Source organism: Modestobacter sp. KNN46-3, from assembly GCF_011039295.1.
This window is the reverse complement of sequence record NZ_JAAKGN010000026.1, coordinates 1-43109: the sequence shown is the minus strand read 5'-3', so window position 1 is coordinate 43109 and position 43109 is coordinate 1. Positions and strand designations below refer to the sequence as shown.

The following is a 43109-nucleotide window of genomic DNA, read 5'->3' as shown; positions in this document are numbered from 1 at the left end:
CCCGGTCAAGGAGCCCCCCTACGTGCCGGGGATGGACGTCGCCGGGGTGCTGGCCGAGATCGGGGAGGGCGCCGACACCGACATCCACGTCGGTGAGCACGTGATGGGCATCGTCGTCCCGTCCGGTGCGCACGGCGGCTACCGCGAGGACGTCGTGCTGCCCGCCGGCTCGATCGCCCGCGTGCCCGAGGGCGTCGGCGACGCCGCGGCGGCCACGCTGCCGATGAACGGGCTCACCGCCCGGCTCGCGCTGGACCGGATGGCGCTGCAGCCGGGACAGGTGCTCGCGGTGACCGGCGCGGCCGGGGCGTTCGGCGGCTACGTCGTCCAGCTGGCCAAGACCGAGGGGCTGACCGTGGTGGCCGACGCCAAGCCCGAGGACGAGCAGCTGGTGCGCGACCTGGGGGCCGACGTCGTCGTCCGGCGGGGGGACGACGTCGCCGACCGGATCCGCGAGCAGTTCCCCGACGGCGTCGACGGGCTGGCCGACGGCTCGGTGCAGGACGCCGCCGTGCTGCCCGCGGTCAAGGACGGCGGGGCCGTCGCGACCGTCCGTGGCTACCGCGGCGACGGGCAGCGCGACCTGCGGGTCTTCCCGGTGATGGTCCGCGACTACGCCGAGGAGCACGCCAAGCTGGACCGGCTGCGCGAGCAGGTGGAGAACGGCGAGATCACCCTCCGGGTGGCGCACACCTTCCCGGCGGCGAAGGCCGCGGAGGCCCACCGCCGGCTCGAGGCCGGCGGCGTGCGGGGACGTCTGGTCCTCACCTTCTGACCGCGATAGGAAGGCCCGCATGAGACGCAGGCGCTCGTGGGGCTCGCTCTGGTCGAAGGGCTCGGTGCTGTCGATCGGCTCGACCGGGTCGGTGCTGTCCATCGGCAGCGTCGGCTCGGTGCTGTCGATCGGCAGCATCGGCTCGTCCTGCTCGCTGTTCAGCATCGGGTCGAGCACGTCGATCGGGTCGGCGGCGTCCTGGCTGTCGATCGGGTCGGTGCTGTCGGCGGAGTCCCGGTGGTCGGTGCTGTCGTGGCGGTCGGTGAGGTCCTGGCGGTCGGCGGGGGAGTGCGCCGGGGAGTGCGACTGCTGCGGGTCGGCCGGCTGATCAGCCCAGGTGCTTGGCCGCCTCCCGGCGGGAGAGCGGGCTGAGCTCGTGCTCGGCCAGGAACCGGCGCACCCAGTCGGGGTCGGTCTTGGTGTGCTCGCGCAGCGCCCAGCCGATCGCCTTGCGGACGAAGAACTCCGGGTCGGCGGCGTTGACCTCGATGACCTCGGCGAGCAGCGCGGTGTCGGTGCGCTCCTTGGCGCCGAGCTGGGCGATGACCGCGCTGCGCCGCAGCCACCGGTCCGGGTCGCGCGCCCAGCCCTGCAGCGCCGCCCGCAGTGGCGCCGGGTGGGCGAGCAGCAGATCGCGGACCCGGGGCTGGACCCCGTCGACCAGGTCCCACCACGCGCCGGTGGTGATCATCTCCTCGTACAGCGGCAGCAGCTCCAGGGCGCCCCGGGCGACGGGCAGGCCGGTCAGCGCGATGGCGGCGTGCCGCTCCTCCCGGACGGTCGCCTCCCGCCACAGCACACCGGCGGCCCGTTCGACGTCCGGTGGGTGCGCGGCCGCGGCGGCCCGGACGATCCGGCGGACGTCGGGCAGCCGCACCCCGAGGCAGGGCTCCGCCGTCTTCAGGTAGGCCTGCATGCCGCGGCCCCGCTCGGGGTCGGCCGCCGCCCACAGCGCGGCGCGCACCTCGGGGACCAGGTCAGCGGCCATGCCGGCGATCCTGCCGCAGTCGGATCGCTCAGCGGGAGCCCCCGTGCGAGGCTGCCGGGGAGGTCGCCCGCCGGAGTGCGGCCCTGGTCGGGAGGTCCCGTGAACGGCGCGCAGGCAGTCATCCGCACCCTGGTCGAGGGCGGGGTGGACGTCTGCTTCGCCAACCCCGGCACCTCGGAGATGCACTTCGTCGCGGCCCTGGACGACGTCCCGGAGATGCGGGCCGTGCTCACCCTGTTCGAGGGCGTCGCCACCGGCGCCGCCGACGGGTACGCCCGGATGACCGGCTCTCCGGCGGCCACGCTGCTGCACCTGGGTCCCGGGCTGGGCAACGGGATCGCCAACCTGCACAACGCCTGCCGGGCACGGACGCCGCTGGTCAACGTCATCGGCGACCACGCACTGACCCACAAGCGGCTGGACGCGCCGCTGGAGTCCGACATCGACGCGCTGGCCGGCACGGTGTCCGGGTGGGTGCGCCGGTCGCTGGCCACCAGCGAGGTGGGTGCGGACACCGCCGACGCGATCGCCGCCGCCGCCCGCGGCCAGGTGGCCAGCCTGGTGCTGCCGGCCGACGTCTCCTGGAGCGACGGCGCCGCGGTGGCCGCCGTCCCGGCCCGGCGCCCGGCCCCGCAGGTGCCCGCCTCCGTGGTGGAGGAGGTGGCCGGGGTGCTCGGCGGCTCGACCTTGCTCTTCCTCGGCGGCGACGCGGTGCTCGAGCCCGGGCTGCGGGCCGCTGCCCAGGTCGCCGCGGGCACCGGTACCCGGCTGCTGTCCCAGCGGTCCCCGGCGCGGATGCAGCGCGGGGCCGGGCTGCCCGACGTGCTCAAGCTGCCCTATCCGCCCGAGGGCGCCCGCAAGCAGCTGGACGGCGTCGAGCACCTCGTTCTGGTCGGTGCCGTGGAGCCGGTGGCCTTCTTCGGCTACCCCGGCATGGACGGCCGGCTGCTGCCCGAGGGCTGCTCGGTGCACGTGCTGGCCGCCCCGGGCGAGGACGTCGTCGCGGCGCTGCAGGCCCTGGCCGAGTCGACCGCCCCGGACGCCGTCCCGGAGCTGGCCGAGGCCCGCCGTCCGGACCTGCCCACCGGGGAGCTGGACATCAAGGCCCTGGCCGAGGTGGTCGGCGCGTTGCTGCCCGAGCGGGCGATCGTCGTCGACGAGGCGTTGACCAGCGGCTACTTCCTCCCGATGGCGACCGTCGGGGCGCCGGCGCACGACTGGCTGGCCCTCACCGGCGGCGCGATCGGGCAGGGGATGCCGGTGGCCGTCGGTGCCGCGGTGGCCTGCCCGGACCGGCCGGTGGTCTCGCTGCAGGCCGACGGCAGCGCGATGTACACCATCCAGGCGCTGTGGACCCAGGCCCGCGAGGGGCTCGACGTCACCACGGTCATCTGCGACAACAGCGCCTACGCGATCCTGGCCAGCGAGCTGGAGAGCGTCGGTGCGGCCGGCGGCGGGGAGCGCGCCGGGAAGCTGCTGGACCTGGGCGGGCCGGCGCTGGACTTCGTCGCGCTGGCCACCGGGATGGGCGTGCCGGCGACCCGGGCCACCACCGCCGAGGAGCTGGCCGAGCAGTTCCGCGCCGCGCTGGCCGAGCCCGGGCCGCACCTGATCGACGCCGTCCTGCCGCGCGGCTGACCCGCCGGCTCAGGTGTCCGCGACCCGGGCCTCCTCCTCGGCCGGGGAGCGACGGCCGAAGTAGAAGATGCCGATCCCCAGCGACACGATGAGCAGCACGGCCATGAAGACGAGCAACGGGACCGCGCCGAACTGGGCGATCAGCGGCAGTGACGCCGCGGTGACCAGGCCGCCGCCGAAGAAGGGCTCGAAGGCCAACTGCTTGTAGCCGAACGCCTCCATGGCCGGGGTGGCGGCGTTGGGGTCGGCGACCCGGATCAGGATCAGCCCGGTGGCCGTGACGCCGAGGGACTGACCGAGGTCGCCGATGCCGCGTTCGAACCAGAACCGCGGGATCATCCGGCGGGCCAGGAAGACGAAGACCCCGACGTTCCAGGCGAGCCCGGCGATGGCGAGCAGCAGGAACGTCACCCAGTTGTTCGCGATCGCCTGGATGGACAGCGTGGCCAGCGCGCTGATGATCAGCAGGTCGAGCGCGATGCCCTGGATCCGCAGCATCATCTGCCGGTCGACGATGCCGGTGCGGTCGAACCGGTCGACCAGCTTCTGCACCGCGACGCCGCCGATCATCGCCAGCGGGAACAGCGGAACGTACTCGAAGAGCTCGACGGTGTCGGCCCACAGCAGCCGCTCCAGCGCCTGCAGCGCTTCCAGGAGGGCGAGCCCGAGCAGGATCGCCACGGCGACGACGGCGAAGTGGATCGCCAGCGGCTCGACCGAGGCGGTGCGCACCGTCAGCATCGCGGCCGGCTTCTGCTCCTCCTTCTCGTAGAGCCCGCGCTGCTCGGCCAGCGAGGTCTTCGCATCGCTCTCCAGCACCTCGGCGCGGCCGGTGTGCACCCCCCAGTTGATCAGCGCGATGCCGACGACGACGCCGGCGACGACCCCCACCGTGGCCAGGCCGAGCGCCAGGTCCTGTCCCTCGGGGAAGCCGAGCTCGGCGAAGGTGTCGCCCAGCCCCGCTGCGGTGCCGTGCCCGCCCTCGAAGCCGACCTCGATCAGCGCCCCGACCATCGGGTCCTGGTCGAGGAAGGGCACCAGCAGGAGGACGGCGAGCAGCAGCCCGATCACGTACTGGCCGGACGCCATGGTGACGCCGAGCGCCAGTTGCGGGCCGGCCAGCTCGGCGGCCTCCTTCACCTTGGGGATGCGCTCGCCGAGGAACAGCGTCGCGAAGACCACCGAGATGAGCAGGCCGGGCAGCGACGCCCAGACGTCGAGGAACTCCTCCGGCCACAGCCCGCCGGTCAGCGGGGCGTCCGGCCCGCCGATCGCCTCGGCGATCGAGCCGACCACCTCCGGGCCGATCAGGAGCGCCAGGAAGCCGCCGATGATCGAGCTGGGGAGGAAGAGCTTCTGCGCGATGCGGGACCGGATCCGGACGAGCTTGGCGACCAGGAGCAGGACGCCGAGCACGAGCAGGCTGAGTCCGATGACGTCGGCGGACACGGTGCCTCCCTCGGGGAGATCCGAGTCGGGGACCGGTTGCGCAGGGTGGTCCCTGACGGGCCTCACACCCTGGTGCCTCGGAGGTCCGCCGACAACCCCCCGGTCGGCCCGAACCTCCCTGGGCTCGCCCATGGGCTCAGTGCAGTCGCTGTAACCACCTCGCCCGCGGTGGATGGACGTCCGCGACGCCCGCTGCTCCGGTGCTGGTCACGCCGCGATGGCACGGGGTTTCCCGATGATCAACGCAGGGCATCTGTGGCTCACCATCCGAGGAGGACCCGTGGACACCTGGCTGATCGTCGTCATCGTCATCGCCGTGCTGATCGTGCTGGCGCTCGTCGCGTTGGCGATCACCAAGCGCGGCGGGGCGAGCAAGGAGCGCAAGCGCGAGCAGGCCCTCGAGCACCTGCGGGAGGCCGAGCTGCTCGCCGCCCGCGCGGACAAGGAGCAAGCGCTCGCCGACGAGCAGGCCGCCCGGGCCCGGCGGGAGCGCGCCGAGGCCGAGGAGCGCACCGCACTGGCGGAGCGGGAGGCGCACGAGCACACCGTCCACGCGCAGCAGGAACGGTCGATGGCCGCCGAGCTCAAGGCCAAGGCGGAGAAGCTCGCCCCGGGGCTGGCGCAGTCCGACGGCTCGCACCACCAGGTGGACGCCGACCGGCGGGACGTCGCCGAGGAGCAGGACGTCGTGCGCCACGACGACCCCGTGCGGCAGGACGACCCCGTGCGCCGGGAGGCGTCCCCGCAGCAGGAGGGCCCCCACGGCGCCACCCGCGCCTGATCACCTCATCCTCAGCCGTCTCCCCGCTCCGGGGGCTTCTCGTTACAGGCACTGGACCGACATGACCGACCGTTGTTCGGGTGTCAGCTCGGCAAGGCGTCGTCGACCGCGGTAGGTGACGGCGGGGCGCTGCCGCCGTGCGGTGCCTCGCCGGTCATCAGCTGCACGATCTGCTCGCGGTCGGCCGCCGAGGGGAGCCCCCAGGTCGGCTCGTACTCGTAGACCTCGGCGAGTGGGCGTGATGCGGTGCGGCCGGTGAGGATCTCCACCGCTGAGGTGTCGATGAGCCCGGGGTGCTCGACTCCGCAGGCCTCCGCGACCTTGAGCAGGTCGCGCCGGAGGGTCTGGATGTAGGTGGCCGCCCGCACCGACTTCAGCGCGGGGTCCAGGCCGTGCGCGAGCCAGGTGTTCTGGGTCGCGACGCCGGTGGGGCAGGTGTCGGTGTGGCACTTCTGCGCCTGGATGCAGCCGATCGCCAGCATCGCCTCGCGGGCGACGTTGACGAGGTCGCAGCCGAGGGCGAAGGCGATGGTCGCGTTGTCGGGCAGGCCGAGCTTGCCGCCGCCGATGAAGGTGACCTGCTCGTGCAGCCCGGCCCGGGCGAAGGTGGAGTAGACCCGGGCGAAGCCCAGCTGGAACGGCAGCGAGACCGAGTCGGTGAAGATCAGCGGCGCGGCGCCGGTGCCGCCCTCGCCGCCGTCGATGGTCACGAAGTCCACGCCCCGGTCGGTGGTCGCCATCAGCTCGGTGAGCTCGTGCCAGAACCCCATGTCTCCGACGGCGGACTTGATGCCGACCGGCAGCCCGGTCTCGGCGGCGAGCAGCTCGACCCAGTCGAGCAGGCTGTCGGTGTCGGAGAACTCGGCGTGCCGGGACGGGCTGATGCAGTCGACGCCCTCCGGGACCCCGCGGGTGGCGGCGATCTCGGCAGAGACCTTGGCCGCGGGCAGCACGCCACCCAGACCGGGTTTGGCGCCCTGGCTGAGCTTGATCTCCAGGGCACGGACGGGGGCGGAGGCGACCAGGTCCTTGAGCCGGGCCAGGTCGAAGCGGCCGTGCTCGTCGCGGCAGCCGAAGTACGCCGTCCCCAGCTGGAACACCAGCTCGCCGCCGTGCCGGTGGTGCGGGGACACCCCGCCCTCGCCGCTGTTGTGCAGGCAGCCGGCCAGCGCGGCGCCGCGGTTCAGCGCCTCCACCGCCTGGCCGGACAGCGAGCCGAAGCTCATCGCGGAGATGTTCACGACCGACTGCGGCCGGAACGCGTGTGCCCGCCCGCGGGCGGCGCCGAGCACCTTGGCACTGGGCAGCCGCGTCTTCTGCCCGGCTTGCGCGGTGGTGGCCGGGACGGCGTGGCCGAAGGTGCGGTGGTTGATGACCGGGTAGCCGGCGGTGAACTCGAGGTCGTTGTCGGTGCCGAAGCCGAAGTAGTTGTTCTGCTTCTTCGCCGAGGCGTACACCCAGCGCCGCTGGTCGCGGGTGAACGGCCGCTCCTCGTTGTTGCCCGCCACCAGGTACTGCCGCATCTCGGGGCCGATGGACTCCAGCAGGTAGCGGGCCCGGCCGAGCACCGGGAAGTTGCGCAGCAGGGTGTGCTCGCGCTGGAGGAGGTCGCGGGCGGCGACCCCGGCGAGGGCGGAGAGTCCGGCGGCCGCAGCGCGGGTTGCCCAGGTCATGTCCCACTATGACGCGAGCCCGCTCCGATCGTGTCCGGTTCTGCGCCGGGACCTCTCCGTGCGCGCGAGGGGCACCTCGCCGTTGTCGTGTCCCCTGACCGGGTGAACCAGCCGGGTGAGGGGTCACTGTTCGTCCACAGGGCTCCCCGCGGAGCCGTCTCGTCCCCTTACAGTCACCGCACTCAACCGACCAAGTGGCTGCTCAACGGGGGTGTCGTGCCGGTGGCGAGCTCTGCCGTCGATCTCGTGGACGGCGAGGTCCGGGAGCTGATCCGGCGCCGGGGGCTCGACCCGTTCGGCGATCCCGGGCCGGTGCGGATGCTGGTGCGGGACGTGGTCGCCGACTACTCCGAGCGCTCGCTGTCCTCCACGTTGCCGCCGGTCGGTGACCCGGAGGGCGTCGTCCGCGACGTGCTGGACCGGGTGGCCGGGTACGGGCCGCTGCAGCGGTGGCTGGATGACCCGGAGGTCGAGGAGATCTGGGTCAACGAGCCGGGCCGGGTGTTCGTCGCCCGCCGCGGGCGCAGTGAGCTGACGACGACGATCCTGGGCGCCGGGCAGCTGGCGGACCTGGTCGAGCGGATGCTGCGCAGCTCGGGTCGGCGGATCGACATGTCCACCCCGTTCGTCGACGCGATGCTGCCCGACGGCTCTCGGCTCCACGTCGTGATCCCGGATGTCACGCGCCGGCACATGGCGGTGAACATCCGGAAGTTCGTGCTGCAGGCGCACTCGCTCGACGAGCTGGTCGCGCTGGGCACCCTGACCTCACAGGTGGCTCGGTTCCTGGAGGCCTCGGTCGCCGCGGGGCTGAACATCCTGGTCTCCGGCGGTACCCAGGCCGGCAAGACCACGATGCTGAACTGCCTGTGCGCCGCGGTCCCGGCCCGCGAGCGGGTGGTCACCTGTGAAGAGGTCTTCGAGCTGCGGGTGCCGTTGCCCGACGTCGTGGCGATGCAGACCCGGCAGGCCAACCTCGAGGGCGCGGGTGAGATCCCGTTGCGCCGGCTGGTGAAGGAGGCGCTGCGGATGCGGCCCTCCCGGCTGGTCGTTGGCGAGGTGCGCCAAGAAGAGTGCCTGGACCTGTTGATCGCGTTGAACAGCGGACTGCCCGGCATGTGCACCCTGCACGCCAACAGTGCCCGCGAGGCCGTGGTCAAGATGTGCACCCTGCCGCTGCTGGCCGGGGAGAACATCGGGCACGCCTTCGTCGTCCCGACCGTGGCCTCCAGCGTCGACCTCGTCGTGCACGTGGGCACCGAGCCCAGCGGTGCGCGGCGGCTGCGTGAGGTCGTGGCGCTGCCCGGCCGCACCGAGGGCAGCGTCGTCGAGACCGCCGACGTCTTCACCACCCGCGACGGCCGGCTGGTGCGCGCCGACGGCTACCCGCCGCACGCCGACCGCTACGCCGCCCACGGCTTCGACCTGGCTGCGCTGCTGGGCGACCCGGCCGAACGGCGGACCGCGTGAGCGTGCCCGGTGGCCTGCTCGGGCTGGCGCTCGGCGTCGGCCTGCTGCTGATCTGGCGCAGCGGCGCCCGGGCGCCGGTCCGGCGGGCGGGCACCTCCCGGCCGGGGCGGCGTCAGCAGCTGCTCTCCGCCGCCGGGCTCACCGGGATCAACTCCGCCCAGCTGCTCGCGCTCCAGGTCGCTCTGGGCGTCGCTTGTCTCCTGCTGGTGCTGCTGACCACGCAGACGGTGACGATCAGCCTGGCGTTCGGCGTCTTCGGCTCGGCGGTGCCGTACCTGCTGGTGCGTCGGCTCGCCGCCAAGCGCCGGGCCGACCTGCGCGAGGTGTGGCCGGAGGTCGTGGACAACCTGGCCTCGGCGGTGCGGGCCGGGCTCTCGCTGCCCGAGGCGCTGTCGGCGCTCGCCGTCCGTGGGCCGGAGGTGCTGCGGGGCTCCTTCGCCCGGTTCGCCGCCGACCACCGCTCCAGCGGCCGGTTCAGCGACGCCCTCGACCGGCTGAAGGACGACCTGGCCGACCCGGTGGGCGACCGGATCGTGGAGACGCTGCGGGTGGCGCGCGAGGTGGGCGGCAGCGACCTGGGCCGAGTGCTGCGCACCCTGGCCGCGTTCCTCCGCGAGGACGCCCGGGCCCGCGCCGAGCTGGAGACCCGGCAGGGGTGGGTCATCCAGGCCGCCCGGCTGGCCGTGGCCGCGCCCTGGGTGGTGCTGCTCCTGCTCGCCACGCAGCAGCAGACGTTGACCGCCTACGACAGCCCGGTCGGGACGGCGCTGCTGCTGATCGGCGGCGGGGTGTGCCTGCTCGCCTACCGGCTGATGCTCAAGATCGGGCGGCTTCCCGAGGACGTGCGGGTGCTCCAGTGAGTGAGCATCGCAGCGAGCGCCAGCGAGCGAGGAGCGGAGCGAACGGGCCGCGGAGCGGCGCGGTGTCGTCGTGAGTGCCGGGCTGACCGGCATGCTGTTGGGGCTGGTCGCGGCCACGGGCGTGCTGCTCGCGGTGAGCTTCGCGCCGCCGTTCCGGCAGGTGCGGCTGGTCGACCGGCTGGCGCCCTATGTGCACGACAGTCCGGCGCCGTCCCGGCTGCTCGGCACCGTGACCCAGCCCGGGGTGCTCAGCGCTGCCCGGCGGATGTTCGGGCCGGTGCTGGCCGACGGCGGGCGCCACGTCGACCGGTTGCTCGGTGGCCGGGTGGCGGTTCGGTGGCGGCTCGACGCGCTGAACGCCGACGCGACCGTCGAGGACTTCCGGATCGAGCAGGTGGTGTGGGGCGGGCTCGGGCTGCTCGGCGCCGCCGTCCTGGCCGTGCTGGGGTCGGCGCTGGCCGGGGCGGTGAACCTGCTGTCGGTCGTGCTGTTGTGCGTGGCCGGGCTGGTCGGCGGGGTGCTGGGCCGGGACTGGTGGCTGACCCAGCAGGTGCAGCGGCGTGAGGAGCTGCTGCTGGCGGAGTTCCCGGTGGTCGCCGAGCTGCTGGCGCTCGCCGTGACCGCAGGGGAGAGCCCGACCGCGGCGATCGCCCGGGTCACCCGGCTCTCCGGCGGCGAGCTGGCCCGGGAGCTGGGCGCGACCCTCGCCCGGGCCCGCGCCGGGGTGCCGCTGGTCGATGCGCTGCAGCAGCTGGCCGACCGCACCTCGCTCGACCCGCTGGCCCGGTTCGTCGACGGCCTGATCGTGGCCATCGAGCGCGGCACCCCACTGGCCGAGGTGCTGCGGGCCCAGGCCGCCGACGTCCGAGAGGCCGGCAAGCGCCGGCTGCTCGAAGCAGGCGGGCGCAAGGAAATCGCGATGATGGTCCCGGTCGTGTTCCTGGTGCTGCCCGTCACCGTCCTGTTCGCCCTGTACCCGGGGCTGATCAGCATCGTCTCGCTGGCGCAGTGACGCCGGTGACCGACAGAGAGGACCACGGATGCGTGCCTACGCGTTCCTTCTGACCGCGCTGGCTGCGCTGGCGGCCCGGCTGCGGGAGGACGATCCCGAGCGGGGCGACGTCCCGGGCTGGGTGATGATCACGGTGATGACCGCTGCGCTGGTGCTGGCGATCCTCGTGCCGTTCCGCGCGGCGATCGTGGAGGCGGTGTCGAACGCGCTGGAGTCCGTGACGAGTGCGCAGTGAGCGGCTGACGGACGACGGCGAGCGGGGGAGCGCGGTCGTCGACTTCGTGCTGGTCGGCGTGCTGGTCGTGGCGCTGCTGCTCGCGGTGTTGCAGGTGGCGGTCTACGTGCACCTGCGCAACGTGGTGGTGGCCAGCGCGCAGCAGGGTGCCCGGTACGCGGCCAACGCCGACGTGCCCGCCGAGGCCGGGGCGGCCCGGACGTTGGAGATCGTCGGGCAGGCGACCTCGACGGGGACGGCGGCCGGGTTGGCGTGCGAGTCGCTGCAGGAGGTCGACGAGAGTGGGCTGACGCTCGTCGTCGTCCGGTGCGTCGGGGCGGTGCCGAGCCTGTTCGGCCCGCTGGGGGACCTGCTGCCGCTGTCGGCGACCGGGCGTTCGGTGGCGGAGACGCCGTGAACTGGCTCCGTGAGCGACTGAGCGGCCCCGAGCGTGGGTCGGCGATCGTGGAGTTCGTGTTCATCGCGCTGGTGGTGTTCCTGCCGCTGGTCTACATCGTGGCCGGGTTCTCGTCCGTCCAGCGCGGGGTGTTCGCGGCGAACGCGGCGGCCCGGGAGGCGGGGCGGGCGATCGCAACCGCGCCGGACGTGTCGACCGGGCAGGCGCGTGCGGAGGCGGCGGTGACGATCGCGGTGGCCGACCAGTCGGTGGAGGCGACCGACGTCGTCCTGGCCTATGCGCCGGTCGGCGCCGGGTGCGAGGCGGCGGGTGGCTATGCGCCGTCGCTGGTGCCGGGGGAGGAGTTCTCGGTGTGCGTGACGGTGACCGTGCGGATCCCGCTGCTGCCGGAGTTCATCGACGCCAACACCGCCACCGGCCAGTTCCTCGTCGAACGCGACCGCTACGTCGACGGCTGACCGACCCGCCGTTGTGCGCCCATCGTCGGTCCCGACCCGGCGAACCGACGATCGGCGCACAACCCTGAGGACACGCGCGAGGGGCGGCCCCGGCTGACCGGGACCGCCCCTGCGGACGGTGCGGCTACCTCAGTAGGTCACGGAGCTGAGGTAGTCGAGGCCGGCCTGCGCGGCCTCGAAGGGGTCGAACGTCGGGTCGCCGAAGCGCGGGTCGTGCTCGACGACGTAGTAGCGGACGTGGTGGGCGGCCGCGAAGATCGCCGGGAAGTCGAGGGAGCCGCGGCCGACGATCTCGATGCGGTTGTCCAGGGCCGGGTTGAGGTCCTTGACGTGCAACAGCTTGATCCGCTTGCCGTACTCCTCGATGACGTCGACCGGGTCGAGGCCGGCGAAGGCGACCCAGTACAGGTCGAGCTGGGAGACCACGTTCTTCTTCTGGGTGTGCTGCATCAGGATGTCGAAGGCGGTGCGGTCGCCGAAGACGGTGGTGAACTCAAAGTCGTGGTTGTGGATGAACAGGGTCTGGCCGGCCTGGCGCGCCTGCTCACCCGCGGCGTCGAGGTACTCGGCGTAGGCGATCCAGTCGGCCTCGGTCTCGAGCTCCCCGATCCACGGGGCGCCCGCGGTGCTGCCGGAGCCGAAGTACTTGATGCCGAGGACGCGGTTGTCCGCGAGGATCTGCTCGATGTCCGCGGGGTTGGCGGGGGAGCCCACGTCGACGTGCCGGGCTGACGCCTTGAGGCCGTACTGGTCGAGGAGGGCCGCGTACTCCTCGGCGGTCCAGCCGCTCAGGGTGTACGGCTCCACGTTGCGATAGCCCATCTCGGCGAGCCGGCGCAGGACCTCCTCGTGGCGCGCCTGCGATTCGGCGTCGTCGCCGATGTAGTCGGCGAACGTGTAGAGCTGGATCGAGATCTTGCTGAGCGGCACGCCCCGATCGGCGCACTCGGCGGAAGCCGGGGCCTTCGTGGGCGGGGCGGCGCTCGCTGAGCCGGCGAGGCCGACGAACAGCAGTGTGGACAGGACGACTACGAGCACGGCCCGCAGACCGATCGGCACCTTCATGGGTCCCCCTCTGAGCGTGACGTGGGCAGACGACATCGCCGGGCGGCCACCCGCTGTCTGGAGGCGGGAGCCCGCACCGAGGTGTGCTGTGCGTCACAACGTAGCGGGACTTGTGTCAAACACAAAGCAGAAGTCGTACAGATCCAGGCGGAACAACGCGACCGCCCGGGAGCGCCTGGGCGCAGCGCCCGCCAGCTCCCCGATGTGCGCTCGTCGTCGGTCCGCGGTCGGCGAACCGACGACGAGCGCACAACCCCGGCCGTCGGGAATCGGTCGCGCGCCGACCAGCGCCGCGCGTACGGTCCGGAGCGACCGGACAGGCGATCAGGGAGCAGCGACATGGGTGGCAGCGGCGACATCTCCGGGTGAACCCCGGGGTGTGCCCGGCAGGCGAGCAGCCGCCGGAGCCCTCGTCGTCCTCGTCCACCGCCGGGCTGCCACAGGCGCCCGCGTCCTCGCGAAGGTCCCGCCGTGCCCGATGCCTCCGTCGTCTGCTCCGCTCTGTCCTTTACCTGGCCTGACGGCACCCCCGTCTTCGCCGACCTCTCCCTCACCGTCGGCGCCGGCCGCACCGGCCTGATCGCGCCCAACGGCGCCGGCAAGAGCACCCTGCTCAGGCTGATCGCCGGCGAGCTCCGGCCCGCCGCGGGCACGGTCACCGTCGACGGCGTGCTCGGGTACCTGCCCCAGTCGCTGCCGCTGGCCGGCAACCTGACCGTCGCCGAGGTGCTGGGCGTCGCGCCCGTGCTCGCCGCCCTGGCCGCCATCGAGTCCGGTGACGCTGCCGACGAGCACTTCGCCGCCATCGGTACCGACTGGGACGTCGAGGAGCGCACCCGCGTCCAGCTCGACCGGTTGGGCCTGGGTGACGTCACGCTCGACCGCCGGCTCGACACCCTCAGCGGCGGGCAGGTCATCACGCTCGGCCTGGCCGCGCAGCTGCTCGAGCGCCCCGAGGTCCTGCTGCTCGACGAGCCGACCAACAACCTGGACGGCGACGCGCGCCGCACCCTGTACGCCGCGCTCGACGACTTCGCCGGCTGCCTGCTGGTGGTCAGCCACGACCGGGCGCTGCTCGACCGGATGGACCGCATCGCCGAGCTCGACCGCGGCGAGCTGCGCACCTACGGCGGGGGCTTCACCGACTGGGAGGCCGCCGTCCGCGCGGAGCAGGAGGCGGTGGAGCGCGACGTCCGCACCGCCGAGCAGCAGGTCAAGCGGGAGAAGCGGGAGCGGCAGCTGGCCCGGGAGCGGGCGCAGAAGAAGTCCGGCAACGCCGCCCGCACCGTCAAGGACGCCGGGCTGCCGAAGATCCTCATCGGCAAGATGAAGCGGACCGCCCAGGAGTCGGCGGGCAAGGTCGACGACGTGCACGCCGCCCGGCTCGACGGTGCCCGCACCCGGCTGGAGGAGGCCGAGCGCGCGCTGCGGGACGACCAGGCGATCGTGCTGGAACTGCCCGGCACCGCGGTGCCCTCAGGGCGGACCGTGTTCGCCGGCGAGGGGCTGCAGCTGCGGCTGGGGGAGCGGGCGCTCTTCGCCGAGGGCGGCGTCGACCTCACCGTCCGCGGCCCGGAGCGGATTGCGCTGACCGGTGGGAACGGGGCCGGGAAGTCGTCACTGCTACGGCTGATGACCGGCGACCTCACGCCCGACGCCGGGGAAATCCGGAGGGCCGGCGGCCGGGTCGCCCACCTGTCCCAGCGGCTGGACCTGCTCGACCCCGACCGCACCGTGGCCGAGGCGCTCGCGGACGCGGCACCGGCGATGCCCACGGCGGAGCGGATGAACCTGCTGGCCCGGCACCTGTTCCGCGGCAGCCGGGCGTACCTGCCGGTCCGGGCGCTCTCGGGCGGTGAGCGGCTGCGGGCCACGCTGGCCTGCGTGCTGCACGCCGAACCGGCTCCCCAGCTGCTGCTGCTCGACGAACCGACGAACAACCTCGACCTGGTCAGCGTCGGCCAGCTGGTGAGTGCGCTGGCGGCCTACCGAGGCGCGTTCGTGGTGGTCAGCCACGACGAGCGGTTCCTCACCGAGCTCGGCATCACCCGCTGGCTCCACCTCACCGACGGCCGCCCGCACGAGGTCGCCGCACCCGGCTGACCCGGCCGCCGGTGTGCGCTCGTCGTCGGTTCCGGACCGGGGAACCGACGGTCAGCGCACAACAGGGGAGCGGAACGAGGTCAGCCGGCGATGCGGGTGCACTCCGGGCAGCGGTCGGTGCCCGGGAAGGTGAGCCAGTCCTGCGTGGCGACGGCGGAGACCAGCACGCCGCAGACCGACTGGTCCAGACCGTCGACGACCGGGCGGGCGACGGCATGGGTGACCTGGTCGCTGCTGCGGGGGTCGTGCGCCGTGGAGGCCACGTGGGTGGCGGTGAGGTCGGTGCCGATCGAGGAGATGGTCGCCGTCATGGGCAGCAGCCTGCCGGACGAACATGACGATCTGACTGCGATGGGACGTTGATCCTGCGATGGCTCGTCACACACGTGCCGAGGCAGCCCCGGGTACAGCCTGCTGCACCGCAAGAGGCCAGGTCAGGGGATCGGAGACGGGGCGCGCCCCGACCAGCATCGGGAGGGACACCAACCCGACCGAGGAGCCCCCCGTGCCCGACCCGTACCGCCTGGAGCCCACCGCACAGCCCGTCGACCTCCGTCCCGCCCCCGAGCCGGCGCGCAGCACCCCGGACCGGCCGCTGCGCACGCTGCTGTGGGTCGTCCTGGTGCTGAGCATCGCCGGCAACAGCGTCACCTCGTTCAGCGCCGTCCCGCTCGCGGTCAGCATCGGCTTCGGCCTGCTGACCGCCGTCAGCGCCATCACGCTGATCAGCCTGCACGTGCGCAACCGATGAGCACCGCCCTCGCGCCGACGGCCACCGCCGCCGTCGCCCTCACGCACGTGACCAAGACCCACCCCAACGGCGTCCGCGCCCTGGACGACGTCACGGTCGAGGTGCCCCGCGGCAGCTTCCTCGCCGTCATGGGCCCCTCCGGCTCGGGCAAGAGCACCCTGCTGCAGGTCGCCGCCGGGCTGGACACCCCGACCAGCGGCGAGGTCCTCCTCGACGGCGCCGGCATCGGCGGGCTGGACGAGACCCGCCGCACCGAGCTGCGCCGCGACCGGATCGGCTTCGTGTTCCAGGCCTACAACCTGCTGCCCGCGCTCACCGTGGGGGAGAACATCACCCTGCCGTTGCGGCTGGCCGGGAAGCCGCTGGACCGGGAGTGGGTGCAGTACCTCGTCGACCGGGTGGGGCTGGGCGACCGGCTGGACCACCGGCCGACCGAGCTCTCCGGCGGCCAGCAGCAGCGGGCCGCGATCGCCCGCGCCCTGGTCGCCCGGCCCGCCGTCGTCTTCGCCGACGAGCCCACCGGCGCCCTGGACCTGCACAGCGCCGCCGAGGTGCTCGGCCTGCTCCGCGCCCTGGTCGACGACCTGGGCCAGACCGTCGTGCTGGTCACGCACGACCCGGCCGCCGCGGCCCGCGCCGACCGCGCGCTGGTGATGGCCGACGGCCGGGTCGTCGACACCCTCGAGCGCCCGGCCGCCGCCGACCTGGCCGCGTGCCTCGTCGCGCTGCGCGAGGGCTGAGCCGTGCTCGCACTCGCCCTGCGGCTGGCCCGCACCCGGCTCACCGCCTCCCTCGCCGTCCTCGTCGCGGTGCTCGGCGGGGCGGCCATCGTCACCGGCACCGGCGTGCTCGCCGAGTCCGGCCTGCGCTCGCACCTGCCCGTCGACCGGCTGGCCGGCGCGGAGGTGGTCGTCTCCGCCGACCAGACGGTGCAGCCCAGCGCCGACCTCGCCGTCGCCCTGCCCGAGCGGGGGAGCGTGCCCGCCGCGCTGGCCGACGAGCTGGGGGAGCTGCCCGGGGTGGCGGCCGCCGTCGCAGACGTCGGCTTCCCGGCCGCCGTTCTCGGCACCGACGGGGACGTCGTCGCGACCACCGACCCGACGACCGCCGGGCACGGCTGGTCCTCCCTCCGCCTGCTGGACGACCCCGACGTCACCGGCACCCCGCCGACCGGCCCGCAGGAGGTGGCCCTCGACTCGGCGATCGCCGCTGCGGCCGGCGTGGCCCCCGGCGACACCGTGCGGGTCGTGCTGGCCGGCCGCGCCGTCGACGCCCGGCTCACCGCCGTGGTCCCGGCCGGTGCGGGCGTGCTGGTCGCCGACGACCGGGCGGCGCGGCTGGCCGGGCAGACCGACACCGTCGACCTGATGGGCCTCCAGGTGACCGGGGACGTCGAGGCGGTCGCCGACGCCGTCCGCCCGCTGCTGCCCGCCGGCACCATCGTCAGCACCGGCGACGCCCGCGGCGACGTCGCCCTCCCCGAGGCGGCCGCGGCCCGGTCGCTGCTGGTCGTGCTCGCGTCCTCCCTGATGGGCGTGCCGCTGCTGATCGTCGGGTTCGTCGTCGCCGGGGCGCTGGCCGTGTCGATCGGCGGTCAGCGCCGCGAGCTGGCGCTGCTCCGCGCCGTCGGCACCACCCCGCGGCAGCTGCGCCGGCTGGTCGCCGGGCAGGCTGCCGTCGTCGCGGCGGTCGCGCTCGTCCCGGGCATCGCCCTCGGCTACTTGCTGGGCGGGCAGTTCCGTCGGCTGCTGGTGCACGTCGGGGTGCTCCCCGACGCGCTGCCGCTGGCTGTCGGCCCGCTGCCGGCGCTGGCCGCCGCCGCACTGCTGCTCCTCGTCGTCCAGGTCGCCGCCCGCTGCGCCGCCTGGCGCACCAGCCGCGAACCGGTGACCCAGCTGCTCGTCGACTCCCGGACCGGCCCCCGTACCCCGTCGCCCGGCCGGCACCGTGCCGGGCTGCTGCTCATCGCCGCCGCCGTGCCGCTCTCGGTGCCGCCGCTGCTGGTGCAGTCGCCGATCGGCGCGGCGTCCACCTCGCTGGCCGGCATCGTCGCCGCCATCGGCCTCGCGCTGGCCGGCCCCACCCTGCTGCGCCGAGTCACCGGCCGGCTCGCCCGCCGGCTGCCGGCCGGCACCTCGGCGCCCGCCTGGCTGGCGGTGGCCAACCTGCACGGCTACGCGCTGCGCTCGGCGGGTGCGGTCACCACGCTGGCGATGGCGGTCGTCGTCGCGCTCACCTACACGTTCGCCCAGACCACCGTGATCGACGCGACGGCGGAGGAGACCCGGGCGGGCACCGTCGCCGATACGACGGTCACCGCCCCCGACCTGGGCGGCATCCCCGCCGGGCTCCTCGGCGCGGTGCAGGCCGTCCCCGGGGTGGAGGCGGCCGCGCCGGTCAGCACCACGACCGTGCTCTGGCCGATGCGCCTGCTGGGCGAGGAGGAGCTGTCCGCCGGGCCGGCGCTGGTGCTGCCCCCGGCCGGGGCCGGCGTGCTCGACCTCGACGTGCGGGACGGCGACCTGGCCGAGCTGACCGGCGCCACGGTGGCCGTCGGCAGCGACGCGGCCGCCGCCCGGGACGTCGGGGTCGGCGACCGGGTGCAGCTCACCCTCGGGGACGGCGCGGAGGTCGAGGCCCGGGTGGTCGCCGTCTACGACCGGGAACTGGGCTTCGGCTCCGTCGTCCTCTCCGCCGACCTGGCCGCGGGGCACACCACCGGCGGGCTGGCCGACAGCCTGCTGGTGCGCACCGACGGCGACCCGGCGACCGACCGGGCGCTGGCGGCCCTGACCGACCGGCCCGGCGTGACGGTGTCCGACGGCGGGGTCGCCGGCGACCGGCCGGCCGCGCCGCCGGAGGTGTGGATCAACCTGGCGGTCATCGGCGTGCTGCTGGGCTACCTCCTGCTGGGCATCGCCAACGCACTCGTCGCGGCCACCGCCCAGCGGCGCGGGGAGATCGCCGCCCTGCGGCTGACCGGGACGACGCCGCGCCAGGTGCGCGCGATGATGCGGCGCGAGGCGGCGCTGGTCTCCGGCGCAGCCGTCGCGGCCGGGGTGCTGGTCTCCGTGGTGCCCCTGGCGCTGCTCGGCCTGGGGTTCCTCGACCGCCCCTGGCCGTCCGGGCCGGGCTGGCTGCTGCCGGTGACGGCGGTCGTCGTCACCGGCATCGCGTTCCTGGCCATCGAGGTGCCGACCCGGGCCGCGCTGCGGGTCGCGCCGGCCGACGCGCTCGCCACCCAGGGGTGAACCGGCCGTGCCGACTCAGCTCGGGAAGCCGTCCCCGCCGGCCAGTGTGGTGATCGCGATCATCGCGGCGAAGACCAGGACGGTGGCGAGCAGGACGCCGACGCACAGCACCCAGCCGCGGTCGGTCAGCCCGGGCTCCTCCGCCGGTGCCGGGGTGGGGGTGGACTGCTCGGCGGCGGGACGGGTGCGGCGCTGCTCGACGGACACGCTCATGGGGACTCCCGGAGACGTCGGCCGGACCGGCCGATGGCCTGGACGCCGTGGTCAGCGCCCGATCCGGACGCTGGGGAGCTCAGGAGCGCAGGACCCGGGGTCGGAGGTCCCTGATCGAGGGACTCCCGGCCTCAACCGGGCAGCGTCACTGCAGGGTGTCGCGGTTCTGGGCGTGCTCGCTGACCTGCGGCATCTCCTCACCAGCCGTGCCCACGCGCACCGGCTCGCCGGCCGTGGTGCGGGCCCAGCACAGCCGGCACAGGTGGGTGGGCTCCTCCGGCAGCAGCGGGTGCGCGCCGAGCGGTCGCACCTGCACCCAGCCGACGGCGGCGGGGGCGTCAGCCACCTCGGCACAGCGGTCACAGCGGTACTGGACGGACATGCGGATCGACCTCCTGGCCCGGGGGACGACGGTGGCCCTCAGGACACCAGCGTCCCCCTCCACCGCGGAGATCGCAGCCCGGATCCGGTCAGCAGCACAGCGTGATCAGGCCAGCGGCAGCTGTTCCTGCAGGTCGGCGTCGAACCAGTCGCTGCCCAGGTCCTCGACCTCGCGCAGTTCGAGCTCGGCGAGGAGGGCGTAGGCGGTCTCGATGTCCATGTGCCCGAGCCAACGGCGGGTTCCGCACGCCCGGCTGGAGGGATCCGCAAGAGAGCCGCAGATCAGCCGCCGCGGTTCACCTCGGCCTGGACGACGCCGAGCAGCGCGGTCTGCAGCGTCTGGTCGTCGTGATCGCCGCGGTCGAGGGCCTCCTGGGCCGGGCCGGGGAGATGGCGCACGTCGAGGTCGTCGAGCCACGTCGTCTCCCCGCCGACCTGGCGTCCCAGCGTGAGGGCGTCGCCCTCTCGCCGCACCAGGTACTCCTCGCCACCGAGCTCGATCGTCGTTGAGTCGCTCATGGCGTCGCCGTACCCGAGGCCCCTGCCGGTCTACACCCACCCCGGCATGGGCACCCCCGGTGATCGGGCGGCCGGGACACGCCGCCCTGAGCTGCCGGTGTTCACTCTTTCCGGGCCGACCGGCGTGGCGGGTGTCCAGCTGTGGCCACTGTTGCCGATGGTCTCAGAGAGACAGGAGAGGCCCGGGAGATGCCCGGACGGGCCCTGGGACGGACCGGAGGAGGAGGTGGACGTGCCGCGAGCGAGGAGCGGAGCGCAGCTGCCGATGGACGTCCGTCACCGGGACGGCGGCGAGCAGGCACATGCCGGGCTGGTGGCCGGCGTGCTGGACGCGCTGCCGTCGCCGACGGTGCTGATCGACGCCGACGGCACGATGCTGCTGGTCAACTCCGCGTGGCAGGCCGCCGGCGACCTGCTCGACGACGACCGGCTGCGGGTCGGCGTGGGGGGCAACTACTTCGCGGTGATCCTGAGCCTGTCCGACGACGCGACGAACCGGGCGCGCATCGACCAGCTGCGCGAGCTGTCGGCGGGGCGCCGGACCGCGGTGTCGGCCGACTACGCGCTGGCCACGGTGACCGGGGTGCGCTGGTACCACCTGCAGGCCTCCCGCGCCGACCGTTCCGGGCGGGTGGTGGTCACCCACACCGACGTGACCTCGCGGGTGGAGGCGGAGCGGGCGTCGTCCTGGCAGGCCCGGCACGACCACCTCACCGACCTGCCCAACCGGGCGCACCTGCACGACCTGATCTCCGCCGAGCTGCGCCGCGTCGACCGTGGCCCGGTCACCGTGCTGTTCCTGGACGTCGACGGCTTCAAGGACGTCAACGACACGCTCGGCCACGAGATCGGCGACCACCTGCTGCGTGAGCTGGCCACCCGGCTGACCAGTCGCACCCGGACGCAGGACACCGTCGGCCGCCTCGGCGGCGACGAGTTCGTCGTGCTGTGCCGCGACTGCGACGTCGACGGCGCCCTCGCGCTGGCCGAGCGGTTCCAGAGCACCTTCGACGAGCCCTTCGACCTCGGCGAGCGGGTCACCCGGCTGACCGTGAGCATCGGCGTGGCCACCGCGCCCGGCGATGATCCGGACCTGCGCTCCACCGACCTGGTCCGGGACGCCGACCTGGCGATGTACGCGGCGAAGGCGGCCGGCCGCAACCGGGTGCGGGTGTTCAGCCCCGACCTGCGCAGTGCCGTCGAGCGGAAGGTGCTCGTCGCCGCCGAGTTGCGGGAGGCGATCGAGGCCGGCCAGCTGGTGCTGCACTACCAGCCGGTGCTGCACCTGCCCAGCGGCGAGGTGTCCGGGGTGGAGGCGCTGGTCCGCTGGCAGCACCCCGAGCGGGGCCTGCTTATGCCGTGTGACTTCATCCCGCTGGCCGAGCAGACCGGGGTCGTCGTCCAGCTCACCAGGTGGGTGCTCGGCGAGGCGACCCGGCAGGCCGCGGCCTGGGAGCGGGCCGGCCTCTCGTTGGTCACCGGGGTCAACATCAGCGCCGCGCACTTCGCCACCGGCACCCTCGTCGCCGACGTCCACGACGCGCTGGAGGCCGCCGGGCTCGCCCCCGAGCGCCTGGTGCTGGAGCTCACCGAGACCAGCGTCGCGGAGGACCCGCTCCCAGGCCGCGGCCTGCCGGGTCGCCTCGCCGAGCACCCACCTGGTGAGCTGGACGACGACCCCGGTCTGCTCGGCCAGCGGGATGAAGTCACACGGCATAAGCAGGCCCCGCTCGGGGTGCTGCCAGCGGACCAGCGCCTCCACCCCGGACACCTCGCCGCTGGGCAGGTGCAGCACCGGCTGGTAGTGCAGCACCAGCTGGCCGGCCTCGATCGCCTCCCGCAACTCGGCGGCGACGAGCACCTTCCGCTCGACGGCACTGCGCAGGTCGGGGCTGAACACCCGCACCCGGTTGCGGCCGGCCGCCTTCGCCGCGTACATCGCCAGGTCGGCGTCCCGGACCAGGTCGGTGGAGCGCAGGTCCGGATCATCGCCGGGCGCGGTGGCCACGCCGATGCTCACGGTCAGCCGGGTGACCCGCTCGCCGAGGTCGAAGGGCTCGTCGAAGGTGCTCTGGAACCGCTCGGCCAGCGCGAGGGCGCCGTCGACGTCGCAGTCGCGGCACAGCACGACGAACTCGTCGCCGCCGAGGCGGCCGACGGTGTCCTGCGTCCGGGTGCGACTGGTCAGCCGGGTGGCCAGCTCACGCAGCAGGTGGTCGCCGATCTCGTGGCCGAGCGTGTCGTTGACGTCCTTGAAGCCGTCGACGTCCAGGAACAGCACGGTGACCGGGCCACGGTCGACGCGGCGCAGCTCGGCGGAGATCAGGTCGTGCAGGTGCGCCCGGTTGGGCAGGTCGGTGAGGTGGTCGTGCCGGGCCTGCCAGGACGACGCCCGCTCCGCCTCCACCCGCGAGGTCACGTCGGTGTGGGTGACCACCACCCGCCCGGAACGGTCGGCGCGGGAGGCCTGCAGGTGGTACCAGCGCACCCCGGTCACCGTGGCCAGCGCGTAGTCGGCCGACACCGCGGTCCGGCGCCCCGCCGACAGCTCGCGCAGCTGGTCGATGCGCGCCCGGTTCGTCGCGTCGTCGGACAGGCTCAGGATCACCGCGAAGTAGTTGCCCCCCACGCCGACCCGCAGCCGGTCGTCGTCGAGCAGGTCGCCGGCGGCCTGCCACGCGGAGTTGACCAGCAGCATCGTGCCGTCGGCGTCGATCAGCACCGTCGGCGACGGCAGCGCGTCCAGCACGCCGGCCACCAGCCCGGCATGTGCCTGCTCGCCGCCGTCCCGGTGACGGACGTCCATCGGCAGCTGCGCTCCGCTCCTCGCTCGCGGCACGTCCACCTCCTCCTCCGGTCCGTCCCAGGGCCCGTCCGGGCATCTCCCGGGCCTCTCCTGTCTCTCTGAGACCATCGGCAACAGTGGCCACAGCTGGACACCCGCCACGCCGGTCGGCCCGGAAAGAGTGAACACCGGCAGCTCAGGGCGGCGTGTCCCGGCCGCCCGATCACCGGGGGTGCCCATGCCGGGGTGGGTGTAGACCGGCAGGGGCCTCGGGTACGGCGACGCCATGAGCGACTCAACGACGATCGAGCTCGGTGGCGAGGAGTACCTGGTGCGGCGAGAGGGCGACGCCCTCACGCTGGGACGCCAGGTCGGCGGGGAGACGACGTGGCTCGACGACCTCGACGTGCGCCATCTCCCCGGCCCGGCCCAGGAGGCCCTCGACCGCGGCGATCACGACGACCAGACGCTGCAGACCGCGCTGCTCGGCGTCGTCCAGGCCGAGGTGAACCGCGGCGGCTGATCTGCGGCTCTCTTGCGGATCCCTCCAGCCGGGCGTGCGGAACCCGCCGTTGGCTCGGGCACATGGACATCGAGACCGCCTACGCCCTCCTCGCCGAGCTCGAACTGCGCGAGGTCGAGGACCTGGGCAGCGACTGGTTCGACGCCGACCTGCAGGAACAGCTGCCGCTGGCCTGATCACGCTGTGCTGCTGACCGGATCCGGGCTGCGATCTCCGCGGTGGAGGGGGACGCTGGTGTCCTGAGGGCCACCGTCGTCCCCCGGGCCAGGAGGTCGATCCGCATGTCCGTCCAGTACCGCTGTGACCGCTGTGCCGAGGTGGCTGACGCCCCCGCCGCCGTCGGCTGGGTGCAGGTGCGACCGCTCGGCGCGCACCCGCTGCTGCCGGAGGAGCCCACCCACCTGTGCCGGCTGTGCTGGGCCCGCACCACGGCCGGCGAGCCGGTGCGCGTGGGCACGGCTGGTGAGGAGATGCCGCAGGTCAGCGAGCACGCCCAGAACCGCGACACCCTGCAGTGACGCTGCCCGGTTGAGGCCGGGAGTCCCTCGATCAGGGACCTCCGACCCCGGGTCCTGCGCTCCTGAGCTCCCCAGCGTCCGGATCGGGCGCTGACCACGGCGTCCAGGCCATCGGCCGGTCCGGCCGACGTCTCCGGGAGTCCCCATGAGCGTGTCCGTCGAGCAGCGCCGCACCCGTCCCGCCGCCGAGCAGTCCACCCCCACCCCGGCACCGGCGGAGGAGCCCGGGCTGACCGACCGCGGCTGGGTGCTGTGCGTCGGCGTCCTGCTCGCCACCGTCCTGGTCTTCGCCGCGATGATCGCGATCACCACACTGGCCGGCGGGGACGGCTTCCCGAGCTGAGTCGGCACGGCCGGTTCACCCCTGGGTGGCGAGCGCGTCGGCCGGCGCGACCCGCAGCGCGGCCCGGGTCGGCACCTCGATGGCCAGGAACGCGATGCCGGTGACGACGACCGCCGTCACCGGCAGCAGCCAGCCCGGCCCGGACGGCCAGGGGCGGTCGAGGAACCCCAGGCCGAGCAGCGCCAGGGGCACCACGGAGACCAGCACCCCGGCCGCGACGGCTGCGCCGGAGACCAGCGCCGCCTCGCGCCGCATCATCGCGCGCACCTGGCGCGGCGTCGTCCCGGTCAGCCGCAGGGCGGCGATCTCCCCGCGCCGCTGGGCGGTGGCCGCGACGAGTGCGTTGGCGATGCCCAGCAGGAGGTAGCCCAGCAGCACGCCGATGACCGCCAGGTTGATCCACACCTCCGGCGGCGCGGCCGGCCGGTCGCCGGCGACCCCGCCGTCGGACACCGTCACGCCGGGCCGGTCGGTCAGGGCCGCCAGCGCCCGGTCGGTCGCCGGGTCGCCGTCGGTGCGCACCAGCAGGCTGTCGGCCAGCCCGCCGGTGGTGTGCCCCGCGGCCAGGTCGGCGGAGAGGACGACGGAGCCGAAGCCCAGTTCCCGGTCGTAGACGGCGACCACCCGGGCCTCGACCTCCGCGCCGTCCCCGAGGGTGAGCTGCACCCGGTCGCCGACCCCGACGTCCCGGGCGGCGGCCGCGTCGCTGCCGACGGCCACCGTGGCGCCGGTCAGCTCGGCCAGGTCGCCGTCCCGCACGTCGAGGTCGAGCACGCCGGCCCCGGCCGGGGGCAGCACCAGCGCCGGCCCGGCGGACAGCTCCTCCTCGCCCAGCAGGCGCATCGGCCAGAGCACGGTCGTGGTGCTGACCGGCGCGGCCGCCTCCACCCCGGGGACGGCCTGCACCGCGCCGAGGAGCCCGGCGGGGATGCCGCCCAGGTCGGGGGCGGTGACCGTCGTATCGGCGACGGTGCCCGCCCGGGTCTCCTCCGCCGTCGCGTCGATCACGGTGGTCTGGGCGAACGTGTAGGTGAGCGCGACGACGACCGCCATCGCCAGCGTGGTGACCGCACCCGCCGAGCGCAGCGCGTAGCCGTGCAGGTTGGCCACCGCCAGCCAGGCGGGCGCCGAGGTGCCGGCCGGCAGCCGGCGGGCGAGCCGGCCGGTGACTCGGCGCAGCAGGGTGGGGCCGGCCAGCGCGAGGCCGATGGCGGCGACGATGCCGGCCAGCGAGGTGGACGCCGCGCCGATCGGCGACTGCACCAGCAGCGGCGGCACCGAGAGCGGCACGGCGGCGGCGATGAGCAGCAGCCCGGCACGGTGCCGGCCGGGCGACGGGGTACGGGGGCCGGTCCGGGAGTCGACGAGCAGCTGGGTCACCGGTTCGCGGCTGGTGCGCCAGGCGGCGCAGCGGGCGGCGACCTGGACGACGAGGAGCAGCAGTGCGGCGGCGGCCAGCGCCGGCAGCGGGCCGACAGCCAGCGGCAGCGCGTCGGGGAGCACCCCGACGTGCACCAGCAGCCGACGGAACTGCCCGCCCAGCAAGTAGCCGAGGGCGATGCCCGGGACGAGCGCGACCGCCGCGACGACGGCAGCCTGCCCGGCGACCAGCCGGCGCAGCTGCCGCGGGGTGGTGCCGACGGCGCGGAGCAGCGCCAGCTCGCGGCGCTGACCGCCGATCGACACGGCCAGCGCCCCGGCGACGACGAACCCGACGATCAGCAGCGGCACGCCCATCAGGGAGGACGCGAGCACGACCAGCAGCGACCGGGCCGCGGCCGCCTCGGGGAGGGCGACGTCGCCGCGGGCGTCGCCGGTGCTGACGATGGTGCCGGCGGGCAGCAGCGGGCGGACGGCGTCGGCGACCGCCTCGACGTCCCCGGTCACCTGGAGGCCCATCAGGTCGACGGTGTCGGTCTGCCCGGCCAGCCGCGCCGCCCGGTCGTCGGCGACCAGCACGCCCGCACCGGCCGGGACCACGGCGGTGAGCCGGGCGTCGACGGCGCGGCCGGCCAGCACGACCCGCACGGTGTCGCCGGGGGCCACGCCGGCCGCAGCGGCGATCGCCGAGTCGAGGGCCACCTCCTGCGGGCCGGTCGGCGGGGTGCCGGTGACGTCGGGGTCGTCCAGCAGGCGGAGGGAGGACCAGCCGTGCCCGGCGGTCGTCGGGTCGGTGGTCGCGACGACGTCCCCGTCGGTGCCGAGAACGGCGGCCGGGAAGCCGACGTCTGCGACGGCGGCCGCCACCCCGGGCAGCTCCCCCAGCTCGTCGGCCAGCGCGGCGGGCACGCTCCCCCGCTCGGGCAGGGCGACGGCGAGGTCGGCGCTGGGCTGCACCGTCTGGTCGGCGGAGACGACCACCTCCGCGCCGGCCAGCCGGTCGACGGGCAGGTGCGAGCGCAGGCCGGACTCGGCGAGCACGCCGGTGCCGGTGACGATGGCCGCCCCGCCGAGCACCGCGACGAGGACGGCGAGGGAGGCGGTGAGCCGGGTGCGGGCCAGCCGCAGGGCGAGTGCGAGCACGGCTCAGCCCTCGCGCAGCGCGACGAGGCACGCGGCCAGGTCGGCGGCGGCCGGGCGCTCGAGGGTGTCGACGACCCGGCCGTCGGCCATCACCAGCGCGCGGTCGGCGCGGGCCGCGGCGGCCGGGTCGTGCGTGACCAGCACGACGGTCTGGCCCAGGTCGTCGACCAGGGCGCGGAGCAGGCCGAGCACCTCGGCGGCGCTGTGCAGGTCCAGGGCGCCGGTGGGCTCGTCGGCGAAGACGACGGCGGGCCGGGCGACCAGGGCGCGGGCGATCGCGGCCCGCTGCTGCTGGCCGCCGGAGAGCTCGGTCGGCCGGTGGTCCAGCCGGTCGCCCAGCCCCACCCGGTCGACGAGGTACTGCACCCACTCCCGGTCCAGCGGCTTCCCGGCCAGCCGCAACGGCAGGGTGATGTTCTCCCCCACGGTGAGCGCGGGCAGCAGGTTGTAGGCCTGGAACACGAAGCCGATCCGGTCGCGGCGCAGCTCGGTGCGGCGGGTCTCGTCCAGCCCGCCGATGCCGGCGCCGTCGAGGAGGACCTCGCCGCTGGTCGGGGTGTCCAGCCCGGCGGCGACCTGCAGCAGGGTGCTCTTGCCCGAGCCGGAGGGGCCCATGACGGCGAGGAAGCTGCCGCGGGGCACCTCGACCGTGACGTCGTCCAGGGCGCGGACGCCGTTGGGGTGGGTCTTGGTCACGTGCGTGAGGGCGACGGCGGCGGTGGCCGTCGGCGCGAGGGCGGTGCTCATCGGTTGCGCACGTGCAGGCTGATCAGCGTGATGGCGCTGACGGCGGTCAGCAGGCCGAAGCCGATGCTGACCGCGAGCGGGACGGCGCTGAACGAGGTGACGCTGTTGCCGGCGATGCTCAGCACCAGGACGACCCACAGCAGCGTGCGCAGCGGCCGGTCCGGGGTGCTGCGCGCCGGCTCGGGGGCGGGACGGAGGTCGACGGGCTGTGCGGTGGGCTCCAGGCGGTACGGGTCGGGCACGGGGGGCTCCTCGGTCGGGTTGGTGTCCCTCCCGATGCTGGTCGGGGCGCGCCCCGTCTCCGATCCCCTGACCTGGCCTCTTGCGGTGCAGCAGGCTGTACCCGGGGCTGCCTCGGCACGTGTGTGACGAGCCATCGCAGGATCAACGTCCCATCGCAGTCAGATCGTCATGTTCGTCCGGCAGGCTGCTGCCCATGACGGCGACCATCTCCTCGATCGGCACCGACCTCACCGCCACCCACGTGGCCTCCACGGCGCACGACCCCCGCAGCAGCGACCAGGTCACCCATGCCGTCGCCCGCCCGGTCGTCGACGGTCTGGACCAGTCGGTCTGCGGCGTGCTGGTCTCCGCCGTCGCCACGCAGGACTGGCTCACCTTCCCGGGCACCGACCGCTGCCCGGAGTGCACCCGCATCGCCGGCTGACCTCGTTCCGCTCCCCTGTTGTGCGCTGACCGTCGGTTCCCCGGTCCGGAACCGACGACGAGCGCACACCGGCGGCCGGGTCAGCCGGGTGCGGCGACCTCGTGCGGGCGGCCGTCGGTGAGGTGGAGCCAGCGGGTGATGCCGAGCTCGGTGAGGAACCGCTCGTCGTGGCTGACCACCACGAACGCGCCTCGGTAGGCCGCCAGCGCACTCACCAGCTGGCCGACGCTGACCAGGTCGAGGTTGTTCGTCGGTTCGTCGAGCAGCAGCAGCTGGGGAGCCGGTTCGGCGTGCAGCACGCAGGCCAGCGTGGCCCGCAGCCGCTCACCGCCCGAGAGCGCCCGGACCGGCAGGTACGCCCGGCTGCCGCGGAACAGGTGCCGGGCCAGCAGGTTCATCCGCTCCGCCGTGGGCATCGCCGGTGCCGCGTCCGCGAGCGCCTCGGCCACGGTGCGGTCGGGGTCGAGCAGGTCCAGCCGCTGGGACAGGTGGGCGACCCGGCCGCCGGCCCTCCGGATTTCCCCGGCGTCGGGCGTGAGGTCGCCGGTCATCAGCCGTAGCAGTGACGACTTCCCGGCCCCGTTCCCACCGGTCAGCGCAATCCGCTCCGGGCCGCGGACGGTGAGGTCGACGCCGCCCTCGGCGAAGAGCGCCCGCTCCCCCAGCCGCAGCTGCAGCCCCTCGCCGGCGAACACGGTCCGCCCTGAGGGCACCGCGGTGCCGGGCAGTTCCAGCACGATCGCCTGGTCGTCCCGCAGCGCGCGCTCGGCCTCCTCCAGCCGGGTGCGGGCACCGTCGAGCCGGGCGGCGTGCACGTCGTCGACCTTGCCCGCCGACTCCTGGGCGGTCCGCTTCATCTTGCCGATGAGGATCTTCGGCAGCCCGGCGTCCTTGACGGTGCGGGCGGCGTTGCCGGACTTCTTCTGCGCCCGCTCCCGGGCCAGCTGCCGCTCCCGCTTCTCCCGCTTGACCTGCTGCTCGGCGGTGCGGACGTCGCGCTCCACCGCCTCCTGCTCCGCGCGGACGGCGGCCTCCCAGTCGGTGAAGCCCCCGCCGTAGGTGCGCAGCTCGCCGCGGTCGAGCTCGGCGATGCGGTCCATCCGGTCGAGCAGCGCCCGGTCGTGGCTGACCACCAGCAGGCAGCCGGCGAAGTCGTCGAGCGCGGCGTACAGGGTGCGGCGCGCGTCGCCGTCCAGGTTGTTGGTCGGCTCGTCGAGCAGCAGGACCTCGGGGCGCTCGAGCAGCTGCGCGGCCAGGCCGAGCGTGATGACCTGCCCGCCGCTGAGGGTGTCGAGCCGGCGGTCGAGCGTGACGTCACCCAGGCCCAACCGGTCGAGCTGGACGCGGGTGCGCTCCTCGACGTCCCAGTCGGTACCGATGGCGGCGAAGTGCTCGTCGGCAGCGTCACCGGACTCGATGGCGGCCAGGGCGGCGAGCACGGGCGCGACGCCCAGCACCTCGGCGACGGTCAGGTTGCCGGCCAGCGGCAGCGACTGGGGCAGGTACCCGAGCACGCCGTCGACGGTGACCGTGCCCGCGGCGGGCCGGAGCTCGCCGGCGATCAGCCTGAGCAGGGTGCTCTTGCCGGCGCCGTTGGGCGCGATCAGGCCGGTGCGGCCGGCGCCGACGGTGAGGGAGAGGTCGGCGAAGACGGGGGTGCCGTCAGGCCAGGTAAAGGACAGAGCGGAGCAGACGACGGAGGCATCGGGCACGGCGGGACCTTCGCGAGGACGCGGGCGCCTGTGGCAGCCCGGCGGTGGACGAGGACGACGAGGGCTCCGGCGGCTGCTCGCCTGCCGGGCACACCCCGGGGTTCACCCGGAGATGTCGCCGCTGCCACCCATGTCGCTGCTCCCTGATCGCCTGTCCGGTCGCTCCGGACCGTACGCGCGGCGCTGGTCGGCGCGCGACCGATTCCCGACGGCCGGGGTTGTGCGCTCGTCGTCGGTTCGCCGACCGCGGACCGACGACGAGCGCACATCGGGGAGCTGGCGGGCGCTGCGCCCAGGCGCTCCCGGGCGGTCGCGTTGTTCCGCCTGGATCTGTACGACTTCTGCTTTGTGTTTGACACAAGTCCCGCTACGTTGTGACGCACAGCACACCTCGGTGCGGGCTCCCGCCTCCAGACAGCGGGTGGCCGCCCGGCGATGTCGTCTGCCCACGTCACGCTCAGAGGGGGACCCATGAAGGTGCCGATCGGTCTGCGGGCCGTGCTCGTAGTCGTCCTGTCCACACTGCTGTTCGTCGGCCTCGCCGGCTCAGCGAGCGCCGCCCCGCCCACGAAGGCCCCGGCTTCCGCCGAGTGCGCCGATCGGGGCGTGCCGCTCAGCAAGATCTCGATCCAGCTCTACACGTTCGCCGACTACATCGGCGACGACGCCGAATCGCAGGCGCGCCACGAGGAGGTCCTGCGCCGGCTCGCCGAGATGGGCTATCGCAACGTGGAGCCGTACACCCTGAGCGGCTGGACCGCCGAGGAGTACGCGGCCCTCCTCGACCAGTACGGCCTCAAGGCGTCAGCCCGGCACGTCGACGTGGGCTCCCCCGCCAACCCCGCGGACATCGAGCAGATCCTCGCGGACAACCGCGTCCTCGGCATCAAGTACTTCGGCTCCGGCAGCACCGCGGGCGCCCCGTGGATCGGGGAGCTCGAGACCGAGGCCGACTGGATCGCCTACGCCGAGTACCTCGACGCCGCGGGTGAGCAGGCGCGCCAGGCCGGCCAGACCCTGTTCATCCACAACCACGACTTTGAGTTCACCACCGTCTTCGGCGACCGCACCGCCTTCGACATCCTGATGCAGCACACCCAGAAGAAGAACGTGGTCTCCCAGCTCGACCTGTACTGGGTCGCCTTCGCCGGCCTCGACCCGGTCGACGTCATCGAGGAGTACGGCAAGCGGATCAAGCTGTTGCACGTCAAGGACCTCAACCCGGCCCTGGACAACCGCATCGAGATCGTCGGCCGCGGCTCCCTCGACTTCCCGGCGATCTTCGCGGCCGCCCACCACGTCCGCTACTACGTCGTCGAGCACGACCCGCGCTTCGGCGACCCGACGTTCGACCCCTTCGAGGCCGCGCAGGCCGGCCTCGACTACCTCAGCTCCGTGACCTACTGAGGTAGCCGCACCGTCCGCAGGGGCGGTCCCGGTCAGCCGGGGCCGCCCCTCGCGCGTGTCCTCAGGGTTGTGCGCCGATCGTCGGTTCGCCGGGTCGGGACCGACGATGGGCGCACAACGGCGGGTCGGTCAGCCGTCGACGTAGCGGTCGCGTTCGACGAGGAACTGGCCGGTGGCGGTGTTGGCGTCGATGAACTCCGGCAGCAGCGGGATCCGCACGGTCACCGTCACGCACACCGAGAACTCCTCCCCCGGCACCAGCGACGGCGCATAGCCACCCGCCGCCTCGCACCCGGCGCCGACCGGCGCATAGGCCAGGACGACGTCGGTCGCCTCCACCGACTGGTCGGCCACCGCGATCGTCACCGCCGCCTCCGCACGCGCCTGCCCGGTCGACACGTCCGGCGCGGTTGCGATCGCCCGCCCCGCCTCCCGGGCCGCCGCGTTCGCCGCGAACACCCCGCGCTGGACGGACGAGAACCCGGCCACGATGTAGACCAGCGGCAGGAACACCACCAGCGCGATGAACACGAACTCCACGATCGCCGACCCACGCTCGGGGCCGCTCAGTCGCTCACGGAGCCAGTTCACGGCGTCTCCGCCACCGAACGCCCGGTCGCCGACAGCGGCAGCAGGTCCCCCAGCGGGCCGAACAGGCTCGGCACCGCCCCGACGCACCGGACGACGACGAGCGTCAGCCCACTCTCGTCGACCTCCTGCAGCGACTCGCACGCCAACCCGGCCGCCGTCCCCGTCGAGGTCGCCTGCCCGACGATCTCCAACGTCCGGGCCGCCCCGGCCTCGGCGGGCACGTCGGCGTTGGCCGCGTACCGGGCACCCTGCTGCGCGCTGGCCACCACCACGTTGCGCAGGTGCACGTAGACCGCCACCTGCAACACCGCGAGCAGCAGCGCCACGACCAGCACGCCGACCAGCACGAAGTCGACGACCGCGCTCCCCCGCTCGCCGTCGTCCGTCAGCCGCTCACTGCGCACTCGTCACGGACTCCAGCGCGTTCGACACCGCCTCCACGATCGCCGCGCGGAACGGCACGAGGATCGCCAGCACCAGCGCAGCGGTCATCACCGTGATCATCACCCAGCCCGGGACGTCGCCCCGCTCGGGATCGTCCTCCCGCAGCCGGGCCGCCAGCGCAGCCAGCGCGGTCAGAAGGAACGCGTAGGCACGCATCCGTGGTCCTCTCTGTCGGTCACCGGCGTCACTGCGCCAGCGAGACGATGCTGATCAGCCCCGGGTACAGGGCGAACAGGACGGTGACGGGCAGCACCAGGAACACGACCGGGACCATCATCGCGATTTCCTTGCGCCCGCCTGCTTCGAGCAGCCGGCGCTTGCCGGCCTCTCGGACGTCGGCGGCCTGGGCCCGCAGCACCTCGGCCAGTGGGGTGCCGCGCTCGATGGCCACGATCAGGCCGTCGACGAACCGGGCCAGCGGGTCGAGCGAGGTGCGGTCGGCCAGCTGCTGCAGCGCATCGACCAGCGGCACCCCGGCGCGGGCCCGGGCGAGGGTCGCGCCCAGCTCCCGGGCCAGCTCGCCGCCGGAGAGCCGGGTGACCCGGGCGATCGCCGCGGTCGGGCTCTCCCCTGCGGTCACGGCGAGCGCCAGCAGCTCGGCGACCACCGGGAACTCCGCCAGCAGCAGCTCCTCACGCCGCTGCACCTGCTGGGTCAGCCACCAGTCCCGGCCCAGCACCCCGCCGACCAGCCCGGCCACGCACAACAGCACGACCGACAGCAGGTTCACCGCCCCGGCCAGCGCCGACCCCAGCACGGCCAGGACGGCGGCGCCGAGCAGCCCGAGCCCGCCCCACACCACCTGCTCGATCCGGAAGTCCTCGACGGTCGCGTCGGCGTTCAGCGCGTCGAGCCGCCACCGAACCGCCACCCGGCCACCGAGCAACCGGTCGACGTGGCGCCCGCCGTCGGCCAGCACCGGCCCGAACATCCGCCGGGCAGCGCTGAGCACCCCGGGCTGGGTCACGGTGCCGAGCAGCCGGGACGGCGCCGGACTGTCGTGCACATAGGGCGCCAGCCGGTCGACCAGCCGCACCTGCCGGAACGGCGGCGCGAAGCTCACCGCGAGCAGCACGCCCGTGGCCGCGACCAGCCCCAACAGCATGCCGGTCAGCCCGGCACTCACGACGACACCGCGCCGCTCCGCGGCCCGTTCGCTCCGCTCCTCGCTCGCTGGCGCTCGCTGCGATGCTCACTCACTGGAGCACCCGCACGTCCTCGGGAAGCCGCCCGATCTTGAGCATCAGCCGGTAGGCGAGCAGGCACACCCCGCCGCCGATCAGCAGCAGCGCCGTCCCGACCGGGCTGTCGTAGGCGGTCAACGTCTGCTGCTGCGTGGCGAGCAGGAGCAGCACCACCCAGGGCGCGGCCACGGCCAGCCGGGCGGCCTGGATGACCCACCCCTGCCGGGTCTCCAGCTCGGCGCGGGCCCGGGCGTCCTCGCGGAGGAACGCGGCCAGGGTGCGCAGCACTCGGCCCAGGTCGCTGCCGCCCACCTCGCGCGCCACCCGCAGCGTCTCCACGATCCGGTCGCCCACCGGGTCGGCCAGGTCGTCCTTCAGCCGGTCGAGGGCGTCGCTGAACCGGCCGCTGGAGCGGTGGTCGGCGGCGAACCGGGCGAAGGAGCCCCGCAGCACCTCCGGCCCACGGACGGCGAGCGCCGACAGCGCCTCGGGCAGCGAGAGCCCGGCCCGCACCGCCGAGGCCAGGTTGTCCACGACCTCCGGCCACACCTCGCGCAGGTCGGCCCGGCGCTTGGCGGCGAGCCGACGCACCAGCAGGTACGGCACCGCCGAGCCGAAGACGCCGAACGCCAGGCTGATCGTCACCGTCTGCGTGGTCAGCAGCACCAGCAGGAGACAAGCGACGCCCAGAGCGACCTGGAGCGCGAGCAGCTGGGCGGAGTTGATCCCGGTGAGCCCGGCGGCGGAGAGCAGCTGCTGACGCCGCCCCGGCCGGGAGGTGCCCGCCCGCCGGACCGGCGCCCGGGCGCCGCTGCGCCAGATCAGCAGCAGGCCGACGCCGAGCGCCAGCCCGAGCAGGCCACCGGGCACGCTCACGCGGTCCGCCGTTCGGCCGGGTCGCCCAGCAGCGCAGCCAGGTCGAAGCCGTGGGCGGCGTAGCGGTCGGCGTGCGGCGGGTAGCCGTCGGCGCGCACCAGCCGGCCGTCGCGGGTGGTGAAGACGTCGGCGGTCTCGACGACGCTGCCCTCGGTGCGGCCGGGCAGCGCCACGACCTCACGCAGCCGCCGCGCACCGCTGGGCTCGGTGCCCACGTGCACGACGAGGTCGACGCTGGAGGCCACGGTCGGGACGACGAAGGCGTGCCCGATGTTCTCCCCGGCCAGCAGCGGCAGGGTGCACATCTTGACCACGGCCTCGCGGGCACTGTTGGCGTGCAGGGTGCACATGCCGGGCAGTCCGCTGTTCAACGCGATCAACAGGTCCAGGCACTCTTCTTGGCGCACCTCGCCAACGACCAGCCGGGAGGGCCGCATCCGCAGCGCCTCCTTCACCAGCCGGCGCAACGGGATCTCACCCGCGCCCTCGAGGTTGGCCTGCCGGGTCTGCATCGCCACGACGTCGGGCAACGGCACCCGCAGCTCGAAGACCTCTTCACAGGTGACCACCCGCTCGCGGGCCGGGACCGCGGCGCACAGGCAGTTCAGCATCGTGGTCTTGCCGGCCTGGGTACCGCCGGAGACCAGGATGTTCAGCCCCGCGGCGACCGAGGCCTCCAGGAACCGAGCCACCTGTGAGGTCAGGGTGCCCAGCGCGACCAGCTCGTCGAGCGAGTGCGCCTGCAGCACGAACTTCCGGATGTTCACCGCCATGTGCCGGCGCGTGACATCCGGGATCACGACGTGGAGCCGAGAGCCGTCGGGCAGCATCGCGTCGACGAACGGGGTGGACATGTCGATCCGCCGACCCGAGCTGCGCAGCATCCGCTCGACCAGGTCCGCCAGCTGCCCGGCGCCCAGGATCGTCGTCGTCAGCTCACTGCGCCCGCGGCGGGCGACGAACACCCGGCCCGGCTCGTTGACCCAGATCTCCTCGACCTCCGGGTCATCCAGCCACCGCTGCAGCGGCCCGTACCCGGCCACCCGGTCCAGCACGTCGCGGACGACGCCCTCCGGGTCACCGACCGGCGGCAACGTGGAGGACAGCGAGCGCTCGGAGTAGTCGGCGACCACGTCCCGCACCAGCATCCGCACCGGCCCGGGATCGCCGAACGGGTCGAGCCCCCGGCGCCGGATCAGCTCCCGGACCTCGCCGTCCACGAGATCGACGGCAGAGCTCGCCACCGGCACGACACCCCCGTTGAGCAGCCACTTGGTCGGTTGAGTGCGGTGACTGTAAGGGGACGAGACGGCTCCGCGGGGAGCCCTGTGGACGAACAGTGACCCCTCACCCGGCTGGTTCACCCGGTCAGGGGACACGACAACGGCGAGGTGCCCCTCGCGCGCACGGAGAGGTCCCGGCGCAGAACCGGACACGATCGGAGCGGGCTCGCGTCATAGTGGGACATGACCTGGGCAACCCGCGCTGCGGCCGCCGGACTCTCCGCCCTCGCCGGGGTCGCCGCCCGCGACCTCCTCCAGCGCGAGCACACCCTGCTGCGCAACTTCCCGGTGCTCGGCCGGGCCCGCTACCTGCTGGAGTCCATCGGCCCCGAGATGCGGCAGTACCTGGTGGCGGGCAACAACGAGGAGCGGCCGTTCACCCGCGACCAGCGGCGCTGGGTGTACGCCTCGGCGAAGAAGCAGAACAACTACTTCGGCTTCGGCACCGACAACGACCTCGAGTTCACCGCCGGCTACCCGGTCATCAACCACCGCACCTTCGGCCACGCCGTCCCGGCCACCACCGCGCAAGCCGGGCAGAAGACGCGGCTGCCCAGTGCCAAGGTGCTCGGCGCCGCCCGCGGGCGGGCACACGCGTTCCGGCCGCAGTCGGTCGTGAACATCTCCGCGATGAGCTTCGGCTCGCTGTCCGGCCAGGCGGTGGAGGCGCTGAACCGCGGCGCCGCGCTGGCCGGCTGCCTGCACAACAGCGGCGAGGGCGGGGTGTCCCCGCACCACCGGCACGGCGGCGAGCTGGTGTTCCAGCTGGGGACGGCGTACTTCGGCTGCCGCGACGAGCACGGCCGCTTCGACCTGGCCCGGCTCAAGGACCTGGTCGCCTCCGCCCCCGTCCGTGCCCTGGAGATCAAGCTCAGCCAGGGCGCCAAACCCGGTCTGGGTGGCGTGCTGCCCGCGGCCAAGGTCTCTGCCGAGATCGCCGCCACCCGCGGGGTCCCGGAGGGCGTCGACTGCATCAGCCCGTCCCGGCACGCCGAGTTCTCCGACACCGACAGCCTGCTCGACTGGGTCGAGCTGCTCGCCGCCGAGACCGGGCTGCCGGTCGGCATCAAGTCCGCCGTCGGAGACATGGGGTTCTGGCACGAGCTCACCGAGCTGATGGCGACCACCGACCGGGGCGTGGACTTCGTGACCATCGACGGCGGCGAGGGCGGCACCGGCGCCGCGCCGCTGATCTTCACCGACTCGGTCTCGCTGCCGTTCCAGCTGGGCTTCGCCCGGGTCTACTCCACCTTCGCCCGGGCCGGGCTGCACGAGCAGGTCACCTTCATCGGCGGCGGCAAGCTCGGCCTGCCCGACAACGCGACCATCGCCTTCGCCCTCGGCTGCGACCTCGTCAACGTCGCCCGCGAGGCGATGCTGGCGATCGGCTGCATCCAGGCGCAGAAGTGCCACACCGACACCTGCCCCACCGGCGTCGCGACCCAGAACACCTGGCTCGCGCACGGCCTGGACCCCGCGCTGAAGTCGGTGCGGGCGGCCACCTACATCCAGACCCTCCGGCGCGACCTGCTCAAGGTCGCGGAGGCCTGCGGAGTCGAGCACCCCGGGCTCATCGACACCTCAGCGGTGGAGATCCTCACCGGCCGCACCGCATCACGCCCACTCGCCGAGGTCTACGAGTACGAGCCGACCTGGGGGCTCCCCTCGGCGGCCGACCGCGAGCAGATCGTGCAGCTGATGACCGGCGAGGCACCGCACGGCGGCAGCGCCCCGCCGTCACCTACCGCGGTCGACGACGCCTTGCCGAGCTGACACCCGAACAACGGTCGGTCATGTCGGTCCAGTGCCTGTAACGAGAAGCCCCCGGAGCGGGGAGACGGCTGAGGATGAGGTGATCAGGCGCGGGTGGCGCCGTGGGGGCCCTCCTGCTGCGGGGACGCCTCCCGGCGCACGGGGTCGTCCTGCCGCACGGGGTCGTCGTGGCGCACGACGTCCTGCTCCTCGGCGACGTCCCGCCGGTCGGCGTCCACCTGGTGGTGCGAGCCGTCGGACTGCGCCAGCCCCGGGGCGAGCTTCTCCGCCTTGGCCTTGAGCTCGGCGGCCATCGACCGTTCCTGCTGCGCGTGGACGGTGTGCTCGTGCGCCTCCCGCTCCGCCAGTGCGGTGCGCTCCTCGGCCTCGGCGCGCTCCCGCCGGGCCCGGGCGGCCTGCTCGTCGGCGAGCGCTTGCTCCTTGTCCGCGCGGGCGGCGAGCAGCTCGGCCTCCCGCAGGTGCTCGAGGGCCTGCTCGCGCTTGCGCTCCTTGCTCGCCCCGCCGCGCTTGGTGATCGCCAACGCGACGAGCGCCAGCACGATCAGCACGGCGATGACGATGACGACGATCAGCCAGGTGTCCACGGGTCCTCCTCGGATGGTGAGCCACAGATGCCCTGCGTTGATCATCGGGAAACCCCGTGCCATCGCGGCGTGACCAGCACCGGAGCAGCGGGCGTCGCGGACGTCCATCCACCGCGGGCGAGGTGGTTACAGCGACTGCACTGAGCCCATGGGCGAGCCCAGGGAGGTTCGGGCCGACCGGGGGGTTGTCGGCGGACCTCCGAGGCACCAGGGTGTGAGGCCCGTCAGGGACCACCCTGCGCAACCGGTCCCCGACTCGGATCTCCCCGAGGGAGGCACCGTGTCCGCCGACGTCATCGGACTCAGCCTGCTCGTGCTCGGCGTCCTGCTCCTGGTCGCCAAGCTCGTCCGGATCCGGTCCCGCATCGCGCAGAAGCTCTTCCTCCCCAGCTCGATCATCGGCGGCTTCCTGGCGCTCCTGATCGGCCCGGAGGTGGTCGGCTCGATCGCCGAGGCGATCGGCGGGCCGGACGCCCCGCTGACCGGCGGGCTGTGGCCGGAGGAGTTCCTCGACGTCTGGGCGTCGCTGCCCGGCCTGCTCATCTCGGTGGTCTTCGCGACGCTGTTCCTCGGCGAGCGCATCCCCAAGGTGAAGGAGGCCGCCGAGCTGGCCGGCCCGCAACTGGCGCTCGGCGTCACCATGGCGTCCGGCCAGTACGTGATCGGGCTGCTGCTCGCCGTCCTCCTGCTGGTGCCCTTCCTCGACCAGGACCCGATGGTCGGGGCGCTGATCGAGGTCGGCTTCGAGGGCGGGCACGGCACCGCAGCGGGGCTGGGCGACACCTTCGCCGAGCTCGGCTTCCCCGAGGGACAGGACCTGGCGCTCGGCCTGGCCACGGTGGGGGTCGTCGCCGGCGTCGTCGTCGGCATCGCGCTGATCAACTGGGGGGTGCACACCGGCCGCGCCGAGGTGCTGGAGAGCGATGCGAAGACCTCGCTGGCCGAGCAGCGCGGGCTCTACGAGAAGGAGGAGCAGAAGCCGGCCGCGATGCTGACGGTGCGCACCGCCTCGGTCGAGCCGCTGGCGATCCACTTCGCCGTCGTCGCCGTGGCGATCCTGCTCGGGCTCGCCCTCCTGGAAGCGCTGCAGGCGCTGGAGCGGCTGCTGTGGGCCGACACCGTCGAGCTCTTCGAGTACGTTCCGCTGTTCCCGCTGGCGATGATCGGCGGCGTCGCGGTGCAGAAGCTGGTCGACCGGTTCGACCGCACCGGCATCGTCGACCGGCAGATGATGCTGCGGATCCAGGGCATCGCGCTCGACCTGCTGATCATCAGCGCGCTGGCCACGCTGTCCATCCAGGCGATCGCGAACAACTGGGTGACGTTCCTGCTGCTCGCCATCGCCGGGCTCGCCTGGAACGTCGGGGTCTTCGTCTTCCTGGCCCGCCGGATGATCCCGCGGTTCTGGTTCGAACGCGGCATCGGCGACCTCGGTCAGTCCCTCGGCGTCACGGCCACCGGGCTGATCCTGATCCGGGTCGCCGACCCCAACGCCGCCACCCCGGCCATGGAGGCGTTCGGCTACAAGCAGTTGGCCTTCGAGCCCTTCTTCGGCGGCGGCCTGGTCACCGCGGCGTCACTGCCGCTGATCGCCCAGTTCGGCGCGGTCCCGTTGCTCGTCTTCATGGCCGTGCTGCTCATCGTGTCGCTGGGGATCGGCATCTTCTACTTCGGCCGTCGCTCCCCGGCCGAGGAGGAGGCCCGGGTCGCGGACACCTGAGCCGGCGGGTCAGCCGCGCGGCAGGACGGCGTCGATCAGGTGCGGCCCGGGCTCGGCCAGCGCGGCGCGGAACTGCTCGGCCAGCTCCTCGGCGGTGGTGGCCCGGGTCGCCGGCACGCCCATCCCGGTGGCCAGCGCGACGAAGTCCAGCGCCGGCCCGCCCAGGTCCAGCAGCTTCCCGGCGCGCTCCCCGCCGCCGGCCGCACCGACGCTCTCCAGCTCGCTGGCCAGGATCGCGTAGGCGCTGTTGTCGCAGATGACCGTGGTGACGTCGAGCCCCTCGCGGGCCTGGGTCCACAGCGCCTGGATGGTGTACATCGCGCTGCCGTCGGCCTGCAGCGAGACCACCGGCCGGTCCGGGCAGGCCACCGCGGCACCGACGGCCACCGGCATCCCCTGCCCGATCGCGCCGCCGGTGAGGGCCAGCCAGTCGTGCGCCGGCGCCCCGACGGTCGCCATCGGGAGGAAGTAGCCGCTGGTCAACGCCTCGTCGACGACGATCGCCCGCTCGGGCAGCAACGCGCCGACCACCTCGGCCAGGGCCTTGATGTCCAGCTCCCCGGTGGGCAGGTCCGGACGGCGGGCCTCGGCCAGCTCCGGGACGGCGTCCGGGGCGGTCGACTCGGCCAGGGCCTGCAGCGCCGCGACGACGTCCTCGCCCGGGGCGGCCAGCACGTGCACCGAGCAGCCCTCGGGCAGCAGCCGGCCGTCCATGCCGGGGTAGCCGAAGAAGGCCACCGGCTCCACGGCACCGACCAGAACGAGGTGCTCGACGCCGTCCAGCTGCTTGCGGGCGCCCTCGGGCGGATAGGGCAGCTTGAGCACGTCGGGCAGCCCGGCCCCGCGCTGCATCCGCGCCGGGGACCGCTGGGACAGCAGCCGGGTACCGGTGCCCGCGGCGACCTGGGCAGCGGCCCGCAGCCCGGGCTCGAGCACCGCGTCGCCGCCGAGGAAGAGCAAGGTCGAGCCGCCGAGCACCCCGGCCACCTCCTCCACCACGGAGGCGGGCACCTGCGGGGCCGGGCGCCGGGCCGGGACGGCGGCCACCGCGGCGCCGTCGCTCCAGGAGACGTCGGCCGGCAGCACCAGGCTGGCCACCTGGCCGCGGGCGGCGGCGGCGATCGCGTCGGCGGTGTCCGCACCCACCTCGCTGGTGGCCAGCGACCGGCGCACCCACCCGGACACCGTGCCGGCCAGCGCGTCGATGTCGGACTCCAGCGGCGCGTCCAGCCGCTTGTGGGTCAGTGCGTGGTCGCCGATGACGTTGACCAGCGGCGTCCGTGCCCGGCAGGCGTTGTGCAGGTTGGCGATCCCGTTGCCCAGCCCGGGACCCAGGTGCAGCAGCGTGGCCGCCGGAGAGCCGGTCATCCGGGCGTACCCGTCGGCGGCGCCGGTGGCGACGCCCTCGAACAGGGTGAGCACGGCCCGCATCTCCGGGACGTCGTCCAGGGCCGCGACGAAGTGCATCTCCGAGGTGCCGGGGTTGGCGAAGCAGACGTCCACCCCGCCCTCGACCAGGGTGCGGATGACTGCCTGCGCGCCGTTCACGGGACCTCCCGACCAGGGCCGCACTCCGGCGGGCGACCTCCCCGGCAGCCTCGCACGGGGGCTCCCGCTGAGCGATCCGACTGCGGCAGGATCGCCGGCATGGCCGCTGACCTGGTCCCCGAGGTGCGCGCCGCGCTGTGGGCGGCGGCCGACCCCGAGCGGGGCCGCGGCATGCAGGCCTACCTGAAGACGGCGGAGCCCTGCCTCGGGGTGCGGCTGCCCGACGTCCGCCGGATCGTCCGGGCCGCCGCGGCCGCGCACCCACCGGACGTCGAACGGGCCGCCGGTGTGCTGTGGCGGGAGGCGACCGTCCGGGAGGAGCGGCACGCCGCCATCGCGCTGACCGGCCTGCCCGTCGCCCGGGGCGCCCTGGAGCTGCTGCCGCTGTACGAGGAGATGATCACCACCGGCGCGTGGTGGGACCTGGTCGACGGGGTCCAGCCCCGGGTCCGCGATCTGCTGCTCGCCCACCCGGCGCCACTGCGGGCGGCGCTGCAGGGCTGGGCGCGCGACCCGGACCGGTGGCTGCGGCGCAGCGCGGTCATCGCCCAGCTCGGCGCCAAGGAGCGCACCGACACCGCGCTGCTCGCCGAGGTCATCGAGGTCAACGCCGCCGACCCGGAGTTCTTCGTCCGCAAGGCGATCGGCTGGGCGCTGCGCGAGCACACCAAGACCGACCCCGACTGGGTGCGCCGGTTCCTGGCCGAGCACGAGCTCAGCCCGCTCTCCCGCCGGGAGGCGGCCAAGCACCTGGGCTGATCAGCCGGCCGACCCGCAGCAGTCGCACTCCCCGGCGCACTCCCCCGCCGACCGCCAGGACCTCACCGACCGCCACGACAGCACCGACCACCGGGACTCCGCCGACAGCACCGACCCGATCGACAGCCAGGACGCCGCCGACCCGATCGACGTGCTCGACCCGATGCTGAACAGCGAGCAGGACGAGCCGATGCTGCCGATCGACAGCACCGAGCCGACGCTGCCGATGGACAGCACCGACCCGGTCGAGCCGATCGACAGCACCGAGCCCTTCGACCAGAGCGAGCCCCACGAGCGCCTGCGTCTCATGCGGGCCTTCCTATCGCGGTCAGAAGGTGAGGACCAGACGTCCCCGCACGCCGCCGGCCTCGAGCCGGCGGTGGGCCTCCGCGGCCTTCGCCGCCGGGAAGGTGTGCGCCACCCGGAGGGTGATCTCGCCGTTCTCCACCTGCTCGCGCAGCCGGTCCAGCTTGGCGTGCTCCTCGGCGTAGTCGCGGACCATCACCGGGAAGACCCGCAGGTCGCGCTGCCCGTCGCCGCGGTAGCCACGGACGGTCGCGACGGCCCCGCCGTCCTTGACCGCGGGCAGCACGGCGGCGTCCTGCACCGAGCCGTCGGCCAGCCCGTCGACGCCGTCGGGGAACTGCTCGCGGATCCGGTCGGCGACGTCGTCCCCCCGCCGGACGACGACGTCGGCCCCCAGGTCGCGCACCAGCTGCTCGTCCTCGGGCTTGGCGTCGGCCACCACGGTCAGCCCCTCGGTCTTGGCCAGCTGGACGACGTAGCCGCCGAACGCCCCGGCCGCGCCGGTCACCGCGAGCACCTGTCCCGGCTGCAGCGCCATCCGGTCCAGCGCGAGCCGGGCGGTGAGCCCGTTCATCGGCAGCGTGGCCGCCGCGGCGTCGCCGACGCCCTCGGGCACGCGGGCGATCGAGCCGGCGGGCAGCACGACGTCCTCGCGGTAGCCGCCGTGCGCACCGGACGGGACGACGATGCCCATCACGTGCTCACCGACGTGGATGTCGGTGTCGGCGCCCTCCCCGATCTCGGCCAGCACCCCGGCGACGTCCATCCCCGGCACGTAGGGGGGCTCCTTGACCGGG

General features: G+C 74.1%; 44 protein-coding genes and 2 pseudogenes. 23 read left to right on the top strand and 23 right to left on the bottom strand.

Features of this window, described 5'->3' with window-relative positions; genetic code table 11:
* Both G5C62_RS08555 and G5C62_RS08550 read left to right on the top strand, forming a co-directional pair.
* Nucleotides 1–775: NADP-dependent oxidoreductase (locus G5C62_RS08555; protein WP_164700630.1), on the top strand; the 775-nt coding region annotated here is incomplete at its 5' end.
* A 19-nt stretch (nt 776–794) separates the two neighbouring features.
* On the top strand, nt 795–1103 hold the full coding sequence (locus tag G5C62_RS08550; protein WP_164700631.1) for a hypothetical protein: 309 nt from the start codon (nt 795–797) through the stop codon (nt 1101–1103).
* On the opposite strand, the gene G5C62_RS08545 is transcribed toward G5C62_RS08550, so the two are convergent.
* The gene (locus G5C62_RS08545) at nt 1104–1763 is read right to left on the bottom strand and encodes a DNA alkylation repair protein (RefSeq protein ID WP_164700632.1); all 660 of its coding nucleotides are present in this window, start codon (nt 1761–1763) and stop codon (nt 1104–1106) included. It abuts the gene before it with no gap.
* Between the two features lie 99 nt (nt 1764–1862).
* On the opposite strand from G5C62_RS08545, the gene G5C62_RS08540 reads away from it, so the two are divergent.
* On the top strand, nt 1863–3401 hold the full coding sequence (locus G5C62_RS08540) for an acetolactate synthase large subunit (protein ID WP_164700633.1): 1539 nt from the start codon (nt 1863–1865) through the stop codon (nt 3399–3401).
* A gap of 9 nt (nt 3402–3410) precedes the next feature.
* On the opposite strand, the gene G5C62_RS08535 is transcribed toward G5C62_RS08540, so the two are convergent.
* On the bottom strand, nt 3411–4850 hold the full coding sequence (locus tag G5C62_RS08535; protein WP_164700634.1) for a sodium/glutamate symporter: 1440 nt from the start codon (nt 4848–4850) through the stop codon (nt 3411–3413).
* Between the two features lie 280 nt (nt 4851–5130).
* On the opposite strand from G5C62_RS08535, the gene G5C62_RS08530 reads away from it, so the two are divergent.
* Entirely contained in the window at nt 5131–5631 is a 501-nt protein-coding gene (locus tag G5C62_RS08530; protein WP_206330531.1) for a hypothetical protein, read from the top strand.
* 83 nt (nt 5632–5714) lie between these two features.
* On the opposite strand, the gene G5C62_RS08525 is transcribed toward G5C62_RS08530, so the two are convergent.
* Nucleotides 5715–7304 (bottom strand): FMN-binding glutamate synthase family protein, encoded by a 1590-nt coding sequence (locus G5C62_RS08525; RefSeq protein WP_164700635.1) that lies wholly within the window; start codon nt 7302–7304, stop codon nt 5715–5717.
* Nucleotides 7305–7526: 222 nt separating this feature from the next.
* Here G5C62_RS08525 and G5C62_RS08520 point away from each other — a divergent pair, with 222 nt between their 5' ends.
* From G5C62_RS08520 to G5C62_RS08495, 6 genes are all read left to right on the top strand, one after another.
* Complete coding sequence (locus tag G5C62_RS08520) at nt 7527–8774, top strand: CpaF family protein (protein WP_241175785.1); 1248 nt, start codon at nt 7527–7529, stop codon at nt 8772–8774.
* Nucleotides 8771–9634, top strand: coding sequence for a type II secretion system F family protein (locus G5C62_RS08515; protein ID WP_206330532.1), 864 nt, complete (start codon nt 8771–8773; stop codon nt 9632–9634). The genes G5C62_RS08520 and G5C62_RS08515 overlap by 4 nt, the downstream gene beginning before the upstream one ends.
* Nucleotides 9635–9704: 70 nt before the next feature.
* Nucleotides 9705–10646 carry a type II secretion system F family protein gene (locus G5C62_RS08510; RefSeq protein ID WP_164700636.1) on the top strand — a complete coding sequence of 314 codons (942 nt, stop codon included), beginning with the start codon at nt 9705–9707 and terminating at the stop codon, nt 10644–10646.
* 28 nt (nt 10647–10674) lie between these two features.
* Nucleotides 10675–10881 (top strand): hypothetical protein, encoded by a 207-nt coding sequence (locus G5C62_RS08505; protein WP_164700637.1) that lies wholly within the window; start codon nt 10675–10677, stop codon nt 10879–10881.
* On the top strand, nt 10871–11278 hold the full coding sequence (locus tag G5C62_RS08500) for a TadE/TadG family type IV pilus assembly protein (protein ID WP_164700638.1): 408 nt from the start codon (nt 10871–10873) through the stop codon (nt 11276–11278). Before G5C62_RS08505 ends, G5C62_RS08500 begins: the two co-directional genes overlap by 11 nt.
* On the top strand, nt 11275–11736 hold the full coding sequence (locus G5C62_RS08495) for a hypothetical protein (RefSeq protein ID WP_164700639.1): 462 nt from the start codon (nt 11275–11277) through the stop codon (nt 11734–11736). Before G5C62_RS08500 ends, G5C62_RS08495 begins: the two co-directional genes overlap by 4 nt.
* A gap of 129 nt (nt 11737–11865) precedes the next feature.
* Here the strand turns inward: G5C62_RS08495 and G5C62_RS08490 are convergent, their stop codons facing one another.
* Nucleotides 11866–12801 (bottom strand): sugar phosphate isomerase/epimerase, encoded by a 936-nt coding sequence (locus tag G5C62_RS08490; protein ID WP_164700640.1) that lies wholly within the window; start codon nt 12799–12801, stop codon nt 11866–11868.
* 471 nt (nt 12802–13272) lie between these two features.
* On the opposite strand from G5C62_RS08490, the gene G5C62_RS08485 reads away from it, so the two are divergent.
* Complete coding sequence (locus G5C62_RS08485; RefSeq protein ID WP_164700641.1) at nt 13273–14904, top strand: ABC-F family ATP-binding cassette domain-containing protein; 1632 nt, start codon at nt 13273–13275, stop codon at nt 14902–14904.
* An 80-nt stretch (nt 14905–14984) separates the two neighbouring features.
* Here G5C62_RS08485 and G5C62_RS08480 read toward each other — a convergent pair whose 3' ends face one another.
* Nucleotides 14985–15215, bottom strand: coding sequence for a hypothetical protein (locus G5C62_RS08480; protein WP_164700642.1), 231 nt, complete (start codon nt 15213–15215; stop codon nt 14985–14987).
* 194 nt (nt 15216–15409) lie between these two features.
* Here G5C62_RS08480 and G5C62_RS08475 point away from each other — a divergent pair, with 194 nt between their 5' ends.
* From G5C62_RS08475 to G5C62_RS08465, 3 genes are read left to right on the top strand one after another with little or no spacing between them, the layout of a single operon-like run.
* Complete coding sequence (locus G5C62_RS08475; protein ID WP_036337619.1) at nt 15410–15655, top strand: hypothetical protein; 246 nt, start codon at nt 15410–15412, stop codon at nt 15653–15655.
* A complete protein-coding gene (locus G5C62_RS08470) occupies nt 15652–16395 on the top strand; it encodes an ABC transporter ATP-binding protein (protein ID WP_164700643.1) in 744 nt (247 codons plus the stop codon). Before G5C62_RS08475 ends, G5C62_RS08470 begins: the two co-directional genes overlap by 4 nt.
* A 3-nt stretch (nt 16396–16398) precedes the next feature.
* Nucleotides 16399–18906, top strand: coding sequence for an FtsX-like permease family protein (locus G5C62_RS08465; RefSeq protein ID WP_164700644.1), 2508 nt, complete (start codon nt 16399–16401; stop codon nt 18904–18906).
* Nucleotides 18907–18921: 15 nt separating this feature from the next.
* On the opposite strand, the gene G5C62_RS08460 is transcribed toward G5C62_RS08465, so the two are convergent.
* The 3 genes from G5C62_RS08460 to G5C62_RS08450 all read right to left on the bottom strand — a co-directional run bounded on the left by G5C62_RS08460 (nt 18922) and on the right by G5C62_RS08450 (nt 20019).
* Nucleotides 18922–19119: a hypothetical protein gene (locus G5C62_RS08460; protein WP_164700645.1), complete on the bottom strand. Its 198-nt coding sequence runs from the start codon at nt 19117–19119 to the stop codon at nt 18922–18924.
* A gap of 145 nt (nt 19120–19264) precedes the next feature.
* Nucleotides 19265–19501: a hypothetical protein gene (locus G5C62_RS08455; protein WP_036337628.1), complete on the bottom strand. Its 237-nt coding sequence runs from the start codon at nt 19499–19501 to the stop codon at nt 19265–19267.
* Between the two features lie 281 nt (nt 19502–19782).
* A complete protein-coding gene (locus tag G5C62_RS08450; RefSeq protein ID WP_164700646.1) occupies nt 19783–20019 on the bottom strand; it encodes a hypothetical protein in 237 nt (78 codons plus the stop codon).
* On the opposite strand from G5C62_RS08450, the pseudogene G5C62_RS28010 reads away from it, so the two are divergent.
* Nucleotides 20018–21616 (top strand): annotated as a pseudogene (locus tag G5C62_RS28010) (diguanylate cyclase); the annotation flags it as partial. The gene G5C62_RS08450 and the pseudogene G5C62_RS28010 sit on opposite strands and share 2 nt — an antisense overlap.
* A gap of 78 nt (nt 21617–21694) precedes the next feature.
* Here G5C62_RS28010 and G5C62_RS28005 read toward each other — a convergent pair.
* A pseudogene (locus G5C62_RS28005) lies at nt 21695–22717 on the bottom strand (diguanylate cyclase); the annotation flags it as partial.
* Nucleotides 22718–23090: 373 nt separating this feature from the next.
* Between G5C62_RS28005 and G5C62_RS08440 the strand changes: the two are divergent.
* The 3 genes from G5C62_RS08440 to G5C62_RS08430 all read left to right on the top strand — a co-directional run bounded on the left by G5C62_RS08440 (nt 23091) and on the right by G5C62_RS08430 (nt 24188).
* Complete coding sequence (locus G5C62_RS08440) at nt 23091–23327, top strand: hypothetical protein (protein ID WP_164700646.1); 237 nt, start codon at nt 23091–23093, stop codon at nt 23325–23327.
* 281 nt (nt 23328–23608) lie between these two features.
* Nucleotides 23609–23845, top strand: a complete 237-nt coding sequence (locus G5C62_RS08435; RefSeq protein ID WP_036337628.1) for a hypothetical protein — start codon at nt 23609–23611, stop codon at nt 23843–23845.
* Nucleotides 23846–23990: 145 nt separating this feature from the next.
* The gene (locus G5C62_RS08430; protein WP_164700645.1) at nt 23991–24188 is read left to right on the top strand and encodes a hypothetical protein; all 198 of its coding nucleotides are present in this window, start codon (nt 23991–23993) and stop codon (nt 24186–24188) included.
* A 15-nt stretch (nt 24189–24203) separates the two neighbouring features.
* On the opposite strand, the gene G5C62_RS08425 is transcribed toward G5C62_RS08430, so the two are convergent.
* The 3 genes from G5C62_RS08425 to G5C62_RS08415 are packed head-to-tail and all read right to left on the bottom strand — an operon-like array spanning nt 24204 to nt 27700.
* Nucleotides 24204–26711, bottom strand: coding sequence for an FtsX-like permease family protein (locus G5C62_RS08425; protein ID WP_164700644.1), 2508 nt, complete (start codon nt 26709–26711; stop codon nt 24204–24206).
* Nucleotides 26712–26714: 3 nt separating this feature from the next.
* A complete protein-coding gene (locus G5C62_RS08420) occupies nt 26715–27458 on the bottom strand; it encodes an ABC transporter ATP-binding protein (RefSeq protein WP_164700643.1) in 744 nt (247 codons plus the stop codon).
* The gene (locus G5C62_RS08415; RefSeq protein WP_036337619.1) at nt 27455–27700 is read right to left on the bottom strand and encodes a hypothetical protein; all 246 of its coding nucleotides are present in this window, start codon (nt 27698–27700) and stop codon (nt 27455–27457) included. The genes G5C62_RS08420 and G5C62_RS08415 overlap by 4 nt, the downstream gene beginning before the upstream one ends.
* A gap of 194 nt (nt 27701–27894) precedes the next feature.
* Between G5C62_RS08415 and G5C62_RS08410 the strand changes: the two genes are divergently transcribed.
* The gene (locus G5C62_RS08410; RefSeq protein WP_164700642.1) at nt 27895–28125 is read left to right on the top strand and encodes a hypothetical protein; all 231 of its coding nucleotides are present in this window, start codon (nt 27895–27897) and stop codon (nt 28123–28125) included.
* 80 nt (nt 28126–28205) lie between these two features.
* On the opposite strand, the gene G5C62_RS08405 is transcribed toward G5C62_RS08410, so the two are convergent.
* The gene (locus G5C62_RS08405) at nt 28206–29837 is read right to left on the bottom strand and encodes an ABC-F family ATP-binding cassette domain-containing protein (RefSeq protein ID WP_164700641.1); all 1632 of its coding nucleotides are present in this window, start codon (nt 29835–29837) and stop codon (nt 28206–28208) included.
* A 471-nt stretch (nt 29838–30308) separates the two neighbouring features.
* Here G5C62_RS08405 and G5C62_RS08400 point away from each other — a divergent pair, with 471 nt between their 5' ends.
* On the top strand, nt 30309–31244 hold the full coding sequence (locus G5C62_RS08400; protein ID WP_164700640.1) for a sugar phosphate isomerase/epimerase: 936 nt from the start codon (nt 30309–30311) through the stop codon (nt 31242–31244).
* A 129-nt stretch (nt 31245–31373) separates the two neighbouring features.
* On the opposite strand, the gene G5C62_RS08395 is transcribed toward G5C62_RS08400, so the two are convergent.
* The 6 genes from G5C62_RS08395 to G5C62_RS08370 all read right to left on the bottom strand — a co-directional run bounded on the left by G5C62_RS08395 (nt 31374) and on the right by G5C62_RS08370 (nt 35583).
* On the bottom strand, nt 31374–31835 hold the full coding sequence (locus G5C62_RS08395) for a hypothetical protein (protein WP_164700639.1): 462 nt from the start codon (nt 31833–31835) through the stop codon (nt 31374–31376).
* Nucleotides 31832–32239 carry a TadE/TadG family type IV pilus assembly protein gene (locus G5C62_RS08390; protein ID WP_164700638.1) on the bottom strand — a complete coding sequence of 136 codons (408 nt, stop codon included), beginning with the start codon at nt 32237–32239 and terminating at the stop codon, nt 31832–31834. Before G5C62_RS08390 ends, G5C62_RS08395 begins: the two co-directional genes overlap by 4 nt.
* Nucleotides 32229–32435 carry a hypothetical protein gene (locus tag G5C62_RS08385; protein WP_164700637.1) on the bottom strand — a complete coding sequence of 69 codons (207 nt, stop codon included), beginning with the start codon at nt 32433–32435 and terminating at the stop codon, nt 32229–32231. Before G5C62_RS08385 ends, G5C62_RS08390 begins: the two co-directional genes overlap by 11 nt.
* A 28-nt stretch (nt 32436–32463) precedes the next feature.
* Nucleotides 32464–33405: a type II secretion system F family protein gene (locus G5C62_RS08380; RefSeq protein ID WP_164700636.1), complete on the bottom strand. Its 942-nt coding sequence runs from the start codon at nt 33403–33405 to the stop codon at nt 32464–32466.
* Between the two features lie 70 nt (nt 33406–33475).
* Nucleotides 33476–34339, bottom strand: a complete 864-nt coding sequence (locus tag G5C62_RS08375; RefSeq protein WP_206330532.1) for a type II secretion system F family protein — start codon at nt 34337–34339, stop codon at nt 33476–33478.
* Entirely contained in the window at nt 34336–35583 is a 1248-nt protein-coding gene (locus G5C62_RS08370; protein ID WP_241175785.1) for a CpaF family protein, read from the bottom strand. The genes G5C62_RS08375 and G5C62_RS08370 overlap by 4 nt, the downstream gene beginning before the upstream one ends.
* A gap of 222 nt (nt 35584–35805) precedes the next feature.
* Here G5C62_RS08370 and G5C62_RS08365 point away from each other — a divergent pair, with 222 nt between their 5' ends.
* Nucleotides 35806–37395: an FMN-binding glutamate synthase family protein gene (locus G5C62_RS08365; RefSeq protein WP_164700635.1), complete on the top strand. Its 1590-nt coding sequence runs from the start codon at nt 35806–35808 to the stop codon at nt 37393–37395.
* Between the two features lie 83 nt (nt 37396–37478).
* Here the strand turns inward: G5C62_RS08365 and G5C62_RS08360 are convergent, their stop codons facing one another.
* Nucleotides 37479–37979 carry a hypothetical protein gene (locus tag G5C62_RS08360; RefSeq protein ID WP_206330531.1) on the bottom strand — a complete coding sequence of 167 codons (501 nt, stop codon included), beginning with the start codon at nt 37977–37979 and terminating at the stop codon, nt 37479–37481.
* 280 nt (nt 37980–38259) lie between these two features.
* On the opposite strand from G5C62_RS08360, the gene G5C62_RS08355 reads away from it, so the two are divergent.
* The gene (locus G5C62_RS08355) at nt 38260–39699 is read left to right on the top strand and encodes a sodium/glutamate symporter (RefSeq protein ID WP_164700634.1); all 1440 of its coding nucleotides are present in this window, start codon (nt 38260–38262) and stop codon (nt 39697–39699) included.
* Nucleotides 39700–39708: 9 nt separating this feature from the next.
* On the opposite strand, the gene G5C62_RS08350 is transcribed toward G5C62_RS08355, so the two are convergent.
* Nucleotides 39709–41247 (bottom strand): acetolactate synthase large subunit, encoded by a 1539-nt coding sequence (locus tag G5C62_RS08350; RefSeq protein WP_164700633.1) that lies wholly within the window; start codon nt 41245–41247, stop codon nt 39709–39711.
* A 99-nt stretch (nt 41248–41346) separates the two neighbouring features.
* On the opposite strand from G5C62_RS08350, the gene G5C62_RS08345 reads away from it, so the two are divergent.
* Nucleotides 41347–42006: a DNA alkylation repair protein gene (locus G5C62_RS08345; protein ID WP_164700632.1), complete on the top strand. Its 660-nt coding sequence runs from the start codon at nt 41347–41349 to the stop codon at nt 42004–42006.
* Here G5C62_RS08345 and G5C62_RS08340 read toward each other — a convergent pair whose 3' ends face one another.
* Together G5C62_RS08340 and G5C62_RS08335 are read right to left on the bottom strand one after the other, a co-directional pair.
* Nucleotides 42007–42315, bottom strand: coding sequence for a hypothetical protein (locus G5C62_RS08340; RefSeq protein ID WP_164700631.1), 309 nt, complete (start codon nt 42313–42315; stop codon nt 42007–42009).
* A 19-nt stretch (nt 42316–42334) separates the two neighbouring features.
* The coding region (locus G5C62_RS08335; protein ID WP_164700630.1) for an NADP-dependent oxidoreductase at nt 42335–43109 on the bottom strand (775 nt) is incomplete at its 5' end.

What these genes read in the sequence shown, in the direction of transcription:
- G5C62_RS08545 (WP_164700632.1), bottom strand. Translation starts at nt 1,763, where the DNA reads ATGGCCGCTGACCTGGTCCCCGAGGTGCGCGCCGCGCTGTGGGCGGCG.
- G5C62_RS08550 (WP_164700631.1), top strand. Translation starts at nt 795, where the DNA reads ATGAGACGCAGGCGCTCGTGGGGCTCGCTCTGGTCGAAGGGCTCGGTG.
- G5C62_RS08420 (WP_164700643.1), bottom strand. Translation starts at nt 27,458, where the DNA reads ATGAGCACCGCCCTCGCGCCGACGGCCACCGCCGCCGTCGCCCTCACG.
- G5C62_RS08385 (WP_164700637.1), bottom strand. Translation starts at nt 32,435, where the DNA reads ATGCGTGCCTACGCGTTCCTTCTGACCGCGCTGGCTGCGCTGGCGGCC.
- G5C62_RS08345 (WP_164700632.1), top strand. Translation starts at nt 41,347, where the DNA reads ATGGCCGCTGACCTGGTCCCCGAGGTGCGCGCCGCGCTGTGGGCGGCG.
- G5C62_RS08365 (WP_164700635.1), top strand. Translation starts at nt 35,806, where the DNA reads ATGACCTGGGCAACCCGCGCTGCGGCCGCCGGACTCTCCGCCCTCGCC.
- G5C62_RS08410 (WP_164700642.1), top strand. Translation starts at nt 27,895, where the DNA reads ATGACGGCGACCATCTCCTCGATCGGCACCGACCTCACCGCCACCCAC.
- G5C62_RS08340 (WP_164700631.1), bottom strand. Translation starts at nt 42,315, where the DNA reads ATGAGACGCAGGCGCTCGTGGGGCTCGCTCTGGTCGAAGGGCTCGGTG.
- G5C62_RS08460 (WP_164700645.1), bottom strand. Translation starts at nt 19,119, where the DNA reads ATGAGCGTGTCCGTCGAGCAGCGCCGCACCCGTCCCGCCGCCGAGCAG.
- G5C62_RS08505 (WP_164700637.1), top strand. Translation starts at nt 10,675, where the DNA reads ATGCGTGCCTACGCGTTCCTTCTGACCGCGCTGGCTGCGCTGGCGGCC.
- G5C62_RS08435 (WP_036337628.1), top strand. Translation starts at nt 23,609, where the DNA reads ATGTCCGTCCAGTACCGCTGTGACCGCTGTGCCGAGGTGGCTGACGCC.
- G5C62_RS08480 (WP_164700642.1), bottom strand. Translation starts at nt 15,215, where the DNA reads ATGACGGCGACCATCTCCTCGATCGGCACCGACCTCACCGCCACCCAC.
- G5C62_RS08430 (WP_164700645.1), top strand. Translation starts at nt 23,991, where the DNA reads ATGAGCGTGTCCGTCGAGCAGCGCCGCACCCGTCCCGCCGCCGAGCAG.
- G5C62_RS08440 (WP_164700646.1), top strand. Translation starts at nt 23,091, where the DNA reads ATGAGCGACTCAACGACGATCGAGCTCGGTGGCGAGGAGTACCTGGTG.
- G5C62_RS08525 (WP_164700635.1), bottom strand. Translation starts at nt 7,304, where the DNA reads ATGACCTGGGCAACCCGCGCTGCGGCCGCCGGACTCTCCGCCCTCGCC.
- G5C62_RS08450 (WP_164700646.1), bottom strand. Translation starts at nt 20,019, where the DNA reads ATGAGCGACTCAACGACGATCGAGCTCGGTGGCGAGGAGTACCTGGTG.
- G5C62_RS08400 (WP_164700640.1), top strand. Translation starts at nt 30,309, where the DNA reads ATGAAGGTGCCGATCGGTCTGCGGGCCGTGCTCGTAGTCGTCCTGTCC.
- G5C62_RS08490 (WP_164700640.1), bottom strand. Translation starts at nt 12,801, where the DNA reads ATGAAGGTGCCGATCGGTCTGCGGGCCGTGCTCGTAGTCGTCCTGTCC.
- G5C62_RS08470 (WP_164700643.1), top strand. Translation starts at nt 15,652, where the DNA reads ATGAGCACCGCCCTCGCGCCGACGGCCACCGCCGCCGTCGCCCTCACG.
- G5C62_RS08455 (WP_036337628.1), bottom strand. Translation starts at nt 19,501, where the DNA reads ATGTCCGTCCAGTACCGCTGTGACCGCTGTGCCGAGGTGGCTGACGCC.